The 57671-nt window shown below is 50.5% G+C and carries 35 protein-coding genes and 1 pseudogene (2 of these 36 running past the window's edge); 7 read left to right on the top strand and 29 right to left on the bottom strand.

From position 1 onward, the window contains the following. A protein-coding gene (locus ACFO9Q_RS07430) for an ABC transporter permease (protein ID WP_379180279.1) crosses the window boundary here: on the bottom strand, nucleotides 1–873 show its 5' portion. Its footprint begins 75 nt before the window's first position; 873 of the gene's 948 nt are visible here — the first part of the coding sequence; it begins with the start codon at nucleotides 871–873; its stop codon lies beyond the left edge, outside the window. Between the two features lie 206 nt (nucleotides 874–1079). Between ACFO9Q_RS07430 and ACFO9Q_RS07425 the strand changes: the two genes are divergently transcribed. Both ACFO9Q_RS07425 and ACFO9Q_RS07420 read left to right on the top strand, forming a co-directional pair. After that, nucleotides 1080–2723 (top strand): response regulator, encoded by a 1644-nt coding sequence (locus tag ACFO9Q_RS07425; protein WP_379180277.1) that lies wholly within the window; start codon nucleotides 1080–1082, stop codon nucleotides 2721–2723. 7 nt (nucleotides 2724–2730) lie between these two features. Beyond that, nucleotides 2731–4386 (top strand): sensor histidine kinase, encoded by a 1656-nt coding sequence (locus tag ACFO9Q_RS07420; RefSeq protein WP_379180275.1) that lies wholly within the window; start codon nucleotides 2731–2733, stop codon nucleotides 4384–4386. A 165-nt stretch (nucleotides 4387–4551) separates the two neighbouring features. Here ACFO9Q_RS07420 and ACFO9Q_RS07415 read toward each other — a convergent pair whose 3' ends face one another. The 4 genes from ACFO9Q_RS07415 to ACFO9Q_RS07400 all read right to left on the bottom strand — a co-directional run bounded on the left by ACFO9Q_RS07415 (nucleotide 4552) and on the right by ACFO9Q_RS07400 (nucleotide 8391). Further along, nucleotides 4552–5226, bottom strand: a complete 675-nt coding sequence (locus ACFO9Q_RS07415) for an FAD-dependent oxidoreductase (protein ID WP_379180625.1) — start codon at nucleotides 5224–5226, stop codon at nucleotides 4552–4554. After that, entirely contained in the window at nucleotides 5202–5378 is a 177-nt protein-coding gene (locus tag ACFO9Q_RS07410; RefSeq protein WP_379180273.1) for an FAD-dependent oxidoreductase, read from the bottom strand. The genes ACFO9Q_RS07415 and ACFO9Q_RS07410 overlap by 25 nt, the downstream gene beginning before the upstream one ends. Before the next feature lie 67 nt (nucleotides 5379–5445). After that, the gene (locus ACFO9Q_RS07405; RefSeq protein WP_379180271.1) at nucleotides 5446–7353 is read right to left on the bottom strand and encodes an FAD-dependent oxidoreductase; all 1908 of its coding nucleotides are present in this window, start codon (nucleotides 7351–7353) and stop codon (nucleotides 5446–5448) included. Further along, nucleotides 7354–8391, bottom strand: coding sequence for an FAD-dependent oxidoreductase (locus tag ACFO9Q_RS07400; RefSeq protein ID WP_379180269.1), 1038 nt, complete (start codon nucleotides 8389–8391; stop codon nucleotides 7354–7356). 190 nt (nucleotides 8392–8581) lie between these two features. Between ACFO9Q_RS07400 and ACFO9Q_RS07395 the strand changes: the two genes are divergently transcribed. After that, a complete protein-coding gene (locus ACFO9Q_RS07395; RefSeq protein ID WP_379180267.1) occupies nucleotides 8582–9445 on the top strand; it encodes a helix-turn-helix transcriptional regulator in 864 nt (287 codons plus the stop codon). Between the two features lie 1181 nt (nucleotides 9446–10626). Here ACFO9Q_RS07395 and ACFO9Q_RS07390 read toward each other — a convergent pair. From ACFO9Q_RS07390 to ACFO9Q_RS07345, 10 genes are all read right to left on the bottom strand, one after another. Next, entirely contained in the window at nucleotides 10627–15825 is a 5199-nt protein-coding gene (locus ACFO9Q_RS07390) for an OmpL47-type beta-barrel domain-containing protein (RefSeq protein ID WP_379180265.1), read from the bottom strand. A 108-nt stretch (nucleotides 15826–15933) separates the two neighbouring features. After that, entirely contained in the window at nucleotides 15934–17076 is a 1143-nt protein-coding gene (locus tag ACFO9Q_RS07385) for a glycoside hydrolase family 88 protein (protein ID WP_379180262.1), read from the bottom strand. Further along, nucleotides 17073–17948 carry a carbohydrate ABC transporter permease gene (locus tag ACFO9Q_RS07380; protein WP_379180260.1) on the bottom strand — a complete coding sequence of 292 codons (876 nt, stop codon included), beginning with the start codon at nucleotides 17946–17948 and terminating at the stop codon, nucleotides 17073–17075. The genes ACFO9Q_RS07385 and ACFO9Q_RS07380 overlap by 4 nt, the downstream gene beginning before the upstream one ends. Nucleotides 17949–17958: 10 nt before the next feature. Beyond that, the gene (locus ACFO9Q_RS07375; RefSeq protein WP_379180258.1) at nucleotides 17959–18927 is read right to left on the bottom strand and encodes an ABC transporter permease; all 969 of its coding nucleotides are present in this window, start codon (nucleotides 18925–18927) and stop codon (nucleotides 17959–17961) included. A 69-nt stretch (nucleotides 18928–18996) separates the two neighbouring features. Then, on the bottom strand, nucleotides 18997–20619 hold the full coding sequence (locus ACFO9Q_RS07370) for an ABC transporter substrate-binding protein (protein WP_379180256.1): 1623 nt from the start codon (nucleotides 20617–20619) through the stop codon (nucleotides 18997–18999). 183 nt (nucleotides 20620–20802) lie between these two features. Next, nucleotides 20803–23166 carry a helix-turn-helix domain-containing protein gene (locus ACFO9Q_RS07365; protein WP_379180254.1) on the bottom strand — a complete coding sequence of 788 codons (2364 nt, stop codon included), beginning with the start codon at nucleotides 23164–23166 and terminating at the stop codon, nucleotides 20803–20805. Nucleotides 23167–23342: 176 nt separating this feature from the next. Next, entirely contained in the window at nucleotides 23343–25538 is a 2196-nt protein-coding gene (locus ACFO9Q_RS07360) for a right-handed parallel beta-helix repeat-containing protein (protein ID WP_379180252.1), read from the bottom strand. A 13-nt stretch (nucleotides 25539–25551) separates the two neighbouring features. Continuing rightward, the gene (locus ACFO9Q_RS07355) at nucleotides 25552–28158 is read right to left on the bottom strand and encodes a glycosyl hydrolase family 95 catalytic domain-containing protein (RefSeq protein WP_379180250.1); all 2607 of its coding nucleotides are present in this window, start codon (nucleotides 28156–28158) and stop codon (nucleotides 25552–25554) included. A 324-nt stretch (nucleotides 28159–28482) separates the two neighbouring features. Further along, nucleotides 28483–31725, bottom strand: a complete 3243-nt coding sequence (locus ACFO9Q_RS07350) for a polysaccharide lyase 8 family protein (protein ID WP_379180248.1) — start codon at nucleotides 31723–31725, stop codon at nucleotides 28483–28485. Nucleotides 31726–32696: 971 nt separating this feature from the next. Further along, entirely contained in the window at nucleotides 32697–33566 is an 870-nt protein-coding gene (locus ACFO9Q_RS07345; RefSeq protein WP_379180246.1) for an AraC family transcriptional regulator, read from the bottom strand. A 96-nt stretch (nucleotides 33567–33662) separates the two neighbouring features. Between ACFO9Q_RS07345 and ACFO9Q_RS07340 the strand changes: the two genes are divergently transcribed. Then, the gene (locus ACFO9Q_RS07340) at nucleotides 33663–35801 is read left to right on the top strand and encodes an alpha-galactosidase (protein WP_379180244.1); all 2139 of its coding nucleotides are present in this window, start codon (nucleotides 33663–33665) and stop codon (nucleotides 35799–35801) included. A gap of 174 nt (nucleotides 35802–35975) precedes the next feature. On the opposite strand, the pseudogene ACFO9Q_RS07335 reads toward ACFO9Q_RS07340, so the two are convergent. From ACFO9Q_RS07335 to ACFO9Q_RS07325, 3 genes and pseudogenes are all read right to left on the bottom strand, one after another. Then, nucleotides 35976–36086, bottom strand: a pseudogene (locus ACFO9Q_RS07335) (sigma factor-like helix-turn-helix DNA-binding protein); the annotation flags it as partial. 39 nt (nucleotides 36087–36125) lie between these two features. After that, on the bottom strand, nucleotides 36126–37697 hold the full coding sequence (gene pckA / locus ACFO9Q_RS07330) for a phosphoenolpyruvate carboxykinase (ATP) (protein WP_379180242.1): 1572 nt from the start codon (nucleotides 37695–37697) through the stop codon (nucleotides 36126–36128). A 31-nt stretch (nucleotides 37698–37728) separates the two neighbouring features. After that, nucleotides 37729–39024 carry a Glu/Leu/Phe/Val family dehydrogenase gene (locus ACFO9Q_RS07325; protein ID WP_379180240.1) on the bottom strand — a complete coding sequence of 432 codons (1296 nt, stop codon included), beginning with the start codon at nucleotides 39022–39024 and terminating at the stop codon, nucleotides 37729–37731. A 247-nt stretch (nucleotides 39025–39271) separates the two neighbouring features. Here ACFO9Q_RS07325 and ACFO9Q_RS07320 point away from each other — a divergent pair, with 247 nt between their 5' ends. Then, a complete protein-coding gene (locus tag ACFO9Q_RS07320) occupies nucleotides 39272–40747 on the top strand; it encodes a sigma-54 interaction domain-containing protein (protein WP_379180238.1) in 1476 nt (491 codons plus the stop codon). A 334-nt stretch (nucleotides 40748–41081) separates the two neighbouring features. Here the strand turns inward: ACFO9Q_RS07320 and sigK are convergent, their stop codons facing one another. Further along, nucleotides 41082–41780, bottom strand: coding sequence for an RNA polymerase sporulation sigma factor SigK (sigK, locus tag ACFO9Q_RS07315; RefSeq protein WP_379180236.1), 699 nt, complete (start codon nucleotides 41778–41780; stop codon nucleotides 41082–41084). 187 nt (nucleotides 41781–41967) lie between these two features. Next, the gene (locus tag ACFO9Q_RS07310) at nucleotides 41968–43128 is read right to left on the bottom strand and encodes a DUF2264 domain-containing protein (protein ID WP_379180234.1); all 1161 of its coding nucleotides are present in this window, start codon (nucleotides 43126–43128) and stop codon (nucleotides 41968–41970) included. Between the two features lie 163 nt (nucleotides 43129–43291). Between ACFO9Q_RS07310 and ACFO9Q_RS07305 the strand changes: the two genes are divergently transcribed. Next, a complete protein-coding gene (locus ACFO9Q_RS07305) occupies nucleotides 43292–44131 on the top strand; it encodes an AraC family transcriptional regulator (protein WP_379180232.1) in 840 nt (279 codons plus the stop codon). 32 nt (nucleotides 44132–44163) lie between these two features. Here ACFO9Q_RS07305 and ACFO9Q_RS07300 read toward each other — a convergent pair whose 3' ends face one another. From ACFO9Q_RS07300 to ACFO9Q_RS07265, 8 genes are all read right to left on the bottom strand, one after another. After that, nucleotides 44164–44859, bottom strand: coding sequence for an S-layer homology domain-containing protein (locus tag ACFO9Q_RS07300; protein ID WP_379180230.1), 696 nt, complete (start codon nucleotides 44857–44859; stop codon nucleotides 44164–44166). A gap of 189 nt (nucleotides 44860–45048) precedes the next feature. Further along, on the bottom strand, nucleotides 45049–45891 hold the full coding sequence (locus ACFO9Q_RS07295) for a carbohydrate ABC transporter permease (protein ID WP_379180228.1): 843 nt from the start codon (nucleotides 45889–45891) through the stop codon (nucleotides 45049–45051). Further along, nucleotides 45881–46825 carry a carbohydrate ABC transporter permease gene (locus ACFO9Q_RS07290; RefSeq protein WP_379180226.1) on the bottom strand — a complete coding sequence of 315 codons (945 nt, stop codon included), beginning with the start codon at nucleotides 46823–46825 and terminating at the stop codon, nucleotides 45881–45883. Before ACFO9Q_RS07290 ends, ACFO9Q_RS07295 begins: the two co-directional genes overlap by 11 nt. Before the next feature lie 111 nt (nucleotides 46826–46936). Beyond that, nucleotides 46937–48253: an ABC transporter substrate-binding protein gene (locus ACFO9Q_RS07285; RefSeq protein WP_379180224.1), complete on the bottom strand. Its 1317-nt coding sequence runs from the start codon at nucleotides 48251–48253 to the stop codon at nucleotides 46937–46939. A 134-nt stretch (nucleotides 48254–48387) separates the two neighbouring features. Continuing rightward, nucleotides 48388–49164: a response regulator transcription factor gene (locus ACFO9Q_RS07280; RefSeq protein WP_379180222.1), complete on the bottom strand. Its 777-nt coding sequence runs from the start codon at nucleotides 49162–49164 to the stop codon at nucleotides 48388–48390. Between the two features lie 2 nt (nucleotides 49165–49166). Further along, nucleotides 49167–50924 carry a cache domain-containing sensor histidine kinase gene (locus ACFO9Q_RS07275; protein ID WP_379180220.1) on the bottom strand — a complete coding sequence of 586 codons (1758 nt, stop codon included), beginning with the start codon at nucleotides 50922–50924 and terminating at the stop codon, nucleotides 49167–49169. An 86-nt stretch (nucleotides 50925–51010) separates the two neighbouring features. Beyond that, nucleotides 51011–53497, bottom strand: a complete 2487-nt coding sequence (locus tag ACFO9Q_RS07270) for a polysaccharide lyase 8 family protein (protein WP_379180218.1) — start codon at nucleotides 53495–53497, stop codon at nucleotides 51011–51013. A gap of 315 nt (nucleotides 53498–53812) precedes the next feature. Then, entirely contained in the window at nucleotides 53813–55159 is a 1347-nt protein-coding gene (locus tag ACFO9Q_RS07265) for an FAD-dependent oxidoreductase (protein ID WP_379180216.1), read from the bottom strand. 108 nt (nucleotides 55160–55267) lie between these two features. Between ACFO9Q_RS07265 and ACFO9Q_RS07260 the strand changes: the two genes are divergently transcribed. Next, nucleotides 55268–56332 (top strand): LacI family DNA-binding transcriptional regulator, encoded by a 1065-nt coding sequence (locus ACFO9Q_RS07260; RefSeq protein WP_379180214.1) that lies wholly within the window; start codon nucleotides 55268–55270, stop codon nucleotides 56330–56332. 59 nt (nucleotides 56333–56391) lie between these two features. Here ACFO9Q_RS07260 and ACFO9Q_RS07255 read toward each other — a convergent pair whose 3' ends face one another. Further along, nucleotides 56392–57671: the 3' portion of a DUF455 family protein gene (locus ACFO9Q_RS07255; protein ID WP_379180212.1), read on the bottom strand. Its footprint extends 88 nt past the window's final position; 1280 of the gene's 1368 nt are visible here — the last part of the coding sequence; the start codon falls outside the window, past its right edge — the gene reads right to left on this strand; its stop codon occupies nucleotides 56392–56394.

The raw sequence follows: 57671 nt of genomic DNA, 5'->3' as shown, positions 1-57671 counted from the left end.
TTGCGCGAGTCCGAAGGCGGTAGCCAGCGCGAACTGCCCCTGACTGATTCCTTGCTTGTACACCACAGTACTGATTACCTCGAAGTTAATGAAGCTGTTCTGCAAGCCGTACACCAGCTCAAAGTTGCTTCCGAACAATCCGCCCATGGCGAAAATCAGCAGCATGACAATGGTTGGACGAATTCCTGGCAAGGTGATATGCCAGAGCCTCCTGAGACGGCTTGCGCCATCCATATGTGCCGCTTCGTAGAGCTGTGGATCGATGGCCGTCAAGGCAGCCAGGTACATAATCGTGTTCCAGCCCGCATTTTTCCAGAGCGTGAGGATCAGGATGTTCGGAACAAAAAACCACTGCTGCCCTAGGAAAATAACGCGCTTGGCCTCATCGCCTGTGATGTTTACAATGGCATCATTCACCGGTCCGTACATGGAGTAGATGGCAAAGGCCATGCCCACCACCGTAATCCAGGAGAAGAAATGCGGCAAGTAGCTCACGGTTTGCACGAACCGCTTGAACATTCCGTTCTTCAGCTCATTGAGCATCAATGCGAGAATGATCGCCGCCGGAAAGGTAATGACCAGTGTCAGCACACTCAGCACCAGGGTGTTGAGTATTGATTGCGTGAATAGGGGAAGCGTGAATACTTCCTTGAAATTCTCAAGACCAACGAACGGGCTGTCCAGCTGCAGGAAGATGTCGTAATCCAAGAAGGCGACATATACCCCCGGCATGGGAACATAAGAGAAAAATATCGTTAGCAAAACGGCCGGCATGACGAGTATATACAACGCGCGGTTGTGGTAAAGCTTCGACCAGATGTTTCTTTTCTTCACCGGTCTCGCGAGGGGGGTAGAAGAAATCAGTTCGGCCATAACTTGTTGGCTCCTCTCTATGGTCAGCTTGCTTGTAAGTGTGTTCGCTGCCTTATAATCAAATAGTAAAGGATGACTTGAAAGGCGGTACAGTCCCGGATTGTAAAATAATGTGCGGTATTTCATCATCCTTGTCTATACGACTAGATTTGCAAATTGCCCGTTAGTATACTAAGGCTATACTTCTTCAATAGGAGGGAACGCGGATGTACTCTATGGTTATTGTCGACGACAACCCTCGGGACCGGGAAGGTGTCCGAACGGCACTCGACTGGAGTCTGCTGGAGATTGATATCGTAGGCAGCTTCGAGGACGCAGCGGAGGCGCTTGACCGAATGGATGAGCTCCAGCCTCATATTCTGCTAACGGATGTTGACATGCCTATCATTAACGGAATCGAAATGACCAAGCGGCTGAAGGTGTCCCATCCTGAGATCAAAGTCATATTCATGAGTTGCCACGATGAGTTCGACTTCGTCAAATCGGCAATCGACCTGCACAGTTATGGATATATACTGAAACCTATCGATGAAGAGGAACTGCGCAGCGCGGTAGAAAAGGCGCTGGAGGTCTATCAGACCAAGCGGAAGCTCGAAGACGAAAAGCGTCGCCTTCAGGTAGAGCGGCAGGACATGCGGGAGCACTTTCTACGGACACTCCCCCAGCTGCAGGAGCAGTATATCCGAGAGCTTCTGTTCGGAGCGGCATACGAGGAGACATCAATTCGAGAGAATCTGGATTATCTGCAGCTGCAGCTGCCAGAGAGCTGTATGACTCAAGTGATACTGATCGAGCTGCCCGAAGTATCGTCCCAGCATATTCATGTTCCAGATACAATTTATTTTGCAGCGTACGTTATCAAAAAATATCTCAGCCAAAGTAAATCGGATCAGCTGACGTTGATCCCCCTCTCCACTTCAGGTACAGAAGTGGCTGCAGTTGTCCTCTATAAGAGCTGCGGCGCATCCAATCTTCAGACGGCAATTATGGATCTCTTAGTAGAGCTTAAGGAGGAGCTGAACAAAGACTATCAATGGTCGGTGAGTATCGGAATCAGTAGTGCCTCTGATCAAATAGCCGATTGGGCGGAGCTCTACCGACAAGCCTCTGAAGCGTTGCATGCGAAATTTTATACGGATGATGACCATATTGTAACTTACGAGGAAATTAAATCGAGCCAAGTAATCATCTTCGATCGTAACTTCGATTTCGCCGAGCTGTACAAGCAGCTTAGAGAGCTGTTGGCCCAAGGGGATTCAGAGCAGGTAGAGCGCTTCGTTCAAGAGCTCTTGAGAAGCCATAAGCTGCGGGAGCATGAAGTGAAGCACGTCGTATTCTCCGTCATCCATCTTCTTCAGAGCATTCTGTTGGAGCTGCAGCTGCCATTAACACCTGTCTTCACGGGGGAACTCAGCCTATGGGAGGAATTATCCGCGCACAAGAACCTTCGGGAGGTGCACAGCTGGCTTGCAGCTAAGCTAACGGCTGTACTTGAGTATGTAAATCGCTTACGTTCGGGCAGCAGCGGACCTATCGTAGAGCGAATCAAGCAGATTATTGGAGAGCAGTATCATGAGCACCTGACCATTGGGGATATTGCCAAGCACGTTAACTACAGTGCGATTCACGCTAATAATTTGTTCAAGAAGGAGACCGGCAAGACGATCTTCGACTATCTGACGGAGCATCGGATGGAGAGGGCCAAGGAATTGCTGCGAGACCCCCAGAGTAAGGTATATGTGGTGGCGGAGCAAGTAGGATATACGAGCAAATCGCATTTCATGATGTCCTTTAAGAAATACGCGGGCTGCAGTCCGACCACCTATAAGCATCAATCCGTGCTGAGCTGAGGTGAAGATGAGAACCTTTTTTACCCGAATGCAGTATCGTCACAAGCTGGCCGCTATTATATTACTGTTTACGCTGCTGCCTGTCATAGTATTAAGCACGATATATATGTACAAGTCCTGGAAGGAGCAGACGGAGGAGTTGCTGAATACGAATCGGAATCAGCTCCGAACAGGCGTAGAAGAGCTGAATAAGCTTCAAGCTACCGTCACAAGCAATCTTCAATTGGTTCAGCAGAGCACGGTCGTTCAATCTGCCCTCTCAACGAATCTATATCAGGATCTGTCGGGCTTTTACACTTTGAATCTGTATTTGCGGGATATGATTCAAGCTCTGGAGAATGGGAATAAGTCGATCAAACTATATGCAAGCAAGGACTTGTCCTATCAAGGCATGTATTTTAGCAGCGATACCCTGCTTTCATCAGAGCTTAAGTCAGCTGTGGTTTCGTCTGAATCACCCTTGTTAATCATTAAGGAGAATGACGGGCTTTATTTTTATGGCAAGATTAATTCCTGGAGTGAGGAGCTTGCCATCGTGGAGTATAAGGTTCCGTACACGGTCTTGTCCGACAGCTTCTCCTTCAATCTCCCCAGAGGAAGTATCATTCACTACGTGGATCATGCCAATGTATCACACCTGATCAAGGAGAACCAACCCAAGTCGTTGGACCCTGCCGTACTGAGCAGCGACGACTACTACGTGATTGAGATGCCGCTGCGCTGGGAAAAAGAGCGAATCCGCATGCTCATTCCAAGCGCTGCCATTTTGAGCCAGCTAAAAGCAGACTTGTTCCTCTCCATTGGTGCTGTCGCGGGACTAGCCTTGATCCTGATTTTATCTGTACATTTCATTGCTTATCAAATGACGCGGCGTCTCTATCAGTTGGTCGTCAGTATGAATATGGACGTAGAGAGCATTATTCAGAATCCGGATGAGCAATTGGGCCGATGGCAGGATGAGTTCAGCCGTATTCATCGCAAATTTTACAGCCTAGCTCAGAGCATAAGGAATCATTATGAACGGGAGAGCCAACTCGAGGGGCAGAAAAAATCGCTGGAGCTGCAGCTGCTTCAGGAGCGGATCAACCCGCATTTTCTTTACAACACCCTCTCCTCGCTTCGTTGGGCGTTTCCGGATGAACGTCTTAAGCAGATCATTTTCTCGATGGTAAAATATTACCGCATCGCTCTGAGTCGCGGTCATGATAGGATACTCATTTCTCAAGAGCTGGATATGATTCGCGAATACTTGAGTCTTCAGCGCTTCGCCTATGATAAGGACTTCGATTACGATATTCGATTCACCGACGACCTGCTGCAGCTGTATATTATGAAACACCTGCTGCAGCCGGCTGTAGAGAATGCGTTTCTGCATGGAATTAAGAGCATGAAAGGGAAGGGCGGCAAGATTGAAGTAGTCGGGGTGCGAAGCAATGAGAAGATCATCATTCTGGTGATGGATAACGGCACAGGCATGGAACCTGAGCAGCTTCAGGCCATTCTGGAGGATCAAGATGATGTGGCTAGCTCCGGCGGCTACGGCATCAAGAATGTTCGGCAGCGGATTCAGCTTGTCCACGGCAAGGATTATGGAATTCAGCTGGAGAGTGAGATGAATGTTGGAACCATACTTACGATCACGATCCCTGTGATGGAGCGGTGAGCAGAAGCTTATTTCTATTGACATCTGATGTTGAGGAGATATACATCGTACCCATCAGCTACTGCAAATACTTCTCAACATACGAAGGGGTTGAACAGGAACAAGTTCCTGTTTAACCCCTAAGTGCATTTTTGCTTTATTCGCATAAAGCAGGTTCTTTCTATTTCATTGCTTTTGTCGGCTTTGCTCGAGCAGCGCATAGAGGACATACAGCAGATAACCCTTGGTCACAGGTTCCTGCTCCTTGGCTTCTAGCTGGGGCTTCTTCACTCCAAGTGTCCTTGCCGCTAGCGAGATCCATGATTCCAGCATGTTCCTCGGAAGAGAACTGACCTCTTCCCAGTACTCTCTAGGATGCAGCTCGACTGCCGGCAGCCTCGGTCCCATGTCTACCCCCGCAGGCAGCAGCCGATCGGTTGCAGGAAGCACAGGCAATCGCCGCCCTCCCTCAAGTGACCGAGCTTGTACGATCCACCTTGACGCTTCGTTCAGGGTAACAGCCTCCTCAGCGCACGCATCATATGTGGGAAAGAAGCCCTTGGTCCCGAAGTATTGACATGCCTTGCCCACCGGACTCGTAGGCGCAAGATCACGGAAGTATGTGATGAGCTGACCCTGCCTCAGCAACTCATCCTGAAGTTGATCAATAGAGACGGACCGGATGGGAACCGACTGCTTCAAGCTGAGATCTGCCGCAACACCAGCCGCATAGCCAAGCTGCATCCAGCAGGGCTCCATCCGAATGGTGCCAAAGCCCATATGAGTCGCGGATACAGCCACAGGAACCAGAAGCCCCTCCACCTGTTGGGGCACAATCACCCCGTAGGGAATTTGGTAAATTTTCGTCCCAAGCCGCTGGTCATCAGTCCCCCTATATGGGAGGAGGGCTCCAGCAATAGCGTCCTTCTGTCCTGCCTCGCCGCAGCGATGGCGGCTCCAATGCCGCCGGGAGTCCCGCCGTAAATAATAACTTCATAATCCTTAGACTGCATTGATGATTGCACCATCCCTTGGCTCAGCTTATGAGAATACTGTGTTCCTACAGCTACGGACAGGTTCTTATACCGCCTCAACGCTGTCTGCTTGGAATTGAGATCGAATCCTCATAGCAGCCTTCCTAGCAAACATCCGTTCATCCCGAAGGTATTGCTCCAAGATTCGCTCACCTTCCGGATCATCAAGCTTCGCAAGCAGGTAAGCGATGTTCAGATCCAGACTCCATCTGATCGACGGTCCTCCGTCTACCTTACGCGGCCACTCCGCGCCAAGCTTATCTTGTGTGAGCAGCTGCTTCAGATTGCGGATGAGCCAGGTCCGCGTCTGGCCTTGAATATGTTCGCTGACCGTTATCAGGTAGTGCAGGACATGGAGTTGTACCATGAAGGGACGATATCCGGTGTCGGACAAGTATCCCTCCGCCATATTATCGACGAGAATCTCGATGGCACCGGGGTGCTTCAGCCGTTGCAGGGAGACAAGACTCGCAATCCAACGCGGGGGATTACGGTCTGGCCAGCCTGCGATACGATCCTGATCCATTTTACCCACAGATTCGATAAGTACTCCTGCCCCCGCAACATTCCCCAACAAGGCAAGTGCCAAGGCCACTCCTCTTCTGCGTTTACCTTCCGTTCCCTGAAGCGCGTTCAGCAGGAAGGGAATCACCGCTTCTCCGACACGACTGAACCAGAAGAGCGCCTTCCCCTCTTCATCGGTGCCCAGCGCATCCAATAACACCGGCCAAGTCTCTGGCTTCTCAGCCTGCTCTTGCGTCCACTTGCGGCTGCTTCTTGAGTCTCCGTTCAGGGTGACCCACGGCTTGCTCTCGCGCTGGAGATCCTCATCCCGGATGACGTCTCTGGCTATCAGCTGCCCCTGCAATACTCGTACGTCAAGCTGCCTTGGCTGTACGTCGAGCTTCACGCTGAGCCCCGCCGCCGTTCCTGCTACCTCGCCCGCAGTCTGTATATCCCGTTGCATACGGAATAACGTGTGGACATCGTGCGTCATAGACAGCGCCCGGCAACCGATAAGCAAGCCATCTACCTCTAGAGGTACGAAGCAACGGTATGGTACCTCTCCACCAATCTTCTGATCCCACGCGCTCAATATCGAATTCCAGACCTGAGAGAAATCGCTCTCGTTGGCAATATCGAAGGCGTGATTATCGAAGTGAGCCAGACATTGCATCACCACGTCGTCGAAGTGACGATTCATAATCAGATCCTCTGGCTGCAGGACGTACTCCCCTTGGATGAGCTTGCCTTCCCTCACGCCGAGATGCGAGGAAATCGCAAGCACCTCGTTCTGCTCGAGGAACCGAGATTCCCAGAGTCGATAACGCCCTTCTAGGAAGGCCGCCGTGTAGTCCCGAGCATTGCCGGAATCGAGCCATCCCGCATCGAAATTGCGGAAGTCCAGCCGCTGTTCCGCTTCCTTCCAGATTCGCGGAGGCAGAGAATACGCATGCATAACCCCGTCCCATGGTCTTCCCTCTGTATAGGGCGCCCCAGCCATGGCGCTAAGATCACCGTTGGCTGTACAGTCTATCGTGACCATGGCCCCAATCTCAATCGTCCTCTCTGGAGTTTCAATCGTCACGCTGCTTAAGCTACCGTTCTCTACCAGCGTACTAACAGACATGGCCTGATAAATCACTTGGATGCTGCGCTGTATCAGCTCCTGATGCAGCATCAGCTTCTTCGCTTCTGGATGAAAACCAACCGCCTTGCTGCCCAGTAGCTTCGTAAACCGTTGAATGCCTTGGTCCATCTTCGCAACGGAGCCTGTGTTCACGCCCCAGCAGTAAGAGTGAATACTGCCTTGAGGTCCTATGCCACCCAGATTATCTCCACTCTCTACAAGGATCACATGGACTCCTAGATCGGCAGCTGCGAAGGCTGCCGCGATGCCGGAGGTTCCGCCCCCAACGACTAGCACATCCGTATGAATAAGTTGCTTCCCCATCTAGTTCACCACCTCGGATTGAGATGCCTGCACTATGCTTGCTTGCTGTATGGCTCCGGCCGCTGCTTCTCCTATCAACCAACGATTCCACACCTGAAGCTCCTCTGTTGTCGATGCCTCTTGGAACAGGGAGAGCCAGGCGCCTCCCATGTACAACCCACGCATACCTTGAGCAGTTAACGCTTGCGTGTTAATAGCTACTGACTTCAAGCCCTCACTGCCCTCTGTCAACAAATATCCTACCGTGCTGCCTCCAGTAGGGGTACTTAGCAGAACGTTAGGCTGCTTCCACTCTTCTTCGGCCATGAACATGGACTTCAGGTTCTCACAGCCTGGAACGGAGGAACGGAGATAGGTCAGAGCCTCAATTACTGCTCCATGATATTCCAAGTCTCTGTTCGCCACAGTCTTTTCCTGCAGATCAATATCCAGTAGCCCGCGTCCTTCTATGAGTAAGCGAAGCTCCGCCCTTCTGCCGCTGGGAAGAAGCACCTCTCCGGGGCCGTCCTGTGTCTCTCCTCCCGTCACCAGAACAGCTCTCCTGACCCCGGATAACGCAACCTCCAGCAGTTCAGGTTGACCTTGCACGAGCCTGGCCGCATCACCCGTCTCGATCACAACCTCGGCTCGGAGCTCCTGATATCCTTCCCGTGTTCCCGCGATCAGTCCCTCTACTAATCCATCCTGTTCCATTAGCCCCACCGACCAGCCGTGCAGCAGCAAATCTACTCCTGCCTCTGCAGCCCATCTATCGAACAGCAGCTCCGCATAAGGAGCATAGATGGTATTGCCCTCCCAGAGGGGTCTCTCCTTCATAACATCCAGCAGCAGTGCAAGCCGTGGTTCGGCAGCCCCTAGCCTTGTCAGATCCGCAATAACCCTTCTGGCGCGCACAACCTCCCAGCCCAGCACGCTCCTCCGTTCCACGAGCCCTACACGCTTGCCCTGCTGTGCCAGCTTTAAGGCACAAGCAAGCCCTGCCAAGCCTCCGCCGGATACGACAGCATCATACTCCCCATACACTGGTCTTGTAGTCATCTTCTTTACACCCTTTCTTCAGAAGAAATTGCTTCTAATTCGCTTGGTTTGCTTGCATCGGACTTCCTGGTTCCTGTCAAGATGTTGTACAAAGTGCTTACTATCCTTAATTATACTTATGCTATACTTAGGGAACAGCGGATAAATGGACATTCACTATAACAAAATGGACAAATTATGAGGTCAAATCATGGAGATGCTATCCTTACGAACGAACATGTTCAACCCAAAATACAATGAAATTCCCATCCAGGTGTATACCGTCGGCTCCGAGGAACAGCACTCCCGTACTCGTGCACAAGGCTTCTCCGCCTCACAATTCATCATCACCTTCGGGGGGTCTGGTCATTTTCGTCTGTTGGAGAAGGAGCACTTACTGCCAGTTACCACGGGAGATCTACTCTATATTCCTGCAGGCGTGCCGCATGAATATGTCCCCTCGGAGAAGGAAATTTGGAGGGTAGGCTATGTAACCTGTGCCCATTCCAGCTCCTCACAGGTATTAAAAGAATGGGGCTACCGGGATACTCCACAGATTGTACATCTGCACAATATCGACCGAATAGCCCTTATCATACAAGCCATATGGGAGAAGTCTGGGTCCTGTTTTGATGTCTGGGAGTCCTCGGAGCTGCTGTTTTCCTACTTGCTAGAGCTTAAGAAACAATCAGCAGTATCTAACACAACCTCAACAGTTAGCCATCGGAAGCCTGCAGATGATCGGGAGCTCCTAGTGCTGTCGGCTACCAAATTTCTGAATGACCACATGAATCATACCGTATCCATTGAGGATCTGGCCCATCAGCTAGGCTGCAGCCATAAGAATCTCATTCGGTACTTCCGCAGGTCCTATGGTATGACACCACAAGCATATCTGTTGCATATTAGGATGACGACGTCGGCAGAGCTGCTCGTTAAGCAAGTCCAACTAAGCATCGCTTCGGTTGCGTCCATGGTGGGCATGCTGCCCTTTTACTTCACCAAAAAATTTAAGGAAACTCACGGCTGCACACCAACAGAATATCGTCAAAAACATTTTAACCAATTCGGATGAGCCCCAATAATTACGGCACTGCCTGCCGGAGTGCCGTAATTATTGGAAAAATCAAAATAGGTAATTCCATAGTTTGGACATCATTTGATTCTGGCAGGTCACTCAACGCAGTGGCTTCACAAGGGTTGGTTCATCAGTCCTGTTTTTCTCGCTTCTTATATAAACATGTGGACTTGCAAGAGGTCTACATCTTTACCACCATAGGCATACATCCAACCCAAGCTTACACCCTTAGCATAAAGTAGGTATACATCTAATTTCGTTAAGGAGTGAACCTTAATAATGGGATTTATAGCTACTCCCCCTCCAATTCCGGTCGGTCTTCAAAATTGTTTATATCGAATGACGTATATGCGACTTAGAAACGGGGATGATTTCTGGTTTTATTTGACGACTGTTGGAGAATCAACAGCCTATGGGTACAGGTTTTTCGGTGGCAGATGGAACAATTATACAATTGCATTAGGTGATATTGCTTCCTTCGATTGTTCTCCTACTCCAACTCTTTACTAATCCATTCACCCGCATTGCAGTCTCTCCTCAAAAAAACGCCAATCCCAATGGATTAGCGTTTTTTGTTACGAGCCCAAAATTGCCACGTTCTGGTTCATAAGCGTAAACCTGTTCTGTCTCCAAGCTAACGTATTCATGACATATCCTAGAGCGTCTGCGTTATATCGAACTCTCTGGTCGTATCAATCACCTCGTGAATATCCACGTATCTCAGAGTGCCCCCCGGCGCCACCGCCCTTGCTCCCCGTTACTCGCCGTAACGATGGGTCCGGTATGATCAGCCGGACCAGGTTTCCAGTATGAAAGCAGTCCGCCTGTAAAGAAGAGCACATGACAGGCTCAATTCATAATCTCAAATCTAGTGACTCCGTGCTAGGAGTTGCAGGTTTCGTTCATATAGCGACTACCGTTTTCTTCGTAATAAAACCACGGGCATTGAACTATCCCTTACGATAAAACGGTTAGATCATGTCCTCTGTTATGTAGAATTGAGTATTTTGCGACATCCCCGCGCCTCCTAGATACAATTATTGAATTAGCCTTTTCTCTGACAAGAGCATAGCATGATAAGAATGTGAGTTTTTCTATTTTATTTTGTAATTGTAATATAGTTAAGTTAAACCAACACCGCGTTAACCGATTTAGGGGGGCGGTGTTGGTTTAACTTCTTACTGACTCAGAACGTATTGGGCATCGCGAATCAGCAGTGCAGCTGCATTTGCGTTGATGTGCTTACCTGACTGTGACTGTACTTCAGCAATTAGATCGTTGAAATTGCCTGCCTTGATCTTAGCAAGCAAGCTGTTTGCTATGCCTTTGCTATCGATAGCACCCGAAATTAACAAGCGATTGACTAATTCATTGAGCGAATCGCGATCCGCGTACACCAAGAATGAGATGATTACCGTATTCTCATTACCAGCCTGATCGCTCGTGGTAACCACTAGGGTGTGGCGGCCGAGCGACAAGGTAGTCAAATCGATTGCTTGAGCGTTCTGAACATTACTTCCATCAAGCTGTGCCGTGGTTGTTCCTATATCCACTCCTGAGCCGCCTGACTCTGTGACGTCGAATTGAATCACCAGGTTCTCGGAATCACGGTAGCGTCCGCCTTCAGTCGGCATACCGATTGCAATAACAGGCGCGGTTGCATCTAGATCAAAGATAATAGTCTTGCTCGACTCTTCATTGCCTGCCGCATCCTTGGAGCGGTATTGAATCGTGTATGAGCCATCCTGACTAACCTGGAATGCCCCTGTGTAGACGTTCCAATGCGATCCACCATCCTGACTATACAACGTTTGGGTAACGCCACTCAGGTTATCGGCTGCGCTTAGCGTTATCGTAACCGGATATGCATACCACCCGTTCCGCTCGCCTTGCGTGGATGTTACAGTCGCCATGGTGCTTGGCGCGGTCGAATCAATCAACACACTCACAGAGCGAGTCGCCTCTTGGTTGCCAGCAGTGTCTATAGAACGGTAACCTACGGTCGTCTTCCCATCCTGACCGATAACAACCGTGCCAGTGTACGGCGAAAAGGTAACATTGCCGTCCAACGTATACTCCGTATAAGACACTCCGGACGCTGAGTCAGATGCGCTCAATTCGAGGAGTACAGGCCCACGATACCACCCATTCTGTCCATCCGGTTCAGCGGGGTTGATCGTCGCGACTGTAACAGGCGCTTGAACGTCGCCTTCCACAATGCGCACTTCCCTTACGTTATTCCATGCGCTAGCTGTGTTACCGTGACCATAAATCCGAACGAATTGCGCAGACTCAGTTGGGAATGAATACAGCTCCAAATCAAGGGTCGTACCGCTGCTGTAGCCGCTGTACACCTTCTTCCAGGTCAGGCCATCCTCTGAAGTTTCTAGGTCGAACTTGGCCGAACGAACGTTGCCGCTCCCCCAGGCTACCGCGACTCCAGCCACCCTTTTCACACTGCCAAGGTCGAACGATATCCATTGGTCACCCTGGGCCGCCCAGCTTGTGTTGATATCTCCGTCAATGCTGTATTCCGGCAGGGCCGTCGCTTGTTCAATCAAACTGACATCAACGCCGTAGAAATCCAAATAACCTTCGAATTTTTTAAATTTACGAAAATTAATCGTTACAGTCGCCGTCCTGCTCGGCGTCTCTGAATCGATTAGATTAATAATTGCCTTACCCGGTACGCCTGAACTCTGCGTGATGGTGAGCTTGAGCTGAGAGCTTGCCGCTACGACCGGCGCCGTCTCCGCATTAGGGTTCAGAATGACATCATAGTACTTGCCTTCGTTGGTAAAATTTTTGACCGGCTGTCCATCCAACGTCAAAGAATCAAGCGTAAGTTTCTTGATCTCGCCGTCCGGGATCGACCAGTCACTCAGCTTCTTCAGTACTGGTGCTTGCGTCAGCGGCTGCTCGCCAGCCGGCAGCGGCTTGAATGTAACCGCTACGTTCACATCTGTTACATTTGTAAATTTGATCGTCAGCTTCTTCATTTTAGGATCCGTAGGCATATTGACTGCCGAATAGGGCGGATTTGTTAAAGGGAACATGACCGGGTCCATAATGGAGAAAGTCGCTCCATCTCCCCCGCTAATTATCGCCTGCAATTGTCTTCCGCCTTGTGTCAGAATTGCCGATCGACCATCTTCAGCGATCTGCATAGTAGCTCTCGTATGCATAAACCAATACAAAGTGGATGGTGCGCTCGTCTTGATCTCATCCTGCACGGTCGAGAGGTTATTGACACGATCATACATGATGCCACGAACAACCGATGTGCCGACATTCGGCAGATTGCCGGAGCCTGAGGAGGTGATGGACGAATCATACAGTGTAGTCATGTCCGTAATCATCATGCCACCCTTCGGCTTCGATTCATATTTGACAAGCTTCGCGGAGTCGTACAAGTCCTGACCAGCCGAATTATTCGGGTTCATCAGAATGGTGTTATGCGCTTCCGTCCGTTTGCGATAAAAGTAGTTGCCAGCTGCAGAGAAATAGCCTGAACCGTCATTACGGCCATCCCCGACGTCAATCGCCCATCGTTGACCGAGCGCATCGAGTATAAATTGACCCGTGTCATATTGCTGATGACCGGATAAATTGTTCGTGCCGGCGTGCATGCCGAAGTACGTTGCATCCGCATCGGTCCACGAGCTTCGGAAAGTAGACGTACCCACTACATTGTCATGACCTTCATAGTAAGCGTCCAACGGGAAGTTGAAGTCAACCTGAAACTTGCCCGGGCGATAATACAGAATGTCCTTGAGGGTAGCCGTTGCTTGTTGCTGAGCAGAATACATTCTGGCGGAAAATATATTCTGACTGTTGTAATGGGCAGCGAACCAGTGCATCTCGGCATCTAACGGAGCTGACCTTGAATCTTCACCTGCATCACCATAGTTAAATGCACCGCCCGGACCGCGTAAATAGACGAGGTACAACGGCGTCTCTTGAAGACCTGGCGCCTTGTCGAGACCGAAGATCGTACCAGCCGCATTCTCTAAGGAAGAGAACGCATTGATCATAAACCCGGTGCCATACGACCAGTAGCCGACCCCTTCTTCATACGCACCGTCCGGTGCATAGATAGAACTTGCCCATTCCAGGGAGCGGATGGAATTCTCTAACATGCGACCAGCCAGATCGGGCTCTTCATCCAGAATAGCAAGCGATGCCGTGACAAGGCCACCGTTTCCAACCTGATTCCAGTTAGATTTAATGGACTGCCATAACGAGGCCGTTCCTGGCGAATAACCACCCGGGTTGTTAAGTGAGAAGAGCAGCATACCAGGTTTAATCCCCTTCTCGATGATGGCGTTGCGAACCAGCTTCTTCTGATCGGCCGATAAATAATCGAAGAACCAATCGTAGCCGATCGCCATTCCGAATAAAACTTGACCAGTGCCAAGGAATTGCCCTTGTTCCTTGTTACCCCAGTGCGGGAAGTTGATAACGTTCTCCATCTCTTTCCATGCACGATCGGCGTATTGCTTATCACCCGTCATCTGGTATGCGTAGCCGAGCTTCATGATATAGTCTGGGATTTTATAATCGTCTACCAGATTCCTTTGAGATACGATCACATTGCCGCTCATCGCAAATGGAATAACGGGGGAGTTAAGTAAGGCATCTGCCGCCTGCATCGTGCCGGTGTGCCCCGTTTTCAAGTATTTGTCCGTAGACAGATTTGCCTTGATCGTAGCGAAGGTATCGGCAGTCGCCACAATTCGCGGGTGGGCCCCTTTGTTATGAGAGCGCACCGTATTAACGATCTGGAAGCTATTCGGACGCTCGTAAATCCCAAGATCGTCTGTCGGCGTTGCTTCAAATTTTCCTGTCGGTGTCTTCAACTGCGTTCGATCGGTGGTAGACAGAAGGTAGAAGTCGTAGTCTTCCGAGTGCCAATATGCCGAATATCGATCCAATTTCACCTTATTCTTTAGGTTCGTCACATCATCTCGCGCATCGATCAACGCCACTTCTATATACCGATCACCCGAAATATCGGAGATTGTAAATGGCAGATCCACATTTTGTACCGATTGCGGTGCTAGCGTGACGGTCGTTTGCTCATTTCCCTCTAAAGTTGTCCCATTATATTTCGATACGACAAGCTTGACGGGTCGCGACTCGTCCGTAAAGTTCTGGACATTCGTTCTAGCCAGGATGGATCCCGTCTCCAGTTCGTACAGCGTCCGATCGTTCTTGTAGAAGTAGAAATCTCCAGTAAAGAAGCCCTGCTGCTTCTTCGTATGGAAGGGTAGCGTGCGCGATGGCATCGTGTTACCGTAGAAATCCTTGATCCCCGTGAAGGATAACGTATAATCAGCAGGAAGACCAGGTGCGAGGTTGAAGGTAACAAGCGCCTTGCTTGAGTCATTCGCATCCAGAGCAACCGACTTAACAAGGTCGGTTTGATCGTTGACCTTGACATTCCCAGCGGTAGTCAGTGTCTTGGCATCCATCGCTCTCGTGAACTTAATCGCCATCGGCTGCGTCAAGTCGACATCGCCGGGAACAGCCGCCGCTAGGTCGATCCCGCTGTCGGGATTCACGGCATCTGGATTCTGCACGAATGCAACATCATCAACCCAGAACTTCAAGCTGCCTGCGGAGGAATTCGTTTGAGTTTGATTAATCGTGTCAGTAATCTGATAAGCCGTGAAGCCATATATGGAGGATGAAGGAATCGTTGACGTTGCTGCATGACTTCCGTTTATGTAAAGATCCGCGGTCGTCATCTTGGAGCCGTTATTGTCCGCTGCACGGGCAAGGATTTGGACGTCATACCATTGTCCCTTGACAACGTCGGACACAACTGTAATAGGATTCGTCTTATCGTATTCGAACTTAAGGGAGCCCTTACCTGCGGAATCGCTGTAAAATTTCAGCACATCCTGCCAAGCGACATTCGAGGAATCGAGTCTCTTCGATCCGGAATAGGCTTGAAATACCGGAGTTCCCGTAACCTTTGCCCAATCCTTAAAATTATATCGCACTCTCAAATCGATCAAGGCATCGTTGCGACTACCCGTCACGGGGAACGCGATCGTCGAATTGACGCTGCGAGAACTTCCCGCTGTTAACGTGGAGTTAAATTCAAGAACCTTGTTGCCTCCGCTTGACTCTTCAGCGACGGTTGCGGAAGTCGTGCCTACACCTGCGGCACTCACTGTGGACGTATACTTCCACTTGGTCGTATCCGGTGTCGTTCCTACGGACTGCGCGTTGAAATTGTCCGATACCATCGTGACGGCCGCTGCATTCGACGTTGCCGGACCTACGAGAAGTCCGAATGTGGTTAGTGTTACTGCAAGTAACGAACTTATCCGTTTTTTAACTTCATTTCCATTGTAAGCGATGTACATTTGTTGCCTCCTGTTATATCATTTTGGCCAAACCGTACCTAACCGCTTGCCCTCACCACCTCCTCTTATGAAAAAGGGGGAGTTGATATTATTCAATCCCCTTCAACCCTAAGCTTCGTCCATCAGCGTCTTTAACTTGCAAATCGCCTCAACGAAGTAATAATCGCCATAGATCATCGGACCGTTAGACACTTCCGCTCTTGTATAGATGCCCTTGTGGAAGGCGCCTGTACCATAGTCCAACAAGCCTTCATTCGAATGGTCCCAGATCGCGCACTTCTCATCGAGATTACGTAGAATGGATATTGCCGATTCTAGATATACACGCTTCTCCGCCGGCGGAACGGCCTTTGCAATCTCAATCAGACCGCAAGCCGTAATCGCTCCTGCACTGCTGTCGAGCAGGTCGGAGTCGGCTGGCTGACGATAATCGCAGGGCGGAACGTAGCCATGCAGCGGCAAGCAGGTCATGACATAATGGGCAATCCGCTTGGCCGTATCCAGATATTCCTGCTTCCCTGTCCAATGATAAGACTGGGCGAATCCATAGAGCGCCCAGCTCTGACCGCGGGACCAGGACGACCCGACTTCATAGCCTTGACCCCGGGGTGTTTCCAACACTTCGCCATTCGTCTCGTCATAGATAACGATGTGATGCACCGAGCCGTCCGGACGAACGAAGTCACGCATAACTTTATCCGCATGCATCGTCCCGATATGCGTGAAGCGGGCATCCTTGCTCTTCTCGCTGGCCCAGAACAACAGCGGTATATTCATCATGCAGTCGATGATCGCCCACCCTGCCTTGTTATCCCCGTTCCAGGCGCGAATATAGCCTCCTGCGATATTGGCTCTGGCGGACAGCACGTTCGCTGCGAGCAGTCCGCGCTGTCTGGCTTGCTCGTCACCGGTCAGCTCATGATTCATGACACTTGACAATAGCCACATGAAGCCGACATCATGGTGCAGCTTATCGTAGGTGTGCAGCACCTGATCCATTTTCTCTTCAATGCTTCGGGCGTACGTTAGATAAATCTCTTCCTTCGTCTCCCGGTACATGTGCCATAGAATACCGGCCCAGAATGTGTTCGTCCACCAATCCATAGAGTCTTGCCAATCGTCGTATACTCCTTCGATTGTCTTGAACGGCATTCCATCCTGGATCCGTCTGGAAGTCACAGTAAGCTTACTCTCGATCTTGCTCCATGTATGCTGAATGTAAGACTTGTGAAGCTGTAGCAATTGACTCATCCTTTCACCGCACCAATCAAGGCGCCCTTCACAAAATATCGCTGCAAAAATGGATAAACAACGAGAATCGGAACCGTTGCGACCATAATGAGTGCATACTTTAAGGTCTCAAACAAATTGTTAGCTGCACCGGTATCTCCGGTTGCCATCGTGTTCGATTCGCTCGTTAATAATAATTCGCGAAGGACAAGCTGTAGAGGATACAGGCTCTTCGTCCGAATGTAAAGCATCGCGCTGAAATAAGAATTCCAATGAGCGACCCCATAATACAGCGCAATCACGGCCATAGCCGGAAGTGACAAAGGAATAATGATGCGGAACAGGATAACCAGTTCGTTCGCCCCGTCAATCCGTGCCGATTCTTCCAGACTGGAAGGAATACTCTCAAAGAACGTCTTTAGAATCAGAAAGTTGAACGCGCTCATAGCTGCCGGAATAATAAGCACAAACAGATTATCGATCAACCCGAGCGACTTGATGTTCAAATACCCCGGAATGAGGCCGCCGCTAAAATACATGGTGAAAATAATAAACAGCAGAATCGGCTTTTTCAGCATCATCCCGTCACGCGTCAAGGCATACGCGGTGATGGCGGTCATGAACAGGTTAAGCGATACGCCAACCACGATAATAAACAACGTATTCCGGTACCCTGTCAGGACGAATGTGTTCTTGAAAACGGCAATATACCCGTCTAGGGTAGGATTAAGCGGGTAGAACAGAAAACCGAAATGCGTCATCAGCATACTTCCATCACTGAAAGAAGCAAAAGCAACATGGATGAGCGGGTAAACCGTACTAAAGGATAACAAGAGCAAGAAGAGGATATTGCAACTATCAAAAATCTTCTCCCCAAGCGTTCGCTTATTCATTGTGAACCTCCTACCATAAGCTGGTTTCGTTCCAGCGCTTCGCAAGCCAGTTCGCCAGAATCAAAATCGTAAAGTCGATGACGGAATTGAAGATTCCGACCGCTGCACTGAAGGAATAGCTGAATTCCAGGACCCCCTTACGATAGACATAAGTGGAAATGACATCGGCAGTAGAAAACGTATTTGGATTATAGAGCAAAATAATTTTTTCGTAACCGACCCCCATGACATGGCCCAAGCGCAAAATAAGCATGATAATGATGGTCGACTTGATTCCGGGCAGTGTAATATGAAGCAACTGCTTGAATCGTCCAGCGCCGTCTATGCGAGCCGCTTCATATTGCTCTACGTCGATCGCTGCCAATGCCGCGATGTAAATGATAGAGCCCCAGCCCACTTCCTGCCAAATGCCGGAGGATACGTATAGCGTTCGGAAGTATTCCGGCCATAAAAGCATACTTACGCGCTCTCCGCCAAACCAAGCGATCAGGTCATTGATCAAGCCATCGCTCTCCGAGAACGCTTTGATTAATCCGCAAATGACGACCAAGGAAATAAAGTGCGGAATATAAGTTAACGATTGTACTGTCCTTTTAAGGAAGGTATGACGTACCTCATTAAGCAACAAAGCCAAAATGATAGGCGCTGGAAAACCGAATATGATGCTATACAAACTAATTTTAAGAGTATTTATCAATATATCCCAGAAAAAAGCAGAGTGGAACAAGGTGTGAAAGTGCTCCAGTCCGACCCAAGGACTGGCCCAAATTCCCTTCATAGGCTTAAAATCCTTAAACGCAATAATCGCTCCATACATTGGTTTGTAACTAAAAATAAAGTAATAAATGATTGCCGGAAGAGCGAGTATATAATAAACCCGAAATTTCTTAAGATCTTTCGCCAATCTCCTTAGGAATCTCTCCTCTTGATTTCTTCTTCTGTCTATGACTGAGTGTTTCTCTGCCAGAATTTCGTGCATGATTCCCACCCTTCTCCCTTCCGAAGGTTAAGGAAGAAGGAATCCCTTCTCCCTTGCCGCTTTAATCCCTTAACGCTTCATGTAGCGATCGTATGCGTCTTGCTTAGCTTTGGTCAGTTGATCTACACCGAGCGCCTTCAGTTGGTCTAAATATTTCTGATAGTTGTCCAACGACTCGCTGCCAAATACGAACTTGGTGAACATTTGTTCCGCGTACGTGTAAACATCGTTGTTATATTTAGCGACAATTTTCGATTCTTCCTCTGTGTGCGTAATATAGTTCGAGTACAAATGCTTGTCTGCATCCGTTTGTGTCCATTCCTTAAGTGCATCCGTTTGCTGCTTATAGAGATTCAACTGTTCAATTTTCTCGGGAAGCTCGACCGATGGGAAGCCATTATAGGAGCTGTACATTGCTTGAACTTGAGTCGATGTCCAGTTGTTCGGATTTTTCGTTAAGAATTCCGTAAACTTCGGCTTGCCGTTCTCTAGCTTATATGTCGTATTCTCAATACCGAAGTTGGAGAACTGAATGCCCTCCGGCGTAAAGAAATAATCAAGGAATTTAGCTGCAATTTCGACATTCTTGCTCTTCGCGGTAATGACCGCACTGAAAGGCGCATTAAACTTCTGGTCCTTCTGGCCGCTGAACGGAGTGTCTCCCTTATTAAGTACAGGATATTTGGCTCCGACCAAATCGAATGTTGGATTTGAAGTCTTGTACTTGTCCAATAAGGAACGAATATAACCGCCCGACTGACCGATGAATGCCCCTGTTTTGTTCTGGTCGATCAAGCTTTTCAGCTTGTTAGAATCAGTGAGCGGGAAATCTTTGTCGATCAGCCCCTCCTCATACCATTTGTGGAAAGTCATCAAGAAATTCTTGTATTCTTGTGTTGCGGCGCCGAATTGTACTTTGCCCTTGTCGTCTACGAAGAAGCCATAATCGGTTTTATAGGCGCCTAAGAATACATTACGTAGGAGAGCCGGCGTCGATTTCCCTTCAAATCCAAACGCAGCACTTGCTCCTTTCTTCTCCTTGAATGCCTTCAGCACGGTATACCACTCATCTATTGTTTCAGGGACCGGCAGATTCAGTTCCTTGAGCCAGTCGCTTCGGAGTATGGGACCGGCAAATACTTTGCCAAGCTCGCTTCGTGTGGACGGGAAGAAAAAGTATTTGCCGCTATCCGATATAACCATCTTATCCAGCTCTTTGTCCTTACTGATCAAATTCCATGCGTTTGGCGCATACTTAGGAAAGATGTCGTTTAGGCTTAGGATGACACCGTCTTTCTCGGCAGCAGAAGCGCCGCCTGGATAGTCACCCATATTGCCGATAAAGATATCTGGAAGATCACCCGAAGCGATCAGCGTATTGAAGAAGTCCTTCTCGGCTCCTACCGTTGGGTGAATAAACTCCAGCTTTACGCCGGTTCTTTTTTCCAGTTCCTTCATGAATGGGGTTTCGCCCATGTTCGGGACCAGCTGGGCAATGTCCTTATTCATCCCCATATAAACCTTCAGCTTGGTGTTCGTTTGAAGCGGATACTTCGTTTCCGCCGTCGATGCGGATGGTGTGGGGCTGCTGCTGCCCGCCGGGCTTTCTTGCTGGCTGCAACCAGCAATGACCCCGGTCGATAGAACTGCAGTAAGCGTCATAATTAAGATTCGCTTCATTGTTTTACTCATGAGTTCGACTCCCTTTACTCTTATTTTGTGATCGAGTGTGATGACCCGATGCCCTTATTGTGAGGGATAACTATATGTTTCAACAATGTACAGATTTTAAAATAAGTTCATACTATCGCAAAAAACCACGTTCAAAATCAAAATGGATGATCCATTTCTAAAATGAACGTGGTTAATCTCTGATTATTGCTTGACAGTCCGGTACTTTCCAGGCGGGATGTTCTCCAATTTCTTAAAGCTTCGAATGAAGCTTCTTACGTCAGCGAAGCCCACCTTGGTGGAAATGTCTTGGATAGATTCATTGGTCTCAAGCAGTAAACGTTTAGCATGTTCGAGTCGTAAGGTCGCAATGAAATCCAATATACCTTGACCAGTTTCGTTTTTGAAAATTCCGGACAAGTAGTATGGGGACATTTCAAACTTATCTCCGATCAGCGTAATCGTAACATTCGGATTCGTATATTGCTCTTGAATAAATAGCTTTAATTCCCCTACAAGCTTCGAATGTGTTGTGTCCTTGGTTGTCTGAATGAAGCTCGCAGCCTTCTCCAGCATTTCGAACGTGTCCTGCTTCATCCTGTCACGATCCTGAAGTCGATCCAAGGGCTTACTTGCAATCAGCTCATCGATGAAGTCGTTTGCTTTCGTGCTGCCAGCTTCAGTCACAGCTCGTACGACTGTGCCAATCAGATTGTAGCGCAAAAATTTAGAGATGCTTACGGAGCCTAGCCCTTCTCCTTCATTACGCTGAAACAAATCCTCGATAATGCTGTGCAAGCCCTTAATATCCGTGGCCTGGATGGAATTGATGATCTGCTGCTCCACGTATAAGGGAAAATAGTATTTATAGTGTAGGCCAAACTTATTGGAATCGCTAACCTCTTTATACTCGATAATCTCGTTTTTCCCGGTAACAATCCGATATTCAAGAGCATCCAGTGTTTCCTGATAGCAAGTCGGAATTTGGTCGAAGCCTTGGTGAATTCCGCTGATGGCAATGGAAAGCTCTGTTTTAAATTTTATTCTCAGAATATCTCTTGTCTGCGAACTGATGGCATACATCTCTTCCTTGCGAGCGTCGTTGGTGCCCTCCTTGAAATTGATCAGACAAGCGACCATCCCATCTATGGCTGCGGCATAGCCGATGTGCTTCTGGCCTGCCAACTCCTCGGTAATATTCTGAATCACAAACTGAATAAGCTCAAGATTTAGCCGTTTACCTTCATGCTCCTCGGCGCCATTTCCGTCGTCCAAACCAAACAGGATGATCCCGAATGCATCATAAGGAAAATCAATACCGAATTCACGCATACCCTCATAGAGGTGAATCCCTTTACCCTGAAAGCCTTTCATCATTTTACTCAAATAATTCGAACGAAGCACTTGATTTTGTCTGAAAACCAGATGGTTTGCCTCGTCGTGCTCATTCATGATATGCGTCATTGTATCTCGGATGATCGCGTATTCGTCTCTATCCCCTGTATTCTCTAGCTTCTGCCGTGAGGTCAAGAATTGGAGCAGCTGATCGATGGAGGAATAATTGCGCTTCATCAAATAGATTGAAAGAATGCCTCCTCCTAATAAGCAAAGAACGATACTAACTATATTTAACACCTGAATAAGTCGGGTTTTATGGTAGAACAAATCCGTTCGTGTGAGCATTGAGTAAGTGAGATTCTCAAAAATTGTAGACTTCTGGTAAGCGATTACGTAGCTTCTCTTCTTGTCTTGAAAGGTCGTCATCCCTTGCTTCCCTGACAGTTTCTGTTCCGGCGGCAACGCTTGATCGCCAATGGCGCCAAATGACAAAACGAAGGACTGCGACGGATCGGTTAATAGGAGTCGGGAATCCTGAAGTAGCTTGCTGTTCTGAACATTGTTCAGAAGAGCGTTCGTATTGATTCTGAAGACGGCGATGGTATCCGGCCGGTTTACACCTGCTGTAGATACCGTTCTAACATAATAGAGCATTTGGCTGCCGGCAGAATTGCTATTTTCGAAGTTATACAAGGCTCGGAACTTGACGGATGTCAGCATCTTGTTCCATTGTGTAGGTGACAACCCGTCATAGGTGTCCATCGTTCGAGTAATGTCCGTCTTTGTATAAATTTCGGTTTGCTTGACGATGTATTCGTTGTTCGGAAAATATAAATATATCGCATCGATATAGTTTCTCCCGGCTTCAAAGGCACCCAGGTCTTTGGCCGCAGTAATCAAGCTCAAGCGATCCTTCCCATATAAATCAGCCTTCACATTGCGTAAATACGTCACCGTACTTCGTTTCGCTAATTCCCCGCTGATCTGATCCATGTCGTTAATTCTTGCTTCGACCGCTTCCCGCACTTGAGTCGCGATTGCGTCGTTAGCTCGATTGGTTTCGGTCTTCAACAAATCAATTGAATAGAGGGAAACCGAAATACTGATGGCAATCGGCAGCAACAGGATGGCATAATAGGATGCTAGCCATTTTCGCGCCACGCTGTTTTTGTTGAGCAGCAGGTGTAAGGAGCTATGTAAGCGCACTACAAAGTCGAATAAAATTTTCATCGTCCACAGCTCCAAAGTAAGAATTTTGGGTTTCACACAAAGCTTCATTCTTACTCTATCGATGACAACAATGATCTGTCAACGCTCTTTGTAATGAACAGTTTCTAAAATCAATGAACAATTTTGACGGAGACATAAAAAAAGCCACCCGGTAAGCATCCGGATGACTAATCCTGCTATTCTTCTTGTACGCGTTTTTCCCGTTCCATCGGCTTCTCCCTTACACCCGCCGCTTCAACAATAGGCCAGCTTGCCCGATTTTCGCTCTCATACAGGCCGATCTTCTCGACTGGAATCGGTATGAAGCCGAGTGTGAGTGCCGGGCTCCCTTCTAGTAGTCGGTAGTCATCCTGTTCCGCATTCACAAATCGTGGGTCCGCTACAAGACTATTGGCATCATGTCCCATGGACTTCCATACTTGCCAGCAGTCGTGATCGGCTCGTGTGGAGTAATCCTCATCTCGAGCTAAAACTTTGATGAATGGTTCGGCACCATCATCTGCATTTATTCCATCTCCGTATAGCACATTATGATCGAACTCATTCCCCTTCTCCATCAAGTTGTCATAATCACGAATACAGAACTTATAGACGGAGTTGCTTGATTGCTTCGAGCCGATAATATTTCGAACATATCTGGTATTGGTCAAGGAAAGTCCCGTTGTTCCATGTGTCCGATATTCATCTTGCGGCTTCCAGCCGAGCACGAAGATGGACTCCTCCCTCGTCTCGAGGAACATATTGTTTTCAATCACGTTATCCTTGCCCGAATGCACGTACATACCAGCTCCCGGCGTTCGGAACGTAATATTTCCACGCACCTCGATACCGCTCGTATAATCGTCCAGATAGATACCGAACGCGAAGGCGGGGGTACGCCAGACGCCTTTTACACGCTGATACCCGATCACATCGTGGATCAGGTTATATTCGATCGTTGTCCCATTCATGGTCCAGTCCCGATCGCATGTGTTGATCGCGCCTGTATCGCATGTCTCGACATTTACGTGACGAATATGGTTATATTCAATCTGATGATCATTGCCACGGGTGAAGATCCCCCACCTAGGCCCGTCGTGGATATAGTTATGCGCCACCCGGATGCCGATTCCGTTGATAGCCACACCGGCTACTCCCTTATGGAGGACGCCTACATGGTGAATGTAGTTATTCGCCACAACATTATCGGATGACGCCTTCTTTACTTCAAAGGTAGTGATATAGCCGCCAGACATATAAACCCCATGACTTCCCGTTTCATAAATATCACAGCCCAGTACCTGACATTGCACGCCTTGCAGCACCGTAACGCCTGGACCACCTGTGCCACGAATGACGCAGCCCTCCAGCCGAATGCCTTTGGCGCGTTTGACGAACAGAGCCGTACCTTCACAGCCCTCCAGAGTCAATCCCTTGAAGCTCAGATGACCTTCCTCAACGAGATACTGTTGGCGGGATTTCATCAGATAGCCGCCTCGATCCTGCCAATCGATTTTTTCCTTATAGATATCCTCCTCTTGATCGAACTGGCTTCGAACCTCGATGATGTTCTTAACTAGAGGAATCACAACGGAAAGCTGATCCAGCGGTATATGCGCCGGAGGAATGAACATGACACGCTGCTTCTCTTCATCAAGGTACCATTCGCCGGGGGCTTGGAGTTCCTCCTTCACGCTTTGGAAGTAGAAACGGTCCCCAGGGTAAATCTCGTAGATTACAGGATCCTTGAGAACAACTTCACCTGTCTCAGGATCATAGCTTTTCAGCTTCACGATGCTGTTATACCAGTTATGTCGCGGGAAAATGAATAGCTCCACCTCCTCAAGCTGGCTCCAGCTTAGCAAGCGAGGATCCTTGCAGATGAAGCGATCCCTCGCTCCTATACCCTTCTGATGAGGCTCCGTAACGGGCCCATCTACGTATAGCCAGCCGCCTCCATATGGATTATCCGCATCGAATTTGGGATAACGCGCTTTGCGCATCCTCTCGCCGTTACAGAACAACTGATCGAACGCGATGCAGCCGAGTCCTAGCTTACTCAGATTATATTCAAGCATGCCGTTCTCACCAATCTGCGGATCGCGAAGCAAGCAGCCGCCGACAAGCACGACTTCCCCGTCCCCTGCTGCGCGGAAGGTCACAGGAGAATCTTCCACCGCCAAGTCTTGTTGGTCGAAATGTATCGTCTCCCGCACCTCGTATCTGCCCGTGTGGAGGATGACTTCAATCGGCCCTGTCACCGCTCCGGAAGCTCGCAGCTCCCGGATTCGGTTTCTTGCTCCGGCAAGACTGGCCAGAGGCCCCTCAGTGGAATGATCGTTGCCGTTTCGCTGAACATGAAGTGTCAACTTGTCTTGAAGTATCGTTGTCATCGGTATTCTCCTTCTAAGTCAGATTAATCTGAGCGATTTGATAGCGGTACCGCTCCATATAGAGTTCTGAAGCGTGATGGATGGCGCACAGCACTCCATCGCTTTCTCCCGTGCCGTCCGGGAACAGGGCGGTAACCTTGTATGTCGCACGTTCGAAGCTCGAGAAGTCAAACTCCGAATCCTGGAACGAGGTGTTCGCTACATTCGCAGCGATAAGCTCGTAATGTGGCATTTGATTCACAGCACGGTATACGTTGTAGAGGCATCCCGCTTCTCCACTCCATTCGAGCTTGAGCGTATGACGGTGCACCTGTAGCTCCTTGGGAGCAGGCGCATAGCGAACAGGGGCCATTCCAGTTAAGGTATAGCGGCCGCCTGTCCTCGTATCGAACGTGATATATCCCGGAGAATCTATCATATAGGCAATCGGGAGATGTTCCTCCGCGACCAACTTTGCGCTATCGATTCCCGGGTAAGCAAGTCGGCATAGCCCTCCGCTGCCAGACACAATCTCAATCCGTGTTGCAGTCCCGCTTCTCCATTCAACCGAAGCTTCGAAGTTTCCGCGGGCAACGAGTCCACGGAACGATCCGCTGCCCCAAGCCTGGGGAATGGCGGGAAGCACCGATATGTGTGTCTCGTGGCTCTGCAACAGCATCTCCGCGACACCTGCTGTTCCCCCGAAATTGCCATCAATCTGAAACGGCGGGTGTGAATCCCACAGATTGGGCAGCGTCTGCTGCTCAAGCAAATTGCGGAACAAACGATAGGCGCGATCCCCATCTCCAGTTCGGGCCCATAGGTTCAACCGATGAGCAAGCGCCCAGCCGGTGGACTCATCTCCCCGCTCATTCAGCGTCACGCGAGCGGCATCGAGCCATGCCGGAGTATCCCGCGAGATTAATGTTCCCGGGTAGAGCCCCACGAGTTGAGAAATGTGGCGATGGCAATATTCGCCGATTTCCCCATACAGCTTCTCCTCCGAGTATTCCTTTACCTGACCGGACCAGCCGATCTCAATGGGGTGATACCGGTCTATCTGCGCTCTTTGCACCTCGAGCGTAGGGTCCTTGGTACCGAGCAGTTCTGCTGCTCGGAGCAAGTCGGCTCCATTCTCATGAATCATCTGTTGATCGAAGGCGCAACCAACCGTGTGATAATATTGATATGGCTTATCACTTCGCCACCTGCCGAAGATCAGCGATGCGGAAAAGGAGGTGAGGTAACGGCCGTCATAATCCCGTACCGTCTTAGTAAGGAACCGGCTCATGCTTAGCAAAGTCGGATAGGTCACGTTCCGAAGCACATGCTCATCTTGGGTAAAATCATAATAATCCCAGAAAAGCTTCGTGGTGAGCCCCCCTGTTCCCGGACCCGAATGCCCGCCCGGACCAGTGATCATGTAGGCATAACTTGCCGTTCCGATTGTCCAGCCGCAAGCACCCTGTTCGTCGGTAGCATGCTCCGGATTGTGCTTTCGGATATAGGCGTTCGCTAGTTGCTCGGCTTTCGTTCTAAACGCAGCGTTAAAATCCACATAAGCTTGAAACGTTTCTTTTAAGTTCGTGTTAAAGGCGTGCCAGTAATTCATCTGTACATTAATATTGTGCCAGTACCCGCTCCCCCACGGCGAATGATCGTGCACGTTCCAAACTCCCTGCAGATTGGCAGGGAGCGTTCCCGGTCTGGATGAACTGATGAGCAGATAGCGACCGTATTGAAAATATAGCTCCTCCAGGTACGGGATTGCTTCTCCTTGACTGTACTTCTGCAGCAGCACATCCGTAGGCTCTTTTGGCAAGGCGCCTTCAAGGGAGAAGGCTACACGGTCGAATAACGTCCGATAGTCAGCGATATGGCGTAACCGGAGCTTCTCATATCCCAGTCGTGAAGCTTGCTCCATCATTTGGGTAACCTCAGGATGTGGATCGATATCGGGGATTTTCTTCTTCGGGTCGTCTTCCAGAAAAATATGGCTATCCAGCTTATAATTCGTTCCGACAGCTACCAACAAAAGTGCAGAATCGGCCCCGCTAACCCGAATGGCCCCTTGCTCTTCCAGCATGACCCCCGACGGTGCAATCACTTTAATCAGCCCTTCAAACCGGGTGTTGTAGTAGTGCATGCGGCCGCGGAGGGTTAACGTATCGCCTTCAGCAATAACCTCACCCGACTTGCCGCCTCCGTCTCCCGGTGTCTTGGCGTAATCCTTGCAGTATGGGATTTCCGGGCGAACGACAAAGGTAAGTGATCCGGGCTGGGAAGCTGACAGCCTTATCACGATGATCCGGTCGGGATACGAAGCGAAATATTCCCTCTCATACCGAACGTCATGATGACGGTAGCGGCAGTAGGCAATTGCGTCATTCAGCGACAAGCCCCGTTCAAACTCGGTTACCTCCTCGTGCCCGAATTCCAAATACATTTCAGCAAAATTGTTCAACCCACCAAGATTACCGGGGTTTACCAGTGTGTTCTCGGTAATCTGAATACGCTCCCTATAAGGAATACCGAACACATTCGCTCCCGTATAGCCGTTACCGATGGGCAACGATTCTTTCTCCCAGCCCTCAGTGGAATCCTCTGCCGGCGTGAGATAGGAAAGTAACAAGTTTTTCATTGTCACTTCGACATCCTTTCCTCTAGGTTCTACTCATTCAGGATACCTAGCTTATGACCCTTGAGAAACTATCACTTTTGCAGAAAAGTTAGCAATTTTGAGGATCCACTGAAAAAAATCAAATAGCCTGGGCTGCTCGCCCTGGCTACTGAGTAACTTGGAACTATCGTTGGTTGATCAAGAACTGTATGATTCTAGATTATCTTGACATGTTCGTATGGGCTAAGTCCTTCGCAATACCTTCAACAAATTTATCGCTCCTGATTGATAGAAGACCCTCATGGTATATGACGAACCCTGAAGGTCTCTTTTCATTGCAACATCCTAATACCCGAAGCTAGCATGCAAGGTTTGGCCGAATGTCCCGTCCACGTTCACTTTCAGCTGAATCGTGGGACTCATTTGCAGAACCTGAATACGAGCATCGGATGAGATTACAGAAGTAGCCTTCCGATTAATTGTCAGCATAATATAGCCATCGCTGGTCGCACCGTTCTTGACGTTATCCTGGGTCGGATCGCTTATGCCGACCGAGATGCCCGTGGACGTCTCGTGGGTGATGACGGACGCTTTTTTGGTAGAAGTCAAGAAGTTAGTTCCGTTCACCTGAAGGGTCGCGGTGTTATCCGTCCAGAAATTAGCCCCGACTACATTCTGCGTTGTTTCCTTGGCAGCATGAATGCTTGCATCCTGCTGCAGAATCGTGATATCCGGACTAGCCGCATAACTGCTCACTTGAGCAGGCGTGCGACCAGGAAGGAGCACATATTGGTAACTGCCAGCTGTTGGATTTACGCCATGATCGAACCACATCGTCAAGAATTTATTCGTATACGAGGTTGTATAACTCGAATCCGTGCCAGATCCAATATCGCTAAATTTTCCGGAACGGGCTTCCCGCTTGAGGGTCAAGTTGGCCCCACCCGGGAAATAGTAGCCAATCTGCGCACCGGAGTTCGAATTGGATAGGTGTGCCCAGCTTGCTCCCGTTACCGAACCGGTCGCTCCAAGCGTCCCGACCTTGGCTGCATTATCGACCAGGAATTGCTCGGTTCCGGCACTGCTCAGTTTGCGATTCTCCACAATGGTCTCCACAGTCCGATTATCGGTAGATGAGATGCCCGTGCCCATCGCTACGATCTCGTTATCGAACAAGAACCACGACTTCTTGGCAGCAAGGGATTGGCTGTTCGTCTTCAGATCCATCCCGGCTGCTCCATACAATTGATCCACTTCGGCTCCGCCCGCCCAGCTCTGGGTACCGTATCCACTTCTGTCGCTCGGGAGCAGCGTAATTTTCAAATAATTGTAGCCCGAGCTTGAAATCGAATTTAGCGGCGTAAACACGGCATGCGTCCAGCCATTGGTTGTTCCTGCATTCGTTATTTTGTAAGGAATGTTTGTCGCGGAGCTAAACGTAGAACCACCATACAATCGAATCCGGTTGTAATTGCTAAAGCCGGTGTAGTAGAAGTCGATCGAGAAATTCGTCATACCGTTTACATTATACGTGACCGTCTCATTAGAGTCCGTCGTTCTGACTAGTCGGGCCGCATCGTTGTTCATGTTTGCTGCATTCTGCGTATCAATCGTGAAACGGGAGGACGTTATATTATAAATTTTGGACGTGTCGTTGAGTGGATCTACGAACGTACCGCTAGAGCCGGTGATGGAGATATTGTCACTCATATGCTGCTGAACCGTCGTTCCTGGCAAGCGAGTCGGATCGATTGTCGCCCAGTATCCACCCACGTACTGGTTGTCGTCCGCATTATGAAGGGAGGTCCGGCCATCCGACGTATGCCAACCTGCAATGTTCTCGTTGTTGATCGATTCATAGTTTTTCGTTCGGTCTGAATGCATCGAGATATCGAAACTATAGGTCGATTGACGTTGAACCGCTCGATCCATGCCGCTAAATACATTGAAGAAGCTGCTTGGCTGTAAAGGTGCTACAGATGTATCATTCATGATTTGCTTATAGTCCGCATACTGAGACAGCTGGGGAAGATAATCGCTATATTGCGATGAGATATACTTGATCAGACTTTTGAGGTAAACCCGATCAGTAGCCTTCGCATATTGTATAGCGTTTAGTGCGGTTGTGATCAAGAATCTCGCTTGGTCACTGGACGAGGGTCGCGAAATGTATCTCCCTGTCAAATTGTCGTCGTAACGTGCATGGTAGAGAAATGGCTCGAAGGCATTCTTAATCCAGTTCACAGGAGCATACTTGTTCGGGTCTGCAATCTCCCACGGTGAGCCCTCGAACAAAAAGGTTGCGCTCACAGGATCGTCCAGAGATCCCATGCCGTAACCGTACGTATAGGGCAAACCGTCGTGGAACAGGAATGAGCCGTCTTCCGCGAAGCCGTTCTTGCCTGGGTCGACGTATAAATACAGGGAACTAATCGCTCCTGTACCCAGCTTAATTCGGGCATGATCCTTAATGAGAATGCCGCATTTGGTCGTAATTCTGGCCGCCAGCGCGAGGTTTCCTCCATCCGAAGTATAGGTCGCATTCACACTGACACCCAAACTTAGCGGTGTAGGCAAGAAATGAAGGATCGCCGAAACATTGCTCGCGATTTGAGTGCTAGTCAGATCGTTATACATTACAACGAGCAGATCGGTAAGGTATAAAGGCACACCAAGCTCCCACGAGAACCAGTTATTATCGGTCGTCTTCGGAGCGAAAGGCCGTTGATCATTATACCAACCGTTGCTCTGCAGCCAGTCCATGGCGGAGATGATGTCGGAACGCAGCTGTGTATTGTGGTAATAGGTCCCGCCGACGGTTTGGTAAGCAACGGCCATTTTCAATAATTTCGAATACGTGTTCGTCACGTTTTCGCTGTACGTATCGTTCGGATAGTCCGAGAAAATATACGTACGGGATGATGACTTATCCATCGCGTTCCACCAAGTTTGAGCAGCAGAATTACGACTAGCAATCAGAGTTTGGACGTTGGTATCCGAGGTGTCGTAGCTCGTTCCCACAACAGAGTTATACCATTTCGTTCGAATCGTATCGTAGCTTGCGGAGGAAGGAAGCGCCACTCCTGTAACCTTGACATCGTCCATATTGAATCGGTACGTACTGGTTAGACCATTACCGGTAGCCACAAATCGGAGAAGTACGTTGGATTGGTTGGACACCGCGTCAGGAAAAGCAGCATTAACATTTGTAATCGAAGATTGTGCAACTGCGAGCTTATAGAAATCAACCCAGGTCGTCCCTCCATCAGTCGAATACGAGGCCGTCATCTGTGTCCCGCTAGGCATACTGCTGTACGTCCATGACTTGAAGCTGATTGCAACGTACTCATATCCATTCGTATTGAAGGTATGGGTCATGGTCGCATTGTTCGCTCCGAGGAAAGCGTAACCTCCGCTTGAATATCCTGCTGTCGTGGACCCCCAATTGGAAGACAGCGTATTCGTCGCGAACGTATCGTTAAACAGCGTTACGGATGTAATCGCGGTCCCCGTTACGACAACGTTGTCGACATTGTAACGGTACGTGCTAGTAAGGGAATTTCCCGTAGCGCGATAACGGATTTGCAATGCACTTTGGTTAGCCGCCGAGGCTGGTAGTAAAAATTGCACAGTTGTTGGAGCGGCCTCAGACGTGGTTATTTGCTCCAATTGAGTCCAATTCTGCCCGTCCACTGACCATTCGGAATAGAACACGCTGCTCGCAGGCATGTCGGCATACGTATATCGATTATATTGAACAATCACGTCCTTATAGCCGAGCGTATTAATGGACGTTTGCAGGTATGCATTATCGACTCCTAAAAAGGGGGCATGAGTAGTCGTACTGTAGCTTGCAGCTTGATTGATCCAGGCACTGCCAATTCCCGAATCAAAGCTGTCGGAGAATATGGTTGTGGATGCAGCCTTTGCTTCTGGATCAGGGACAACAGAGATAAGGCAGGTCAATGCTACCAAAAATGCTAATACCACAACAAAGCTTCGTTTGAGAATAGCTTGCATTCATCATTCACCACTTTTCTTAAAATGGAAATCAAGAGTACTTTGACCTTCAAGTAAGACCTTCTGCCCTCCTTTTCTTTTGATAACGCTTACATTTAATTTCAATTCGAATTCTACCCCTGACTCATTAAATAGTCCATATGCCAAAATTAAAGATCGTGTAACAGAATTCAAAAAACGATATATGGGCCGAGCCGCTCCTACGAGGATCCATTAAGCCAAAGACGAGCTTCCGTTTCACGAAATTGAAATGAAGACCGATTCAGGATGATCTTACTTCGGTCGTATACTGGTAACGCTTCCGTAAGATCTATATGAATTGTCGCCTGTATTCATGAACCAGTGGAATATGTCAATCGGGTAACAATCTATCCGGTATGTCAACAACTTCGGGAATAGGATAAAAGCATATTGGAAGTGCACCCCTTCCAATTACAGGAGGTAAGTCTACTGAGTCCCCTTTGCCGTACGACCGACAGCCATGCAGCCCTGCATCATCAACTGTCGGTTACAGCAAGCACTTGCACGGGAGACGATCGCTACGGTAATAACACGACTTGTCCCCAGTAGGCGGAATGCATTTCCGCCCGATAATGCTGAGGACTGCAGTTCAGATGCTTCCGGAATACCTTGCCAAAATAACTGCTGCTGTCAAATCCGGTTTGTGCCGCGATTTTGGAAACAGAGAGCTTCGTATGACGAAGAAGACGCACGGCTTCCTCCACTCTGCGCTTCTGCAAATAGGCGATTGGTGTGAGACCGACCCGTTCATGGAAAAGCTGGCAGAAATAGTTCGGGGTTAACTCCGCCTGGTCGGCCAGTTCCTTCAAGGTCAGTGGCTGGGCGTAATGCAGGTCGATATAGGCAAAGACGCGCTCGAGCTGGCAAGAATCGGGCACGGCTCCGTCCTGCCTACCCGCAGCCAATGCCGTCATCATCCAATCATAGGCGAAAGCCGACAAGGCATATCGGTTGAACGCTCCCTCTTCTCCGATTCGGGCATACATGTGAAGCAATTTACGTATGATTAGACTTTCTTGCGAAAGCTCTGTTATTGGCCCGAACTGGGACATCAGCTTCTTCCAAAGCGGAAATACCGGGTCACCCGACAGTTGCAACCACACAAATTCCCAACAATTTGACGCCTTTGGGTCGAAGTAGTATAGATGATTACCGGGAAATTCGGCAAAGAAGCCTTTACCGGCGGATAACACATACGAATGCCCATCACCCGAATCCAGCACACCACTACCCGCCGTCGTATATTGGAACACTACGCTTCTTTCCTTCCGTTCGTTACCGTTCCACCTATAGGAGCGGTCCCGCACCTCCGACCACCCAAAATACTCCACCTCGACGGCTCCCTGCAAGGGGGTCTGGTACCGAAATTGGTATACTTGTTTCATCATAAAATAGTACCATTCCTTTCAGAAGATAATTGGATTGTTTGGAAGCAAACTCCGTTATATCCTTGTAATATCAAGTATAACAGGAGGAACGCTACCATGCTCAGCTCACATGAAAAAAATACTATCCGTACCGCTGCCGCTGCGATTGAGCTCCAGAGCAAGAATTCCGCCAACGAACAACTCCCCGTCCTATGGACGTACATCGAGCCAAGTTCAGGCCGTCGATATCCGATTGAACCTCCGCTTTTCGAGCTTAACCGACAAACCGTCCTCGGCGTTTGGTCCGATCCCCAAATCACGCAAGACGCTGACCCGCTGCCAAACGGAACGTTTGAAACCCGTGTCGCGGGAACGATCGCAGGCCATTCCGATCTTATCTTGACACTCATTGTTCGACTAGCACCAGACAATCCGATCGTTCGCTTTCGGTATATGCTTAGCAGCCGCAGTGGCGTCACGATGACGAAGTCGCACGGCAGGGACGCTCTTCTCTACGCCGCCTTCCAAGCAAGTCCCGCCGGGTCCGCGATGGAGGTGCGATTCTCTGACTACAACGAACTGGTGCACAGTTACAAGCTAACGGAACAGCTTCTCGATCCTCTAGATTTTAAGCATGCCCGTTCCATCATGGGGCCCATGCTGGTTGCTATGGACGGCGCGCAATCCTTCCTCTTTGCTTACGAGCACGGCTCGCAATATCCAGATACGTATCTTTCTTTCCGGCTCCAGGCGGATCACCGGATTTCCGTCGAGGCCGAGAAGGGGAACTATTTCAATGGCCGACATATCATGGAGCAGCATCCGTTCGAAACGGTCTGGTTTCAAATCGGCGCCATCACCGGTCCCGAGGCTGAACTGGCCTCCGCCTACCGGACCTTCATCCTTCAGTATCAATGCTTGAATGCCGAGTCGCGAAAGCCATATATCTTTTACAATACTTGGGCCTATCAGGAGCGAAATGCCCACTGGAGCGGAAGTAAATATCTAGACTCCATGAACCTGGAGCGCATGCTGAAGGAAATCGAGGTTGCCCATCAGATTGGCATCGAAGTGTTTGTCATGGATACGGGATGGTATCGGAAAACGGGAGATTGGGAGGTCAACACTAGCTTCTTCCCGGACGAGCTGAAGAGCGTCAAGGCGAAGCTCGATGAGTACAACATGAAGCTTGGCCTATGGTTCGACCCGCAGAAAGCGGCCATTACGAGTCGCATGCTCGAGCGAAACCGAACGAATCAAACATCGGAAGCCGGCGTTTATAGGAAGCCTCACACCATATGGGAAACTGAGACGAGCTCTACACTGTGTCTGGTTAGTAGCTACTCCGACGATTTCGTGGAAGAATTAATCCGATTATACCGAGAACTAGGCGTTACTTATTTTAAATGGGATGCGATTAGCCAATATGGCTGTGACGACCCCAATCATAACCATGGCGACGAGGGCTGTTCCGAGCAAGAACGCGCCGAGTGCTTCTCCTTCGAGCTCCCTCTGACCATGGCTCGGATTGTGGAAAAATTGGCTAGTGCTTGCCCCGATGCCATCGTTGATTTCGACGTCACGGAAGGCTATCGCTCCGTGGGACTTAGCTTCCTATCCGCGGGAAAATATTTTCTGATTAACAACGGTCCCTATTTCCGGAACTATGACATCCCGAAAGATCGTGATATTCAATGGAAGAACAACAACATCTTTTTCTTCCCCGGCCCGGCACGCGGGTGGGTATGCCGCAAACCGCTCGCATATGACAAGTGGGTACCATCTGTTCTGTTCCTGACCCACTATCTTCCGGACGATCCAGAAGATAATCAAGACATCAATGCCGCTTCTCTCATCCTTGGACAGAATGGCATCTGGGGCGATTTACCGGCCATTTCCCCAGAAGGCATAGACCGTCTTCACGGCATCTTGAGCCGCTATAAGGTTGTCCGCGATGATATTACAGCTTCTTCAGTCATCCAATCTGGCGAAGCGGGAACGAACCCGGAAATTTATGAGAAAATTTCGAAGGCAACCGGACGCGGGGTAATCGTGATGTTCGCGAGCTCCTTTGGACAGCCTTTTCACAATTCCCGTCCTGCGAAGCATTCGTACATTTCAAGGCACAAAGTACACGCATCCAAGCTTTGGAACAACGAAGGCGTATCTGTCATCATAGACAACGAAGGGCATGCTTTGATCCACTGCCACTTCGACCGACCCGGGGCGAAGATCATTTTCTTCGGCGTGGAGTAGAAGAAAGTCTGAAAAAATAATATGGATAAAACTAGTTCAATAAATCTACGTTTAATATATCGTCAAATTGCACCCAATCAGACCCCGTAGCCACTCATAAAAATCATGATCTAAAAAGAGATCAGGTAAATTGGTCTGACTAAGAAAATGCCGCCAAAATGGCGGCATTCTTCGTTATCTCTTCACCTTATAAAACTCATGATAAAGCTTCATCAGCGCCCGCTTCTCTATCCGCGACACATACGAGCGCGAAATCCCAAGCCCCTTAGCAATTTCTATTGTGGTAATAAAGCCGCACGAAGGCGGCTCTCTGCTCCTGACTTGCTATCCTCTTAGTGGTCCACCGGCCTTCACAGCGTCATTCGTGCCAGCGAATCGCTCGAAGTTGCGGACGAACCGTCCTGCAAGCTCGAGAGCTTGACGGTCATACGCCTCGCCATCGGCCCAGCTGTCGCGCGGGCGAAGCACCTCGTCCGGTACACCGGCTACGTGCAACGGCACTTGCAAGCCGAACACCGGATCGGTGCTGAACTCGCCCTGCTCCAGCTCTCCGCTCAGCGCACTGGACACCATCGCGCGCGTATAATGCAGTTTAATGCGCTCACCCTGACCATAGACGCCTCCAGTCCAACCCGTGTTGATCAGGTACACACGCGAGCCGTGTTCCTCAATCTTGCGGCCTAGCATCTCGGCGTAAACGTTCGGGCTCAGCGGCAGGAACGGAGCGCCGAAGCATGCGGAGAAGGTCGTCTCCGGCTCGGTAACGCCGCGCTCCGTGCCGGCTAACTTAGACGTGTAGCCAGAGAGGAAGTGGTACATCGCCTGCTCCTTCGTCAGCTTAGCAATCGGAGGCAGCACGCCGAACGCATCGGCGGTCAAGAAGATAATGACTTCCGGATGACCTGACACTCCGGGGATGACCGCTCCTGGAATGAGTTCGATTGGATACGCTGCACGTGTATTCTCGGTCGATGTGTTATCCTCATAATCCGCGATACGCGAGTGAGGGTCAATCGCTACATTTTCAAGCACCGTACCGTAAGTAATGGCATTCCAGATTTGCGGCTCCTTCGACTCGGTGAGCCCGAAGCACTTTGCGTAGCAGCCCCCCTCGAAGTTGAACACCCCAGTGTCCGACCATGCGTGCTCGTCATCACCGATCAAGTGGCGGGTGGGATCAGCGGACAGCGTTGTCTTCCCAGTCCCCGACAATCCGAAAAACAGAGCGGTTTCTCCACGCTCCGAGACGTTCGCCGAACAGTGCATCGGAAGCACGCCTTTCAGTGGCAGAAGCGCATTCATGACGGAGAAGATCGCTTTCTTCATTTCGCCGGCATATTCCGTTCCACCAATTAACACGACGCGCTTCTCGAACGACACGATGATAAACGTCTCGCTCCGCGTACCATCCACCTCAGGATCAGCTTTCAACCCCGGCAGCGCCAACACGGTGAAGTCTGGCGTATGGACAGCCAGCTCTTCGGCGGACGGTCGAATAAACAGCTGGCGTACGAATAAATTGTGCCATGCATACTCGTTGATGAAGCGCACCTGAAGCCGATGGCGCTCGTCAGCGCCAGCGAAGCCGTCGAACACGTATAAGTCGCGGTCCTCCATGTAGCGTAGCGCCTTGCGGTACAATCGCTCGAACTGCACCTGTGAAATCGGCTGATTCACGCTACCCCAGTCAATCTCTCCTGTGAGCACGCCATCCTGCACGATGTATTTATCCTTCGGAGAACGCCCTGTGAAAACGCCCGTATTCACGCAAAGCGCACCCGTTGACGTGAGAACCCCCTCATTGCGTCCTAGCGCCGCCTCCAGCAGCTGCGCGACTGGCAAATTCCGTTTTGCCCCCGCCAGTCCTTTATGATCCGTTATTACGGCCTTTGCCATTTTCCTCGTCCCCCTTATCCCCTATCAAAAATTAAACCCAGCCCCGTAAGCGAGAAGCTTCTGCCATTCGGCGAAGTCCGACGATGTATGCCGCAAGCCTCATATCAACACGGCTTGCACGCGACGTGTCATAGACGTTATGGAAGGAATCGATCAGCATCTGATTCAGCCGTGTGTTCACTTCATCTTCCGTCCAGTAATAGCCTTGATTGTTCTGAACCCACTCGAAGTACGAGACAACAACCCCCCCTGCGCTTGCCAACACATCCGGCACAATGAGCACACCGCGCTCCGTCAAAATGTCCGTTGCCCGCTTCGTCGTAGGCCCGTTCGCCGCTTCCACCAGAATTCGTGCCTTAATGTCGTGCGCATTCGTCTCCGTAATCTGATTCTCAATGGCCGCAGGCACAAGAATGTCGCAATCTTGAACAAGCAGTTCCTGATTCGTAATTCGATTATCAAACAGATTCGTCACTGTACCAAACGAGTCCCGGCGGTCGTACAAATAAGGAATGTCGAGACCTTCCGGGTTATATAAGGCACCTATAGCGTCCGATATGCCGACCACCTTCGCTCCCGCCTTATGGAGGAATTTCGCAAGAAAGCTACCCGCGTTACCGAAGCCTTGAATGATGACACGCGCCCCGGCAATTTGCATGCCCAGCACCTTCGCCGCTTCGCGCATGACAATGATGACGCCTTGCGCAGTTGAGGACTCTCGCCCTGCAGAACCGCCAAGCACGATCGGCTTGCCGGTAATAAAGCCAGGGGCATCGAATTCTCGGATACGGCTGTATTCGTCCATCATCCACGCCATAATCTGCGAATTGGTGAAGACGTCCGGTGCCGGAATATCCTTAGTCGGCCCAACAATCTGGCTGACGGCACGGACGTAGCCGCGACTTAGACGTTCCAGCTCGCCCTGCGACATCGTACGCGGGTCACATTGAATGCCCCCTTTGCCACCGCCATAAGGCAGGTTCGTAATGCCGCACTTGATGCTCATCCACATCGACAACGCCTTCACTTCCTCCTCCGTCACCTCCGGATGGAAGCGAATTCCACCCTTCGTCGGGCCGATAGCGTCATTATGCTGAGCGCGGTAGCCCGTGAACAGCTTAACGGAACCGTCATCCATCTTCACAGGAATACGTACAGTCAGCAGTTTGAGCGGCTCTCTCAGCAGTTCATAATAGGCCTCGTTGTAGCCCATACGCGCGAGCGCTGTACGTATCACATCCTGTGTACGCTCGAATACGCTTAGTTTCTCTGCAGGTGTGGTGTCATTCTCATGAGGAAGCGCTTGCTGTGCAGCAGTAGTCGCCATAGGTAAGCCTCCTGTGTAGGTCACGGTTCTTGGACCGAGTTATTATAAGTTCCTGCCCTATATAGAGCAAAAACCGCGCCAACATATAGAAGCGGCATGGTTGTAAGCTTTTCTCCTCATGCACGGAAGAAAACAGCAAAAATATTTTGCATAAGTGCCAAATAATTTTGCGAATGATTGCAAAAAAATTTTGCATGCCCCTAACGATTTTATGCTACAATGCAAGAGCAAATGGAGGCGATCAGCGATGAATCAAGAAGATAGCGCAGGGCTACATCGTCTGCTGCTATACTATAAAGAAATGGCGAACAAGTTGAGCGAAGGCATTCATATTATAGATGCCCAAGCAATCACCGTCGTTTATAACCAAAAGATGATAGAGATGGAGTCGATGCTGGCGGAGGATGTGTTGGGGAAGCCGCTCCATCAGGTGTTTCATTTTCCGGAAGGTCAGGAAAGTACACTTCTTCTCGTGCTTAGACTGCAAAGGCCCATTCTCGGTGTGCGGCAAACGTACTACAACCGGAATGGCAAACGGATCACAACGCTGAACAACACGTATCCCATTATGGAAGGCAACGTGCTGGTTGGCGCCATGGAAATCGCAAGTGACGTCACGAAGATGATGAAAATGGTGCAGGGCAACTTGCTGCGGCAAGGCGCTGGATCTGGAGCCGGTGGGGGCTCGGCGTACTATACGTTTGATCAAATTGTCGGACAAAGTCCGCTGCTGGCCGAGGTCATTCAGAACGCCAAGCGGGCCGCGCGAACCTCATCATCCGTGCTTGTGGTAGGCGAAACCGGTACGGGGAAGGAGCTGTTCGTTCAAAGCATTCATCAGGCGAGCTCTCGCGGAGAACAGCCGTTCATCTCGCAAAACTGCGCCGCTCTGCCGGATACGCTTATTGAGAGCCTGCTGTTCGGCACGGTGCCCGGCGCGTTCACAGGAGCAACCGAACGTAAAGGTCTCTTTGAGCAGGCTGAGGGAGGCACGCTGTTTCTCGACGAGGTGAACTCGCTCAGCATGCCGCTGCAGGCAAAACTGCTTCGCGCGCTGCAAGAGAAAGTGATCCGCCGCATCGGCGATACGAAAGAGCGCCCGATAAACATCCGCATTATCGCTGCGCTGAACGAGGATCCAATTCGGGCGGTAGAGGGAGGACGGTTGCGCAAGGATTTGTATTACCGCCTCGGGGTTGTAACGCTATTCGTGCCACCGCTGCGCGAGCGCGGCCAGGACGTGCTGCTGCTCGCAAAAACATTCATCGCCCAATTCAACAGCGCCTTCGACATGAACGTGCAGGGGATAAGTGATGAGGTAACGAGCTTCCTGCAGCAGCATCAATGGCAGGGCAACGTTCGCGAGCTGCAGCATTTGATAGAGGGTGCAATGAATTTAATGGAAGACGAGCCCATTATGGAAATGCGGCATTTGCCCATTTATGAGACGAGCCGAATGGCAAAGCTGGGGGAGATGCGCCCCTTGCATGAGCACCAGCAGGCGGATGCTTTAGCTGCTCAGAGCGCACGGGACGCTAAGCACGCTTTGGCGTCATCCGCAGCAGCTGCCTCCCCCGGCACCCTCCGCGCCCGCGTGGACGCCTTCGAGCAGCGCTGCATCGAGGACGCTGTTGCCCGCAATAACGGCAACGTTTCCAAGGCTGCAACCGAGCTCGGGCTCAGCCGGCAAAGCTTGCAGTACCGGCTGCGCAAGCGGAAATAGATTAGGACGACTTTCGTTCATTCGAACAATATGTAGGTACCATTTGCTTTTGCGTCTAATTTTGCACGGTCTCCTGTTAGTTTGTTTAACTTACCTAGGTCTTGTGTGCGGTTCATCTCAACCTCAGCCTCCAGTGCAAAGCAAATATTCGAATTATACCATAGCAGTAGCTTCATAAGCCCCGGAGAGGAGTTTCGAGAATCATTAGTCATAAATAAAAAATCTCATTACTCCAAACATTCTGGCATGCTAGAAGTTGCTGCAACTACGGAGCGGAGTTAACAAAATTAAAAGACACAAACACCTGTTAACAAGTGTTTGTGTCTTAATATCATCATTTCTTCGCCTTATAAAACTCATGATACAGCTTCATCAGAGCGCGCTTCTCAATTCGACTCACATAGCTCCGCGAAATTCCCAGCTCCTTCGCAATCTCCCGCTGCGTCCGCTCATCGCCGCCGAGCTCCAGTCCGAACCGGCCGATGATGACTTCCTTCTCCCGATCGTCCAGAATGTCGAGGTTGCGATAGATTTTGCTTTTCTCTATCTTCAGCTGAACTTTATCCGCAACATCATCACTCTCTGTACCGAGAATATCTATTAAGGTAATCTCATTGCCTTCCTTGTCCGTGCCGATAGGATCATGCAACGATACATCCTTGCGCGTCTTCTTCAAGCTGCGAAGATGCATGAGAATCTCGTTCTCAATACATCGCGCGGCGAAGGTAGCAAGTTTGGTGCCTTTTCCCGTCTGGAAGCTCTCAATCGCCTTAATCAAGCCGATTGTCCCAATGCTAATCAAATCTTCCAGATCCTCTCCTGTATTGTCGAACTTCTTGACTATGTGTGCAACTAACCGAAGATTATGTTCAATTAAGAGATTACGTGAGTGCTGGTTGCCTTCGGCCATCAGCTTCAGATGCTTCATTTCTTCATCCTCATGCAGCGGCTGAGGAAATGCATTGTTTTTGACATACGAGACAAGAAGAGACAGTTGCTTAATGAACAGAGCGATTGCCGCAAATAAGCCCATGAACCGGACACCCCCACGTTGAATTGCCTGGAGGAGGAGACTTGAGCTTCCCCTCGCTCCCGGCGAACATTGAAGTCTGTTCTCTAGTCTATGTGGGCGGCGGCCTATAAGTGCATGTACGGCAGCGGCAGAAGTAATTATTCCTTAGGGTGACTACTCTGTATTATTCGCCAGCAGGCCCAGCAGCTCAGCGAAGAGCATGATCAATCGGGAATGACTGACCGCCCCACGCTCTAACCGAGGTCCAAGGCGCTGAGGGTTGCTGCCAGAAGTCGTCAGCCGGGGGGAGGCCAAGCGGCAGGAATACGGCCGAACATAAGTATAAGCTTCCAGTGGAGATGTAAGGCTCCCCGATCTCCTCCTGATGGCCGCACAGACCGATGGTTAACCACCCTTGGGAGTCGAAGTTGCCTGGCATGTCCATCGTTCTCCGGATCACCGCGGTTAGTGCGCTTCGCACTTGCCCCGGCGGCAGCTCCCCCGGAAGACGGTGCTGAAGCGACATCTGGGCTAGATGCTGCAGTGCGCCGAACCGATAAGCGAGCGACCGTCCAATCGGCGGGAATGTCCCTTCAGGCGAGATCAATCGTTCCTGTACAGCAGCATACCGTTCCGCTCTTGCCAGTACATTAGTCTGAATACTGAGCCAGTCCGAACGATCCGAAGCGAATACATCCAGCAAGTCAACAAGCATCGGCTGAATGACATAGCTGTTGTAATAATCCCAGTGATAGCTGGGCCCGTCCCCGTATGCCCCATCACCCTTGTACCACTGCTCGTGCTGCCTAATCGCATAATCAACGCGCATCTTATCATACTTCTCACCAAGCCGGTGTATGGCAGCCTCCACGATCCCGCTGAACAGCAGCCAGTTATTGTGATGGGGCTTGATATCGCGAGTGCTCTGCAGCGCCGCTATGACATTGCGCTTCACTCCTGACTCCAGCTTCTCCACAAGCTCTATCGGGGCACGAAGCAGTGCATGAGCGAGGAATGCTGCATCCACAACCGGCTGTTCCCCTTCGTTGAAGTTCATATAATCAGGAGACTTGGGATCCGTGCCTGCATTAATCGCTTCTCTAGCGAGTGCGGCATACTCTTGCCGCAGCTTCTCCTCTTCCCCTATGATAGATGGACATTCCAGCCATGGTGCCATTCCGCACAAGGAACGGCCCAGCGCTTCCAGACAGGTGAACAGCTCTCTGCCCTTCCTCCCCTCATGGACTGGAATAAGCTCCTTCAACTGTCTGTCACGCAGCGATTGATAGACAGGATCCACAATCGTTCTCATCGAATGCAGCCAATAGCTGCGGACCTCTTCGCCTGACTCCTGCTTATCATGTAACATTAGTTATTCATCCCCTCGTAAGTTAGGCCTATAATATCCAGCTCTTAGCGCTATTGTAGTTGCATCAGTAGAGGCTGAACATGCATAATACATAGGTACATGGACATTCTCTCGGTTAATAACCGGACACCAACCCTGCTTATGAGAGGACGAATGCTCACTTATGGGAATAACTGAGCCATGGACCTTCACGGTCCCCACTATTCTTCATATGGCTGATCGCCATACCTACCCTTCCTGGTCCGTCACTCAAGAGACCCGTTCGGACTACCATAATCTCATGTTCATCGTATCCGGATCAGGAACGGCCTATCGTGACGGGCAATCCACAGCCTTGCATCCAGGCATGCTGGTCTATCAGCCCAAGGGGGCTCACTACGGTTATGCGACGAATCCTGTCAATCTCATGCATTGCTATGGCATTAACTTCATCCTTACAGACCTGACGGGTGAGAGTTCTTCTCAAGCATCCGTTATAGACAGGAAGCACCTTCCTCTCCCCACATACTCTACGGTGTCCCGATTCGACACTATAGCCCGAATGTTCGGTGAGCTGGCACAGACTTGGTCTAATAAGCTGGACAATTCCATGATGAAGTGCAGAAGCTTGTTCATGCTCATTCTTCATGAGCTGCTGCAGCCTGACGTATTCCTCTCCGAGAATCATCCTTATCGTATTCGTATGAGACATGTAATGGATTATATCGAGTTGAACTATGCTCGTCCGATTACCCTCTCTCAGCTGGCAGAGTTAGGAGGTCTTTCCTCTTCCTACTTTGGACAAGCCTTTCGCGCGTTCACAGGCATGTCTCCTATTGAATACGTCAACCAGACCCGTCTCCTTATGGCCGCCAAGCTGATGGAGCAAGGGGTAAGTATTGGCGAGGCCGCTTCCCAGTGCGGCTTCCAGGATCCGTTCTACTTCAGCAGATTGTTCAAAAAAAAGAAGGGCATCAGCCCTTCCCTGTATCTTAAGCAACAGCAGTTCAAGCAGTTCTTCTAGTGCTGTCATGGAGTAACACGTTTCGCAGCTTATTAATTAGCTGCTGGCTCTGTATCCGTTTCTAACGATTCTGGTGCTGGATGTGCCTTAATATACTCTAAAGCGTTGTAGATCTGCTCCGCTGCTTCACCGCGTGTAAGCTCAGCCTTAGGGTTGAACTTCCCTGCCTCATCGAGCTTAACTACTCCGTAAGCGAGGGCGCGCTGCAGAGAGCCATCGTATTCAGGAGTAAGCAGCTCTTGATCCTTCACTTCTACCGGCGCTAGCTTAATCTCTGGCAGGTTCGCATGCTGCTCGATGGCGCTAATCAGTTGATGAGTGAATTCCTCACGAGTCCATTTGTCCGTTGGCTTCAGATCAGCCGGCAGCTCCAAGTTATTGACAGCCGCAATAATGAGTGTCTGAGCATACCATGCCTTGTTATCTGCATGCTTGAAGTAATCGGTAGCAAGCGGCTCCTTCACGAATCTCACTAGATCCAGATTAAGATCAAGAGCATTGACAATAAGCTGAACGCCTTGTGCTGCTGTAACGACGGCACCCGGGGCAAATTTGTCATCGCTGATTCCTTTAATTACACCCTGTTCGAACAGCACATTAATTTTATCCTCTGCAGGAGTTCCTTTTACATCTTGGAACGGGCTCGTGGCAGCGAAGGATTGTCCAGCCAGAGTAAGTGTCAGCACAGCAGCAGCCGTTACAGTCTTCCATTGCATCTTCTTCTTCATAGTCATCCACCTCTTCATGTATGTTGGTTGGTATTCCACTCCAATCTCTAGACGAGCCCCGTTGTGAAAAGTTGCCGATATGAAGAAAAAAAGTTTGTTACTTTATTATTGACTTTAAATTTTATAGCGAGAAAAACGGAAAGCCTTACATCCGCAAACGGATGTAAGGCTATTCAACATTTTATAACTTTACTTCATCCCCGTCATCGCCACGCCCTCAATGAACTTCTTCTGCGCGAAGAAGAATACCGTGAGCAGCGGCAAGGTGGCTACAACCGAAGCAGCCATAATGAGATGCCATTGTGTTCCGCTCTCCGTTGTGAACAGTGACAGAGCCAGCGGAATCGTGTACAGCTTGCTCGAGCTTAAGTAGACGAGCGGCTCGAAGAACTCGTTCCAGCTGTGCAGGAAGGTGAAGATCGACAAGGTCGCCATCGCCGGTGAGGCCAGTGGCAGCATGATCCTGTAGAAAGTCCGCCATGGCGTACAGCCGTCAATCTTAGCCGCTTCATCCAGATCATTCGGAATGGTGATGAAGAATTGTCGGCAGAGGAAGACGCCGAACATGCCTCCTGCCCCCAGCATAGGCGGGAAGATGAGCGGGAAGTGGGTATCCACGAGCCCCAGCTTGCCCAGCCAAGTGAACATGGGAATGGCGGTCACCTCCGTCGGAATCATCATGCTGCTCAGCAGGATGAGGAAGATCGTATTCTTGAACGGAAATTGCAGCTTGGCGAAGGCATAGCCGGCCAGAGCCGCGAAGATACACGTTCCCACTGTGACGACTACGGCGATATACAAGCTGTTGAACATATACAGGTGGAACGGCTGCAGCTTGAACAGATCAACATAGTTGCTCCAAGCGATCGGCTGCGGCCACCATTGCGGCGGGAACTGCAGCACCTTGCTGTATGGCTTCAGCGAAGTCGTTACCATCCAGTAGAACGGAGCCAGCATGATGAGGGTTACGCTCCATAGGATGAGATGCTTGGGCAGCTGCTTCAGCCACTTTTTCGCACGATTATTGTTCATGGTGCACCCACCTTTTGCGTACCGTCCACTGCAGCAGCGTCAGGACTAGAATAATGGCGAACAGAATGAAGGCAACTGCCGATGCATAACCGAACTCGTACATCTTGAACGCCTGCTCATAGATATAGTACACGAACACATACGTACTCGTACCCGGACCGCCGCCGGTCATAACGTAGATCTGGCCGAACACCTTCAGCGAGCCAATCATGGTGATGATCAGGACGAGGAACACCGAAGGGGTAATGAGCGGCAGCGTCACATTCGTGAACGTCTTCCATCTGCTGGCTCCATCAATCTTCGCAGCTTCGTAATACATTGTTGGAACGTCATTAAGCGCAGCGAGGAAGATGACCATATTCATCCCCAGCCCCTTAAGCAAGGTGACCAGGATGACGACGGGCATCGCCAGTTCCATATCGTAGAGCCACGCAGGCCCTTCGGCTCCGAACAGCTTGAGCACCGTATTAATAAGTCCATTATCCGTCTGGAAAATATACTTCCATATAATCGCCCATACGACAACGGAAGTAACAACCGGTGTAAAAATGGCCGTTCGGAAAAAGCTGATTCCGAATATCCGATCCTTAAGCAGCAGCGCCAGCCCAAGGGTAATGATAATATTAAGCGGCACAAGCCCTACCGTGAAGTATAAGGTGTTCGTTACCGTCTCCCAGAACACCGGATCCTCTGAGAAGGCTCTCCGATAATTAGCGAGTCCTGTAAATTCCAATTCCTTAATTAAGGACCAGTTGGTGAAGCTCATAGCAAAGGCTGCCACAATCGGCCCGAGCAGGAAGATCAAATAGCCTAACACCATAGGGGAAATAAAAGCGTAGCCGTACCACTTATCACTTGCCATCAGCTTGCTCTTCTGCTGCTTTTTCGGCGGGGCTAATGCGCCTGCCGTCGTGCCTTGTACTTTCGCACTCATCCTGATGAACTCACTCCTTCCGCTGCTAATCATTCTCTCTCTAGCTAGCTGGGCGTGCCCGCTCCAAGCCTCACCTAAGCTCGTCTTAGAACGGGCTCCCTTCCTAATCGATTACTTTAATAGCGGAGTGACTTCCTGCTCCATCTTGTTCAATACATCCTTGACCGAACCGCTCTGCGAGTAGAGATAATCCATAACCGTCTGAACCTTCACATCAATCTGCTGCCAGTTCTTATGAGATGGCTGTACACGTACGCCGCCATCAATACGATCAATTAGTGCAGCCTGAATGGCTTCAGCCGAAGGTTGCTCCGCAGCCTTCAAGAAGTCTTCCGAGCTAATGACCGACTTGCGGTTCGGTACGAATGTACCGGACAGCTCCGTCATTACTTCCTTGCCTGTCAGATACTTCAGCAATTCAACCGTCTCCTTCGGATGCTTCGTGCTCTCCGTAACGGCATATCCAGCAAGACCTACTGCGGTAGGGGCATCCGTAACCGGTCCTTGCGGCATTGGAGCGATATCCCACTCGAAGCCGGACGCTTTGCGAGCATTCGCTGCATAAGAGAAGTTATATCTTCCCATCGCGATTTTGCCTGATTCGAAGGTTGTCTGGTCACCTGGCTTGATGTGTACCTTGTCTTGGAAGATGGCGTTGTTCAGCATCGTCAGCACCTGCTCGCCTTCCGGTGAATTCAGGAGGAACTTCGTGCCGTCTTCGCTGAACAGATCAGCCCCGTAAGCCCAGATCGTCTCCATCAACGCATCCTGCCAGCCCTTCCAGCCGTTTGCGCCGAATAAGTTCAAGCCATATACGCCATTAGCTGGATCGGTTAGAGCAGCTGCCGCTTTAAGCATCTCCTCATAGGTCCATTTCCCTTCCTTATGCAGTTCAAGCGGGTTCTTCAGACCTTTGGCCTCGAACAAGGACTTGTTGAAGAAGATGACCTTCGGAGGGCTGGTGAAGGGAACACCGTACAGCTTGCCATCCTTGCGGAAAATATCCATCGAGCTCTCAAACAAATCTGCATAATCATATGCTGCATCCTCGGAAATTGAGCTAATGTCCATCAGCTGATTCGTCTCTACGAACTGAGGAATCATTCTCTCCGCCAGCCATACGAGATCAGGCGCAGTCTTGGACGCCATCATAATCGACAGCTTCTGCTGATATTCCGCGAACGGGATGAGCACAACCTCTACGTTCACGTTGGGATGCTTTTCCTTGTATTTAACCAGCAGATCCTCGAACACTTTTTTGCGTGCATCATCGCCCCATATTCCGAACTGAAGCTTCACTTCCTTCTGTTCTTCCGCGGCCGTGTTTTTCTCTACGTTCTCTGCCGGTCCCTCATTACTGTTCCCGCACGCAGCTAGCAGCGTCATTAACAGGAGCATGGATAATACGATGGCTAGATTTTTTTTCATCTGTCTATCCCCTCATTCCTCAAGGTGTGTTAACGCTTCCATGAAGCGTTTACAAGTTGATTATACTAGACCCCCTCGAGAGTGAGTAAGGAGGGGGATTATAGATACAGTTCGATTTATCGAGATGATTGCCCTTAACGCTTGTTCTTAATCGTCTCTCTGTATTCTCCAGGCGTCTGTCCAACGGAGCTCTTGAACACGCTCATGAAGTGCTTAGCATTGGTATAACCTGACATCTCGCCAACCTCGTAGATCTTCAGACCCGTGTCTCGCAGCAGCTGCTTCGCCTTCTCCATTCTGCACTCTGTTACATATTCAATGAAGTTCCGTCCTACCTCTTGCTTGAACAAGGCGGATAAGTATTGCGGATTAAGATGAACGATCGTTGCAATCGCCTGCAGGGACACATCCAGGTGCAGACGCTCTCGTACGAGCTCGAGTACACGGCGAATAACAGGATGTGACGCAGCCGCTTCAGGAGAGGGTGACTCAAGCGCCGCTGTCATGGGGTCGCTCTCTTCATTCCTGCTGCTGCCAGCCAGCTGTTGACGGATACGAGTTAAGTACTGAGACAATTCGACTCGATCAACAGGCTTCAGAATATAGTCCGATACCCGATTCTTCATGGCCCGCTTCGCGTATTCGAAGTCATTGTATCCGCTAATAATGAGAATCGGAAGATCAGGGAGCAGCTCCCTCACTTGATCAATGAGATCTAGGCCATTCAGCTCCTTCATTCGTATATCCGTAATTAACAGGTCGGGCGCCGCACTTGTACGAAGCCAGCCAAGCGCCTCACGCCCATTCTCGGCCTCCTTCGCCACGACGAATCCGCCAATTACCTCTTCAATCAGCTTCTTCAGTCCAGAGCGGATAGAAGCTTCATCCTCAACCAGAAGCACTTGCAGCATGCTTATTCCTCCCATTCGAATGGCATCCGCACGCAGAAGGAGCTTCCGCGCTCGGTGCGTTCCAGTGTGAGCCCGTATTCCGCTCCGTACATCAGCTGCAGACGCTGATGAACATTCCGAAGTGCGAAGCCTCTCCTACGCTGACCATAGGCCGGTCCTCCGCTGCTGCTGCCCGTCTCCATATCTCTGCGATGCAGCGATTGGATGAGCTGTGCAGCCCTCTCCGCCGACAGTCCAGCCCCGTCATCCTGTATCCGCAGCAGAAGATCATCGCCTTGAGTATCTGCCTTAATGGTCATATGGACGACCCGGTCCTCCAGTGCATGATCAATGACATTCTCAATGAACGGCTGCAGCAGCAGCTTCGGGATCCTTGCACCATACAAGGAAGGATCGACATAGATCTCCGTTCTAAGACGATTGTTCAAGCGATAGGACTGAATCTGCAGATAAGCTTCACAGAAGCTGAGCTCGTCGCTTAACAGGACGAATCTCTCCTCATGGTCAACTGTGTAGCGCAAGAGTCTCCCAAGGCTCGTTACAAGCCCGGACAGCTCATATTGATCCTTCTGGATCGCCAGCATATTCATCGTCTCCAGCGTGTTGTACAGGAAGTGCGGATTCATCTGGCTCTGCAGGGCGGATAGCGCCGCATCCTTCTCCCGCAGCTTCGTCTCGTACACTTCCTTCACGAGATGCTCGAGCTCCACAATCATGCCGTTGAACGATTCAGTTAGTTGACCAATCTCATCCTGTGTCGTTACGGTTGCCCGCTCACTTAGAGCCCCTTGCCTGACTAGCTTCATCTTGCTCTGCAGATGGCGAATTGGCTTAACCAAGTGATTCGCCGACACAACAGCGAGCACACAGGCTGCGGCCAAGGAGAGGATCGAGATGAATGCGGTGAAGCGGCTTAAGGCAATAGCATCCTTGTGGAGGTCGGCCAGTGGAATATAAGCACTGATGGTCATTCCGGTATAGTCAGACACAGCTGAAGCTTCCAGCACCTCCTTCACTCCGTCCGGTTGCTCTTGCACAATAGCAGGATCGGGATACAAGACTTCGCCTTCGGCATTAACAATACGAAGCTTGCTGTTGGCTGTGAACTTCACCTGGGAGAAAATCTGCTGGAACTGCGAAGCTGGCAGATCGACGCTAATTATACCGATCCTTGCATAATGATTAGGATCTCGAAGTGCGCGAGCGATGGAGATGACTCGGTCTTCGCCGGGTGTATGATGATAGACCGCCTGATGCGGTTCTACGATGACAAGCCCTCCTTCTGCAGCGATGACCTCGTTCATCCACTCATTCCCTTGCTCTGTCCAGGTATTGCCAATGTCCATTCTGCCTTCACTGAACAAGGTGCCGTCATTACCGAACAGATAGATACCGCGAATCTCCGACCTGCTGAAGGAGAGAGAGGATAGGAACAACGTCATCTTGTTCTGCTCGCTAGCCGGCAGGTAGCTGTCTCCAGCATAAGGGCCGCTATGCTTATTCATAATGCTGAGTACTGCTTCATCGTACAACGGAGCGAGCGTTAACCGCTCCATCTCCTTCACATATCGGTCCAGATTGAACCGAATCTGCTGAGCCAGCTGATCGGCGAATTCCCCTGATGTTCGTTCCACATCACTTGTATATCTGGAATAGGTGATGGCTCCGCTGACGGCGAACGGGATAATAATTAAGACGACGAACAGAATAATGAACTTAATTCTTAGAGGCAGGAATGGCCCTGTTAGCTTCCTCATCATCCCCCGCGCCCCCTTCTGTACCCCATATTTATGTAAAGGAAGGAAGGACTCGGCACGGTACCGAACCCTTCCTCTGTTATGACTTGTTATTTGTTATACACGATTCGATGGCTCTTGCCCTTGCTGCCTGACACAGCAACGGTGAAGGAGATTGCACTGCCCGAAGACGCTGTAATGGAAGCATCCTTCGAGGCTACACCAGTTACCGTACCCGCAACTTGAACGGAGATCGTGCCCGTATTCAGCTGTGTTGGATCCGATACGGATATCTCGTAGGCGGAAGCGGTCTCCTTGACGATAATGGATGCCTTCTTGTTGCTTGTAATCCCGCTGGCTGTGCGGACTGCATCCGTCCAGAAGTTAGCAGCGGTCAGCTTCAAGCCTGCCGCATCATGCCTGACCGCTTGAGCACCTGCATCATTCGCAGTTACCGTAATATTCGGGGCCCCTGCATAGGCGGCAACCTGGCTTGCTGACTTACCTGGCAGCAGCACATAAGCATAATCATCATTATTCGGTGCGCTGTCATGCGAGATGACGAAGCTCATATAGGGATTGGATACCGTGGCGGTCTTCGTATCTCCCGCGTTAATATCAAGCCACGAGCCCGCTCTCACTTCACGCTTGCCGTATACTCTCTCTGGTTGCGGGAAGTAGTAGCCGATATCTGCACCAGCAGTATTTCCAGCCAGATGAATCCAATTCGTATTATCGAAGCGCTCCACTAAGCTCATAGTCGTCGGACGGACATTCGTGGTCGAATTGACCCGAACCTCTTGATTGCCAGCTGGGGTAAGCTTGCGATTATCTACCGTCGTCACGATCGTGCGGTTATCTGTCGTGTTCGTAATACCTGCTCCAAGTGCGACAATCTCGTCATCCAACATAAACCAAGACTTCTTAGCTGTCAATGCACTGTCCAGCGCGTCCAGCTCCATGCCGCTTACCCCGTACAGACCATCATTAGAGGTTACGCCGCCTGCCCAGGAGCTGCTGCTTGCCGTGCTCTGATTGGCACTATCTGACTTAGCCATCGTATCAACCGTGGTGCCAGGCAGTCTGTAGGGATCCACCGTTGCCCAATAGTCCCCGCTATATTGCGCCAGATCTGAATTGTACAGATAGGTCATCCCTTCCCCGGTATACCAGCCATGCTTATTCTCTTGATTAATGGACTCATAATTATAGATTCGGCTGGAGTGCATGCTGACGCCGAAGCCGAAGCCCGGCCGGAGATGGACGACTCGATCTATCGAAGGCATCCGCTTATGCTTCACAAGCTCGCCTCTCGGTGTAACGCTGCTATCCTGCATAATTGCCTTAGCGCGCGTAATCATCTCTACACTGGAATCTGAATAATAGCTTGAGTAGGTGTCCGATTGTATCCAGTACTTGACCATCCTCTTATATTCAGCCGCATACGAAGAAGGAGCAATCTGGGACAGTCTAATGATGGCTGACACCGCCCGATGACCCGCCATATGATCCTGCGATGCGCTTCTAGCAATCTCACGCCCCCGGAACATGTCTAGGAACGCTCCCTTATAGATGAGAGGTTCATAGGAGTCCCCGATCCATTCATACAGATTGTTCACATTCGGGTCGGTCACCTGCCACGTGGAGCCATGCAGCAGGTAGAGCAGCTTCGAGAGATCGCTTAGGAATGAGATGCCGTATCCGCCATTGTATGGATGCTTGCCATGCTGGATGAAGCCCCCGTCCGCGGCGTAGAAGCCGTCTCCGCTAGTCGTATATTGGAATACGCTTTTGCTGCCGTTTCCCGTGTCGGTATCGCTTAATCCGTTTTTGGCACGAAGCAGCTTATCATCATCCGACGCCAGAATGCCATGCTGGGCGAGTACGGTACACTTCCACACCCGGTTCGCCCCAGTTGCCGTGTAGTTATCGAGATAGGTATTGCAGTTCGGGGTAAAGTGTCCGACAACATTCAAGTAGTTGGTACGCTGCTCAGCCGTCAAGTCTGTATAGAGCAGCGTAATAATATCCTGTAGGCGAAGAGGGATGCCAATCTCTAGATCCCACCAGTTGCCGAAGGCAGGACGAATGTAATAGCGATTAGCATACAGCCATTCTAATCCGGTAATGATATGGCTCTTCAGGGCAGTATGGCCTTGGAACCTGGAGCCTTCTGTCGTATACGCAAGCGCCATGGCCTTCAGCCGGTCATAATTCTGCCGAATGATTGCCGTGTTCGTGGAGCTGGCCAGGTCCTGCCACAAGTAGCCGGAAGGCGTCGTATCCATCTTATCCCAATAGCCCGTACCGGTGGAGCAAGGCGCACTCGTACAAGTAGATACACTTACATCCAGAGTCTCGATCTGACTTGCAATATCTGGATCCGAAGTGTTCAAGGACAAGCCGCCGGTCAGCGTGTTCCTCCACTTCTCTCTAATGGCATCATGCGGTGCTGCTGCACTTGCCGTCTCCATGGATACACCTCCAACAAGGGTGGTCACTAGAGCTGCTCCTAGTACGCCGCACAGCCATCGCTTGCTAACGGGCACCTGCTTCGTACTCACTTGACTTGCTCTAATCTCTTCTCTCTTCGCCACGTTCATCATTCAGCTCCTTCGACCGATTAATGTTAACGCTTACATCATTACCTCCCTTAATGTACCTTTATTTCTGCTGCCCCTGCAATCCCACTTATTCGAGATTGGGTTCAAAATATAGAGCCGCTTCTATGCAGCTCCAGACGAGGACAACGGCTATCCTCTCCCTATGGGCAGAACAACCGTCCCCCTTGCCAGAACCATCCTCCGCTTAACCGAAGATTATCACCTGCACTATATCCTATTCCAGCACCTCAAGCCTAACCTGAACATGCAGCCTCACCTGCACCTACATAATATTCCAGCACCTGCTGCCTACTCCAGCACCGCCCCCCCGGCCCGGAGAGCGGCCTGCAGCTCGTCAATATTCACATCGCTTGGCCGCACACCATGCCTAACGGCTATGCCGGCAGCCGCTCCCGCCGCTTGTCCTGTAGCCATGCAGCTAGGAGTAAGTCTGGTCGTTCCCAGCGCCTCATGCGAAGTCGAGATGCAGCGTCCGCCTGTTAGCAGATTGTGAATTCGCTTGGGCAGCAGGCTGCGATATGGGATATCATAGGCACCGTCTCCGCCGATCAAGCTCGAGGTTACTCCCTTGCCGGAAGGACTATGAATATCAATCGGGTAGCCGCTTCGCGCGATTACGTCATGGAAGCGGCGTCCTTCCACTACATCGCTTAATTGCAGTGAATACTGCCCTTCTATTCTTCTCGTCTCTCGAATGCCGATCTGAGCGCCTACCGAGGAGATGGAAGCCTTATCGAAGCCTGGCAGGCAGCTCTGCATGAACGCTGCCACCTCCAGCACCTGCTTGCGTCCCAGCTCCTCTGCTTCGGTTAGATCCTCTACATTCGTCCCATCCAATCCCTGTACGCGAGTGGTATTCACGAGAACCTCATCCTCCTCCGGCCCTGTGAAGAATAATACTTGATCCCGATTAATCGGCAAGTTCGCTTCCTTCCAATGCTTGTAGAAGCCGCATATCCCTGATAGATGGAGCTCAGGAAGTTCTGCTATTGGTGTTTTGGAATAGAACTCATCAGGGTGATCCATCATATATTGCTTAACCTCTGCCAGGTTAACGCCCCGCATACGGAACTTCATCGTCATCGGCTGCGTCTTGTGATCCTCATCTCGCCCTTGCACACAAGGAGCTCCCGACAGGTAGGCTAGATCCGCATCACCCGTCGTGTCGATGAAGATCTTGCCCTTGATGTCCATGCGTCCAGACTTCGACGTTAACTGAACGGACTCTATCCGACCATCATCACCCACCTCAACACCATCAACGAAGCAGTGGAACAGCAGCTTGACCCCCGCTTCCTTCAGCATATCTACAGCCAGCACCTTATAGACTTCGGGATGATAGGGGGTAAGGGTATGGGTGAAGCCTACCGTATCGCGAATATGGCCGGGCGAAGCATTCTGCGCCATTAATCGCTCCACCATCTCCTGTGCAATTCCCTTCGTTACCTGCTTGCCCTCCATCGTATGGAAGGTCATCCAAGGATAGACCAGCGCAGCGGTAGACATCCCTCCGATGAATCCATATCGCTCGATTAATACCGTCTTCGCCCCGCTTCTTCCCGCAGCAATCGCGGCATTCACGCCTGCCGGCCCGCCTCCGCATACCACAATATCAGCCTCAATTACTCGTTTCATCGTTATGCATCCCCCTTATAATCGTCCATCTGGTTCTAGTATATCGGGGGTCTTCTCTTTCCTTAAGTTTAACTTTAGCTTAAAATCACTCCATAAGGAGTGAAGCCGTTGCCACGTAAACGAGTTACCCTATATGATCTTGCAGAACAGCTAGGCTTAACGATACAGACGGTGTCCAAGGCGCTCCGCGGCCACTCGGGCATGTCGGAACAGACGAGGACGGAGGTCATCCTGCTCGCCAGGAAGCTTGGTTATCGAACGAGAGAGCAGAAGCATTCGCTGAAGTCGGAAGGAATTCCCGCCTATCCCCTTGCTCATAGGCGGTTCGTCCTTGTCCAGAACGAACAGTCACTTAACTTCAACCGTCTGCTGCTGCAAGGCCTAAGAGCGCGTCTTGACGAGTTCGGGCACACGGTCCACCCGCTGCTGATTCCGCCCAACCTGCCTCCCCATGCCTTCGAGGAATGGGCAGAGGAGCAGGAGCTTCATTACGCGGAAGGGCTGTTCATTGCGCCACGGATGGGGCATGATGAATTCGAGCAGCGGCTGCTCGATATGCCCATTCCCCGTATTCTGCTTAACTTCCCCCCTCATGAGTGCAAGGTAGACAGCGTCATCTGGGATGTCTATGAGGCCGTTATCCAATCCGTCCGCCATCTGAAGCGGCTTGGCCATAAGCGTATTCTATACATAGGAGATCTAGGAGGTCAGCGGGGCTTCGCCCTTCGCTGGCAGGCATATCGGGAGGCCATGGAAGAGGACGGTCTTCCCCTTCACAGCATGCAGCTGCGCGGGGGAGAGACTGGGCTGGCTCGGGACCTGCGAACCCTGTTCGAGAGCTTGCAGCCTACTGCGGTTCTATGCGGCATTGACGAGGAGGCAAGCCGAGTATACCGGGCTCTGCAAGTCCAGCTTGGTCTTGCGATTCCTCGCCAATGCTCCTTCGTTGCTCTGCTTAATGAGCCGGCAGCTGAGCTGCATGCTTGCAGCCGGCCTAACCTGCTCATTCAGGAGACCGGCTACCGAGCCGCTGATCGAATGCTCTGGCGGATTGCTAATCCCACCCTCCCGTGGGAGCATATTCGGCTAAGAGGGGAGTACCATTCCGGACGTACAACCGCAGAGCCGGTTAACGGATTCGCGCCTCTCTCCCGCCGCCTCCCGACCCAATAAGAGACTGTCTCCTCAGCCATTGGATGACTTCTAAGAGCAGTCTCTTACGGTTGTGACTTCTAATACTTGCTATAATTAAGCTCGACCGTAGACAGCCCGCAGAAGGCTGGGAAGCTCTTCACGAGCCGCTTGATCTCCTCCTGCGGCACGACCCCGAGCTGACCAAGGCGCCGCTCTCGTGCCCGCTCTGACATGGCGGCGGCGGTAATCAGATCCCCAGCTTGTCTATACAGCTCAGGACCCCACTTCTTGCCGAAGTCCACATGCATTCGCTCATCTACCATATCGAATTCGCATTGAACGGCGGACCGTGCATCCCCATACTCCCAGAAGGCTTCAGCACTCTTGCGCTTCTTGATGAAGGAGCAGGGCTCCGCCACCATCGTTAAGCCGGCGTACATATCCGCGTAGAACTCCTTCGCCATATCCTGGCTGTAGCCCCCGCCGAAGAACTTGAATTGCTTCGTCTCGTATCCGAGCTCCTTCAGTCTGCGGACGCCCATCTCGCTATGTCGGAACTCATCCCAAGTATGACGCATGAGGTCGAAGTAGAAGGCAAGGGGCATCTTCTGCACCCCGTAATACATATAACATAATGACTGAGCTGCACTGATCTCGGTCGCATTAATGTAGTGCATCTGCTTGACACTGTAGAAGAGTGGAGACATCTCTTCATCATCATAGGCTCTTCCTCCAGCCTTCTCTGGTGCAGGGCGATACATAGGGAAGTTCTCTTCATCATGCAAGGGCTGCTCGGGAATTGGTCCTGCAGGGGCAGCTGTCGGGTGAGCCGGCCACACGATGCTCTCCATCTGCTTGGTATCTCCCGCCTGGTCGAGCAAGACCCATAGCAGCGCAACATATTCCCCCCATTGCTTCAGCTCGTTCTCTCTACCCGCCCCTAGCTCCGAAGATAGCTCTAGCTGCTCTCTCAGTCCATGAATGACGGCATCTCGATGAACGCTAATGTACCGAAGCTGATCAACCGTTGGTGCATCGAGCACCGAATCGAGCTGCTGCAGCAGCTTGTCATATTGCTCAGCCTGTCGCTCGGCCAAGAACAGGTAGCCGATATAGAAGGCATAGGCATCAGCAGCCTGCGAGATTCGCTCGTAAGCTTCTCTTATAGGAGCAGGCGTTCCTTCCTTCTCGCTTAATGAGCCAGGAAGCTCTCCAATTCGTTCATACAGCATCTTCATATTCCGGCTGTGCAGATAGGCGAATCTGCCGAGCTGAAGCTTATGCTCATACTGGCGAACACCAGGCACCCATCCTGCTGCCATTCGTGACAGTTCGAACTCCTGCCACATCAGCCTGCCGAGTCTCGCAGCCGTGTCCA

The sequence above is a fragment of the Paenibacillus sp. GCM10023252 genome (assembly GCF_042653305.1).
Taxonomy (GTDB): Bacteria; Bacillota; Bacilli; order Paenibacillales; family Paenibacillaceae; genus Pristimantibacillus.
Note: the sequence above shows the minus strand (reverse complement) of the source record. Positions and strands in the feature narration are given on the sequence as shown.

What these genes read in the sequence shown, in the direction of transcription:
- ACFO9Q_RS07425 (WP_379180277.1), top strand. Translation starts at nt 1,080, where the DNA reads ATGTACTCTATGGTTATTGTCGACGACAACCCTCGGGACCGGGAAGGT.
- ACFO9Q_RS07420 (WP_379180275.1), top strand. Translation starts at nt 2,731, where the DNA reads ATGAGAACCTTTTTTACCCGAATGCAGTATCGTCACAAGCTGGCCGCT.
- ACFO9Q_RS07410 (WP_379180273.1), bottom strand. Translation starts at nt 5,378, where the DNA reads ATGCAGTCTAAGGATTATGAAGTTATTATTTACGGCGGGACTCCCGGC.
- ACFO9Q_RS07405 (WP_379180271.1), bottom strand. Translation starts at nt 7,353, where the DNA reads ATGGGGAAGCAACTTATTCATACGGATGTGCTAGTCGTTGGGGGCGGA.
- ACFO9Q_RS07400 (WP_379180269.1), bottom strand. Translation starts at nt 8,391, where the DNA reads ATGACTACAAGACCAGTGTATGGGGAGTATGATGCTGTCGTATCCGGC.
- ACFO9Q_RS07395 (WP_379180267.1), top strand. Translation starts at nt 8,582, where the DNA reads ATGGAGATGCTATCCTTACGAACGAACATGTTCAACCCAAAATACAAT.
- ACFO9Q_RS07390 (WP_379180265.1), bottom strand. Translation starts at nt 15,825, where the DNA reads ATGTACATCGCTTACAATGGAAATGAAGTTAAAAAACGGATAAGTTCG.
- ACFO9Q_RS07385 (WP_379180262.1), bottom strand. Translation starts at nt 17,076, where the DNA reads ATGAGTCAATTGCTACAGCTTCACAAGTCTTACATTCAGCATACATGG.
- ACFO9Q_RS07380 (WP_379180260.1), bottom strand. Translation starts at nt 17,948, where the DNA reads ATGAATAAGCGAACGCTTGGGGAGAAGATTTTTGATAGTTGCAATATC.
- ACFO9Q_RS07375 (WP_379180258.1), bottom strand. Translation starts at nt 18,927, where the DNA reads ATGCACGAAATTCTGGCAGAGAAACACTCAGTCATAGACAGAAGAAGA.
- ACFO9Q_RS07370 (WP_379180256.1), bottom strand. Translation starts at nt 20,619, where the DNA reads ATGAGTAAAACAATGAAGCGAATCTTAATTATGACGCTTACTGCAGTT.
- ACFO9Q_RS07365 (WP_379180254.1), bottom strand. Translation starts at nt 23,166, where the DNA reads ATGAAAATTTTATTCGACTTTGTAGTGCGCTTACATAGCTCCTTACAC.
- ACFO9Q_RS07360 (WP_379180252.1), bottom strand. Translation starts at nt 25,538, where the DNA reads ATGACAACGATACTTCAAGACAAGTTGACACTTCATGTTCAGCGAAAC.
- ACFO9Q_RS07355 (WP_379180250.1), bottom strand. Translation starts at nt 28,158, where the DNA reads ATGAAAAACTTGTTACTTTCCTATCTCACGCCGGCAGAGGATTCCACT.
- ACFO9Q_RS07345 (WP_379180246.1), bottom strand. Translation starts at nt 33,566, where the DNA reads ATGATGAAACAAGTATACCAATTTCGGTACCAGACCCCCTTGCAGGGA.
- ACFO9Q_RS07340 (WP_379180244.1), top strand. Translation starts at nt 33,663, where the DNA reads ATGCTCAGCTCACATGAAAAAAATACTATCCGTACCGCTGCCGCTGCG.
- pckA (WP_379180242.1), bottom strand. Translation starts at nt 37,697, where the DNA reads ATGGCAAAGGCCGTAATAACGGATCATAAAGGACTGGCGGGGGCAAAA.
- ACFO9Q_RS07325 (WP_379180240.1), bottom strand. Translation starts at nt 39,024, where the DNA reads ATGGCGACTACTGCTGCACAGCAAGCGCTTCCTCATGAGAATGACACC.
- ACFO9Q_RS07320 (WP_379180238.1), top strand. Translation starts at nt 39,272, where the DNA reads ATGAATCAAGAAGATAGCGCAGGGCTACATCGTCTGCTGCTATACTAT.
- sigK (WP_379180236.1), bottom strand. Translation starts at nt 41,780, where the DNA reads ATGGGCTTATTTGCGGCAATCGCTCTGTTCATTAAGCAACTGTCTCTT.
- ACFO9Q_RS07310 (WP_379180234.1), bottom strand. Translation starts at nt 43,128, where the DNA reads ATGTTACATGATAAGCAGGAGTCAGGCGAAGAGGTCCGCAGCTATTGG.
- ACFO9Q_RS07305 (WP_379180232.1), top strand. Translation starts at nt 43,292, where the DNA reads ATGGGAATAACTGAGCCATGGACCTTCACGGTCCCCACTATTCTTCAT.
- ACFO9Q_RS07300 (WP_379180230.1), bottom strand. Translation starts at nt 44,859, where the DNA reads ATGAAGAAGAAGATGCAATGGAAGACTGTAACGGCTGCTGCTGTGCTG.
- ACFO9Q_RS07295 (WP_379180228.1), bottom strand. Translation starts at nt 45,891, where the DNA reads ATGAACAATAATCGTGCGAAAAAGTGGCTGAAGCAGCTGCCCAAGCAT.
- ACFO9Q_RS07290 (WP_379180226.1), bottom strand. Translation starts at nt 46,825, where the DNA reads ATGAGTGCGAAAGTACAAGGCACGACGGCAGGCGCATTAGCCCCGCCG.
- ACFO9Q_RS07285 (WP_379180224.1), bottom strand. Translation starts at nt 48,253, where the DNA reads ATGAAAAAAAATCTAGCCATCGTATTATCCATGCTCCTGTTAATGACG.
- ACFO9Q_RS07280 (WP_379180222.1), bottom strand. Translation starts at nt 49,164, where the DNA reads ATGCTGCAAGTGCTTCTGGTTGAGGATGAAGCTTCTATCCGCTCTGGA.
- ACFO9Q_RS07275 (WP_379180220.1), bottom strand. Translation starts at nt 50,924, where the DNA reads ATGATGAGGAAGCTAACAGGGCCATTCCTGCCTCTAAGAATTAAGTTC.
- ACFO9Q_RS07265 (WP_379180216.1), bottom strand. Translation starts at nt 55,159, where the DNA reads ATGAAACGAGTAATTGAGGCTGATATTGTGGTATGCGGAGGCGGGCCG.